Source organism: Pseudomonas sp. V88_4 (assembly GCF_029967985.1).
Taxonomy (GTDB): domain Bacteria; phylum Pseudomonadota; class Gammaproteobacteria; order Pseudomonadales; family Pseudomonadaceae; genus Aquipseudomonas; species Aquipseudomonas glycinae.
Window position 1 is genome coordinate 1 of record NZ_JASCAF010000039.1, and the last position, 56,453, is coordinate 56,453.

At 61.4% G+C, this 56,453-nt stretch carries 41 protein-coding genes and 1 pseudogene; 16 read left to right on the forward strand and 26 right to left on the reverse strand.

The annotated features are described in order from the left end of the window. Positions 1–106: 106 nt before the first annotated feature. Positions 107–2,254: a methyl-accepting chemotaxis protein gene (locus QLG12_RS14895; RefSeq protein WP_197870017.1), complete on the reverse strand. Its 2,148-nt coding sequence runs from the start codon at positions 2,252–2,254 to the stop codon at positions 107–109. Positions 2,255–2,568: 314 nt separating this feature from the next. Between QLG12_RS14895 and QLG12_RS14900 the strand changes: the two genes are divergently transcribed. Both QLG12_RS14900 and QLG12_RS14905 read left to right on the forward strand, forming a co-directional pair. After that, positions 2,569–3,885: a Na+/H+ antiporter NhaC family protein gene (locus tag QLG12_RS14900; RefSeq protein WP_064380903.1), complete on the forward strand. Its 1,317-nt coding sequence runs from the start codon at positions 2,569–2,571 to the stop codon at positions 3,883–3,885. 90 nt (positions 3,886–3,975) lie between these two features. Next, the gene (locus QLG12_RS14905) at positions 3,976–5,658 is read left to right on the forward strand and encodes a methyl-accepting chemotaxis protein (RefSeq protein WP_197870018.1); all 1,683 of its coding nucleotides are present in this window, start codon (positions 3,976–3,978) and stop codon (positions 5,656–5,658) included. Between the two features lie 138 nt (positions 5,659–5,796). On the opposite strand, the gene QLG12_RS14910 is transcribed toward QLG12_RS14905, so the two are convergent. Next, positions 5,797–6,732 (reverse strand): LysR family transcriptional regulator, encoded by a 936-nt coding sequence (locus QLG12_RS14910; RefSeq protein ID WP_197870019.1) that lies wholly within the window; start codon positions 6,730–6,732, stop codon positions 5,797–5,799. A gap of 111 nt (positions 6,733–6,843) precedes the next feature. Here QLG12_RS14910 and QLG12_RS14915 point away from each other — a divergent pair, with 111 nt between their 5' ends. Beyond that, positions 6,844–7,332 (forward strand): DMT family transporter, encoded by a 489-nt coding sequence (locus tag QLG12_RS14915; RefSeq protein WP_115078582.1) that lies wholly within the window; start codon positions 6,844–6,846, stop codon positions 7,330–7,332. A gap of 4 nt (positions 7,333–7,336) precedes the next feature. Beyond that, on the forward strand, positions 7,337–7,792 hold the full coding sequence (locus tag QLG12_RS14920) for a DMT family transporter (protein WP_282474812.1): 456 nt from the start codon (positions 7,337–7,339) through the stop codon (positions 7,790–7,792). An 88-nt stretch (positions 7,793–7,880) separates the two neighbouring features. Here QLG12_RS14920 and QLG12_RS14925 read toward each other — a convergent pair whose 3' ends face one another. Continuing rightward, positions 7,881–9,752 (reverse strand): glycosyltransferase, encoded by a 1,872-nt coding sequence (locus QLG12_RS14925; RefSeq protein ID WP_282474798.1) that lies wholly within the window; start codon positions 9,750–9,752, stop codon positions 7,881–7,883. Positions 9,753–9,977: 225 nt separating this feature from the next. Here QLG12_RS14925 and QLG12_RS14930 point away from each other — a divergent pair, with 225 nt between their 5' ends. Beyond that, positions 9,978–10,136, forward strand: coding sequence for a metallothionein (locus QLG12_RS14930; protein ID WP_282474799.1), 159 nt, complete (start codon positions 9,978–9,980; stop codon positions 10,134–10,136). A 24-nt stretch (positions 10,137–10,160) separates the two neighbouring features. Here the strand turns inward: QLG12_RS14930 and QLG12_RS14935 are convergent, their stop codons facing one another. Together QLG12_RS14935 and QLG12_RS14940 are read right to left on the reverse strand one after the other, a co-directional pair. Continuing rightward, positions 10,161–10,433 carry a hypothetical protein gene (locus QLG12_RS14935; RefSeq protein ID WP_282474800.1) on the reverse strand — a complete coding sequence of 91 codons (273 nt, stop codon included), beginning with the start codon at positions 10,431–10,433 and terminating at the stop codon, positions 10,161–10,163. Between the two features lie 37 nt (positions 10,434–10,470). Next, positions 10,471–10,698, reverse strand: a complete 228-nt coding sequence (locus QLG12_RS14940) for a DUF6555 family protein (RefSeq protein ID WP_011335095.1) — start codon at positions 10,696–10,698, stop codon at positions 10,471–10,473. A gap of 137 nt (positions 10,699–10,835) precedes the next feature. Between QLG12_RS14940 and QLG12_RS14945 the strand changes: the two genes are divergently transcribed. The 3 genes from QLG12_RS14945 (at position 10,836) to QLG12_RS14955 (ending at position 12,875) form a co-directional block, all read left to right on the forward strand. Further along, entirely contained in the window at positions 10,836–11,624 is a 789-nt protein-coding gene (locus QLG12_RS14945) for a helix-turn-helix transcriptional regulator (protein WP_282474801.1), read from the forward strand. 89 nt (positions 11,625–11,713) lie between these two features. After that, positions 11,714–11,887 carry a DUF1427 family protein gene (locus tag QLG12_RS14950; protein ID WP_197870022.1) on the forward strand — a complete coding sequence of 58 codons (174 nt, stop codon included), beginning with the start codon at positions 11,714–11,716 and terminating at the stop codon, positions 11,885–11,887. Positions 11,888–11,918: 31 nt separating this feature from the next. Beyond that, the gene (locus QLG12_RS14955) at positions 11,919–12,875 is read left to right on the forward strand and encodes a zinc-binding alcohol dehydrogenase family protein (protein WP_197870023.1); all 957 of its coding nucleotides are present in this window, start codon (positions 11,919–11,921) and stop codon (positions 12,873–12,875) included. Between the two features lie 69 nt (positions 12,876–12,944). Here QLG12_RS14955 and QLG12_RS14960 read toward each other — a convergent pair whose 3' ends face one another. Continuing rightward, positions 12,945–13,904 (reverse strand): nucleoside-specific channel-forming protein Tsx, encoded by a 960-nt coding sequence (locus QLG12_RS14960; protein WP_236195369.1) that lies wholly within the window; start codon positions 13,902–13,904, stop codon positions 12,945–12,947. A gap of 408 nt (positions 13,905–14,312) precedes the next feature. On the opposite strand from QLG12_RS14960, the gene QLG12_RS14965 reads away from it, so the two are divergent. Then, positions 14,313–24,833 (forward strand): autotransporter-associated beta strand repeat-containing protein, encoded by a 10,521-nt coding sequence (locus tag QLG12_RS14965; RefSeq protein ID WP_282474802.1) that lies wholly within the window; start codon positions 14,313–14,315, stop codon positions 24,831–24,833. An 85-nt stretch (positions 24,834–24,918) separates the two neighbouring features. Here the strand turns inward: QLG12_RS14965 and QLG12_RS14970 are convergent, their stop codons facing one another. The 3 genes from QLG12_RS14970 to QLG12_RS14980 form a co-directional block, all read right to left on the reverse strand. Continuing rightward, positions 24,919–26,157, reverse strand: coding sequence for a hypothetical protein (locus tag QLG12_RS14970; protein WP_236195371.1), 1,239 nt, complete (start codon positions 26,155–26,157; stop codon positions 24,919–24,921). Between the two features lie 123 nt (positions 26,158–26,280). After that, the gene (locus QLG12_RS14975; protein WP_282474803.1) at positions 26,281–27,936 is read right to left on the reverse strand and encodes a hypothetical protein; all 1,656 of its coding nucleotides are present in this window, start codon (positions 27,934–27,936) and stop codon (positions 26,281–26,283) included. A 13-nt stretch (positions 27,937–27,949) separates the two neighbouring features. Continuing rightward, complete coding sequence (locus QLG12_RS14980; RefSeq protein ID WP_197870028.1) at positions 27,950–28,927, reverse strand: hypothetical protein; 978 nt, start codon at positions 28,925–28,927, stop codon at positions 27,950–27,952. 152 nt (positions 28,928–29,079) lie between these two features. On the opposite strand from QLG12_RS14980, the gene selD reads away from it, so the two are divergent. Beyond that, positions 29,080–30,114 carry a selenide, water dikinase SelD gene (selD, locus tag QLG12_RS14985; RefSeq protein WP_011335088.1) on the forward strand — a complete coding sequence of 345 codons (1,035 nt, stop codon included), beginning with the start codon at positions 29,080–29,082 and terminating at the stop codon, positions 30,112–30,114. Next, positions 30,114–31,217: a tRNA 2-selenouridine(34) synthase MnmH gene (gene mnmH / locus QLG12_RS14990; protein ID WP_282474804.1), complete on the forward strand. Its 1,104-nt coding sequence runs from the start codon at positions 30,114–30,116 to the stop codon at positions 31,215–31,217. Before selD ends, mnmH begins: the two co-directional genes overlap by 1 nt. A 27-nt stretch (positions 31,218–31,244) precedes the next feature. On the opposite strand, the gene QLG12_RS14995 is transcribed toward mnmH, so the two are convergent. Next, complete coding sequence (locus tag QLG12_RS14995) at positions 31,245–31,919, reverse strand: histidine phosphatase family protein (protein ID WP_085745881.1); 675 nt, start codon at positions 31,917–31,919, stop codon at positions 31,245–31,247. Positions 31,920–32,215: 296 nt separating this feature from the next. Between QLG12_RS14995 and QLG12_RS15000 the strand changes: the two genes are divergently transcribed. After that, a complete protein-coding gene (locus tag QLG12_RS15000; protein WP_282474805.1) occupies positions 32,216–32,914 on the forward strand; it encodes a glutathione binding-like protein in 699 nt (232 codons plus the stop codon). A 253-nt stretch (positions 32,915–33,167) separates the two neighbouring features. After that, positions 33,168–34,142, forward strand: a complete 975-nt coding sequence (hemB, locus tag QLG12_RS15005; protein WP_007958982.1) for a porphobilinogen synthase — start codon at positions 33,168–33,170, stop codon at positions 34,140–34,142. 4 nt (positions 34,143–34,146) lie between these two features. On the opposite strand, the gene QLG12_RS15010 is transcribed toward hemB, so the two are convergent. Continuing rightward, positions 34,147–35,682 carry an FAD-dependent oxidoreductase gene (locus tag QLG12_RS15010; RefSeq protein WP_282474806.1) on the reverse strand — a complete coding sequence of 512 codons (1,536 nt, stop codon included), beginning with the start codon at positions 35,680–35,682 and terminating at the stop codon, positions 34,147–34,149. A 194-nt stretch (positions 35,683–35,876) separates the two neighbouring features. Here QLG12_RS15010 and QLG12_RS15015 point away from each other — a divergent pair, with 194 nt between their 5' ends. Then, the gene (locus tag QLG12_RS15015; RefSeq protein WP_197870032.1) at positions 35,877–36,965 is read left to right on the forward strand and encodes a DUF1615 domain-containing protein; all 1,089 of its coding nucleotides are present in this window, start codon (positions 35,877–35,879) and stop codon (positions 36,963–36,965) included. 81 nt (positions 36,966–37,046) lie between these two features. Here the strand turns inward: QLG12_RS15015 and QLG12_RS15020 are convergent. The 12 genes and pseudogenes from QLG12_RS15020 to QLG12_RS15075 form a co-directional block, all read right to left on the reverse strand. Further along, a pseudogene (locus QLG12_RS15020) lies at positions 37,047–37,328 on the reverse strand (phage infection protein); the annotation flags it as partial. A gap of 109 nt (positions 37,329–37,437) precedes the next feature. Next, on the reverse strand, positions 37,438–38,133 hold the full coding sequence (locus tag QLG12_RS15025; protein WP_282474807.1) for an anti-sigma factor: 696 nt from the start codon (positions 38,131–38,133) through the stop codon (positions 37,438–37,440). Further along, positions 38,130–38,663: a sigma-70 family RNA polymerase sigma factor gene (locus QLG12_RS15030; RefSeq protein ID WP_197870043.1), complete on the reverse strand. Its 534-nt coding sequence runs from the start codon at positions 38,661–38,663 to the stop codon at positions 38,130–38,132. The genes QLG12_RS15025 and QLG12_RS15030 overlap by 4 nt, the downstream gene beginning before the upstream one ends. Positions 38,664–38,705: 42 nt before the next feature. Further along, positions 38,706–39,227: a DUF3455 domain-containing protein gene (locus QLG12_RS15035; RefSeq protein ID WP_236195380.1), complete on the reverse strand. Its 522-nt coding sequence runs from the start codon at positions 39,225–39,227 to the stop codon at positions 38,706–38,708. 167 nt (positions 39,228–39,394) lie between these two features. Next, complete coding sequence (locus tag QLG12_RS15040; RefSeq protein ID WP_197870034.1) at positions 39,395–41,008, reverse strand: ABC transporter ATP-binding protein; 1,614 nt, start codon at positions 41,006–41,008, stop codon at positions 39,395–39,397. Positions 41,009–41,022: 14 nt separating this feature from the next. Next, a complete protein-coding gene (locus QLG12_RS15045) occupies positions 41,023–42,045 on the reverse strand; it encodes an ABC transporter permease (protein WP_074689103.1) in 1,023 nt (340 codons plus the stop codon). Then, on the reverse strand, positions 42,045–43,109 hold the full coding sequence (yejB, locus tag QLG12_RS15050; RefSeq protein ID WP_011335075.1) for a microcin C ABC transporter permease YejB: 1,065 nt from the start codon (positions 43,107–43,109) through the stop codon (positions 42,045–42,047). The genes QLG12_RS15045 and yejB overlap by 1 nt, the downstream gene beginning before the upstream one ends. Before the next feature lies 1 nt (position 43,110). Beyond that, positions 43,111–44,982, reverse strand: coding sequence for an extracellular solute-binding protein (locus QLG12_RS15055; protein WP_282474808.1), 1,872 nt, complete (start codon positions 44,980–44,982; stop codon positions 43,111–43,113). An 88-nt stretch (positions 44,983–45,070) separates the two neighbouring features. Beyond that, complete coding sequence (locus tag QLG12_RS15060; protein WP_282474809.1) at positions 45,071–47,776, reverse strand: TonB-dependent receptor; 2,706 nt, start codon at positions 47,774–47,776, stop codon at positions 45,071–45,073. A 207-nt stretch (positions 47,777–47,983) separates the two neighbouring features. Beyond that, positions 47,984–48,385 (reverse strand): biopolymer transporter ExbD, encoded by a 402-nt coding sequence (locus tag QLG12_RS15065; protein WP_007959059.1) that lies wholly within the window; start codon positions 48,383–48,385, stop codon positions 47,984–47,986. After that, on the reverse strand, positions 48,385–49,089 hold the full coding sequence (locus QLG12_RS15070) for a MotA/TolQ/ExbB proton channel family protein (protein WP_197870039.1): 705 nt from the start codon (positions 49,087–49,089) through the stop codon (positions 48,385–48,387). Before QLG12_RS15070 ends, QLG12_RS15065 begins: the two co-directional genes overlap by 1 nt. 49 nt (positions 49,090–49,138) lie before the next feature. Next, complete coding sequence (locus QLG12_RS15075; protein WP_085686619.1) at positions 49,139–49,957, reverse strand: TonB family protein; 819 nt, start codon at positions 49,955–49,957, stop codon at positions 49,139–49,141. Positions 49,958–51,024: 1,067 nt separating this feature from the next. On the opposite strand from QLG12_RS15075, the gene QLG12_RS15080 reads away from it, so the two are divergent. After that, entirely contained in the window at positions 51,025–51,648 is a 624-nt protein-coding gene (locus QLG12_RS15080) for a glutathione S-transferase N-terminal domain-containing protein (protein ID WP_282474810.1), read from the forward strand. Here the strand turns inward: QLG12_RS15080 and QLG12_RS15085 are convergent, their stop codons facing one another. After that, the gene (locus QLG12_RS15085; protein WP_064380861.1) at positions 51,649–52,089 is read right to left on the reverse strand and encodes a CBS domain-containing protein; all 441 of its coding nucleotides are present in this window, start codon (positions 52,087–52,089) and stop codon (positions 51,649–51,651) included. A gap of 189 nt (positions 52,090–52,278) precedes the next feature. On the opposite strand from QLG12_RS15085, the gene QLG12_RS15090 reads away from it, so the two are divergent. After that, positions 52,279–54,639 (forward strand): DNA polymerase II, encoded by a 2,361-nt coding sequence (locus QLG12_RS15090; protein WP_282474811.1) that lies wholly within the window; start codon positions 52,279–52,281, stop codon positions 54,637–54,639. Here QLG12_RS15090 and QLG12_RS15095 read toward each other — a convergent pair. Together QLG12_RS15095 and QLG12_RS15100 are read right to left on the reverse strand one after the other, a co-directional pair. Continuing rightward, the gene (locus QLG12_RS15095; protein WP_197870041.1) at positions 54,604–55,074 is read right to left on the reverse strand and encodes a DUF1810 domain-containing protein; all 471 of its coding nucleotides are present in this window, start codon (positions 55,072–55,074) and stop codon (positions 54,604–54,606) included. The genes QLG12_RS15090 and QLG12_RS15095 overlap by 36 nt on opposite strands. A gap of 29 nt (positions 55,075–55,103) precedes the next feature. Further along, a complete protein-coding gene (locus QLG12_RS15100; RefSeq protein WP_197870042.1) occupies positions 55,104–55,925 on the reverse strand; it encodes an aldo/keto reductase in 822 nt (273 codons plus the stop codon). Between the last annotated feature and the right edge of the window lie 528 nt (positions 55,926–56,453).

A 56,453-nucleotide genomic window follows, 5' to 3' on the forward strand; every position in this document is an offset into this window, starting at 1 on the left:
AAAGGTGTAAACGATGTCTCCGGTCTAATGTGTAAAGGATGTACCGGTCTCTACACGGGCGGCGTTCCGATGAGGGGGTAAGCTCTTGATCTTCAGCAATCCCGAGTCAGACCCGAAACTGATCCATCAAACTCTGCTGCTGATTTGCCAGGCTATTGAGCGACTGACTCACCCGCGCCGATTCATTCGCCTGCCCCGACAGCGACTCCGTTACATCACGAATCGTCGCCACGTTGTTGTTGATCTCTTCGGCCACAGCGCTTTGCTCTTCGGCGGCGCTGGCGATCTGCAGGTTCATGTCGCTGATCACCGTCACTGCATCGCCGATCTGGCGCAGCGCGGTTACGGCCTGACCGACCTGTTCGACGCTGCCCTGGGCCTGGCGATGGCTGTTGCCCATCGAACCGACCACGTCCTGGGTGCCGTTCTGCAATTGCTCGATCACCTGGCGGGTTTCCTCCACCGACTCTTGTGTGCGGCGGGCGAGGTTGCGCACTTCGTCGGCCACCACCGCAAAGCCACGTCCGGCCTCACCGGCACGAGCCGCTTCAATGGCGGCGTTGAGGGCCAGCAGGTTGGTCTGCTCGGCGATGGCGCGGATGGTTTCCAGCACGGTGCCGATCTTCTCGCTGTTGGCGGCCAGGCCTTCGACCTGGATCATCGCTGCGCTCATGTCGGCGGCGAGGGTGTCGATGCTGGCGGTGGTGCGGTCGATCACGGTCAGGCCCTGACGGGTGGCGCGGTCGGCATCCTTGGCCGCTTCGGCGGCTTGGGCGGCGCTGCGGGCCACGTCCTGGGCGGTGGCGCTCATTTCGTGGGACGCGGTGGCGACCTGATCGACCTGACGGTATTGCTGCTCCATGCCGGCGCTGGTCTGGGTGGCGATCGCGGAAGACTGATCGGCAGTGTTGCGCGCATCCTGCACCGAGCGTTTCACCTCGGCGATGATCGGTTGCAGCTTGTCGAGAAAGCGGTTGAACCAGCCGGCCAACTGGCCAAGCTCGTCCTTCTTGTCATAGGCCAGACGCCGGGTCAGGTCGCCTTCGCCGCTGGCGATGTCTTCCAGCATGTGGGCCACGCCGAGGATCGGTTTGGTCACGCTGCGGGCCATCAGCCACACCAGCAACAGGCCGATCAGCGCCGCGAGTACGCCCAGGCTCAGTTCGATCAGGGTGCCCGACGTGTTGCTGGCATCCAGTTGTTGCTTGAGCGCTTCGGCGCGCTCCACCAGGACTTTCTCCGGCACATCAAGCAGCACGCCCCACGACGGGCCGCCGGGAATTGGCTGGAACGGCGACAGCACTTTCAGTTGCGCGTTGCTGTGCAGGCTGCTGACGGCGTTGCTCGATGCGAGCAGACGCAGCAATTCGGCGCCGCTGGTGGTGTCCACGGCATCCAGGCGCTGGCTGAGTTTATTGGCGTCCGGGCTGTAACCGGCGAGCAGGCCGGCGGGGCTGATGATGCTCACAGCGGTCTGGCCGTCGTAGAGCTTTTTGCTGGCGTTCTGGCTGATCGCTTGCAGGCTGTTGAGGTTGATGTCCACCGACAGCGAGGCGATGACTTTGCCGTTGACCATCAATGGGAACACGATGCTGGTCATCAGCACCTTTTGCCCGTCGATCACATAGAAGTAGGGTTCGATCACGCAGGGCTTGAGCGTGGTGCGCGGGCAGGTAAACCAGGCGTTGGCAGCCTGGCCGCTGGGGCCGGTGCTGGTGTCGGTCATGTCGCTTTCCGGCAGCGCCATCGAGGTCACCTTGCCCGGGGTCGGCTGCGACCAGTACAGGGCGAAGCGGCCCTTGTCGTTGCTGCCTAACTCAGCTTGTCCGGCAAACAGCTCGTCCTTGCCGTCCAGCGCGTTGGCTTCGAACACCAGCGACAGACCGAGCAGATCCGGGTTGGCCTGCAAGGCTGATTTCACCTGACGGGTCATGTCCTCGCGCAGGTCGAAGGCATCGAGGAAGCGCTTCTCGGCCTGCTCACGCAGGAACAGCACCTGACGCGAGAAACCGTGGCCATATTGATAGGCGTCCATGAACTGCTGGCGAATGCCGGCGGCCTGGACTTCACCCTGGGATTCGATGCGAGCCTGGGCCGATTCGGTGAGCATTTCCATGCTCGAAGCTTTCACCAGTTCAGAACTGTGCTCCATGCGATACAGCGAAAGACCCACCAACAGGGTCACGATACCGGCCAGGCAGAGCCCGGCGAGCAGGGTGATTTTCCATTGGATGGAAAGTTGTCTGAGTGACATGGAAACGTCCTTATTCGATAAATATCTGAGACTTTGCACTGTAACGGCCGCGTTTCGGCTTTCTTTATGGCGTCAATGCAATAGGGCGAATTGACGCATGTTGTGGCGGATATGCCCTGTTCAGCGGATTGATCATGGAAAGTTACACAGTGTTGCGACCCGTCGCTTTGACACTGCGCCCGCGCTGCGGCACAGTGCGCGCCCTTCTAATAAGACCCTCTATGCAAATCCGCTGGCGACCTTCGTGGCTTGTCGGCCGGACTCATTCTGTCTGGCGGTGAATGGCTTTACCGTCGTGTTTTCGAGGTAGTGAAATGAATGCAGTGATTGCTGCGGTCGGCGTCATGCTGATCCTCAGCCTGTCCCGGGTGCATGTGGTGATCGCGTTGATCGTCGGTGCGCTGGTCGGTGGCCTGACCGGTGGTCTGGGCATCGACGCCACGCTCAAGGCCTTCAACAGTGGCCTGGGAGGCGGGGCGACGGTGGCGTTGTCCTACGCGTTGCTCGGCGCTTTCGCCGTGGCGATTGCCAAGTCCGGCCTGGCCCACGCGCTGGCCGACAAGGCCCTGGCGATGGTCGATCGTCAGCATGCGACCGGTGGTGGCAGCGTCAAATGGCTGCTGATCGGTCTGCTGTGGGTGGTGGCGATCGCTTCGCAGAACATCCTGCCGATTCACATCGCGTTCATTCCGCTGCTGGTGCCGCCGCTTCTCTATGTACTGACCAAGCTGCAACTGGACCGACGCCTGATCGCCTGCGTCATGACCTTCGGCCTGATCACGCCGTACATGTTCCTGCCGGTGGGTTTCGGCAATATCTTCCTCAACGAGATCCTGCTGGCCAACGTTGCTCGCAGTGGCGTCGACATCAGCGGGATCAACGTCACCCATGCCATGGGGATTCCGGCGCTGGGCATGCTGGTGGGGCTGGGCATCGCTTTTATCAGCTATCGCAAGAAGCGCGTCTACGACCTGGGGAAAATCGAGCAGGTCGAGCAGGTGGCGGTGCAGTACAACCCGCGAAGCCTGTTGATCGCCGGTGTCGCCATTGCCGCAGCCTTCATTATTCAGTTGCTGCTGGATTCGATGATTATCGGGGCGCTGGCCGGTTTCCTGATCTTCTCGGCGTCGGGCATCGTCAAATGGCGCGAGACGGATGACCTGTTTACCGAAGGCATGAAGATGATGGCGATGATCGGCTTCATCATGATCGCCGCCTCCGGATTCGCTGAAGTGATGAAGGCCACTGGCGAAGTGCAGACCCTGGTCGAATCGTCGGCATCGTGGATCAACCACAGCAAGGGCATCGGTGCCTTGCTGATGCTGCTGGTCGGGCTGCTGGTGACCATGGGCATCGGCTCGTCGTTTTCCACGGTGCCGATTCTGGCGGCGATTTTCGTGCCGCTGTGCGTGCAACTGGGCTTCAGCCCGATTGCCATTGTCTGCATCGTCGGCACGGCCGGTGCCTTGGGCGATGCCGGTTCGCCCGCATCGGACTCGACCCTCGGCCCGACCTCCGGCCTGAACATCGACGGCCAGCACCATCACATCTGGGACACCGTGGTTCCGACCTTCCTGCACTACAACCTGCCGCTGCTGGCGTTTGGCTGGGTGGCCGCGATGGTCCTGTAGCACCGCCCCTGCGGGGACTCACTCAACTTTTGTTCCGGCGTGCCGTTAAAGCCTTTATCCACGCCAATAAAACCAAAAGAGTGAGCCCCCATGCGCCTGAGTCTCAAGGCTAAAGTCCTGTCCCTTGCCGTCCTTCCGGTCTTGCTCTTTGCGCTGGTGATCAGCCTGACCACGCTGTTCATCCTTCAGGAACAGGCGCGCAAGGAAGTCGAACAGACCCGCGAGCGCCTGCTCGGCGACGCCAAGGCCACCCTGGCCAGCTACGTCGCCGTGGCCATGACCACCATCAAACCGCTGTACGACGCCGCCGCCCCCGGTGACGCCGACGCGCGGGCGCAGGTGATCAAGCTGCTGTCGAGCATCAAGTACGGCAAGGATGGCTACTTCTTCGGCTACGACTCCGAGACCGTGCGCCTGTTCAAGTCCACCGATCCCGACGGTGTGGGCAAAAGCTTCAAGGACAACCGCGACCCGAACGGCGTCTACGTCAACCGCGACCTGGTGAAAGTGGCGAAGGACGGCACTCACTACCTGCAATACAGCTCGCCGTTGCCCGGTAACGCGCAGGTGCTGGTGCCGAAACTCGGTTACACCGAATACCTGGCGAAGTGGGACATGGCGGTCGGTACGTCGGTCAACCTTGATGGCATCGAAGCACAAGTGGCGGTGGTCGAGGCCAAGGTGCAGGAACGCATGCAGGGCGTGGTGCTGAGCATCGTCGGCGTGGCGGTGGTGGTGCTGCTGGTGATCGCGGCGGCGGGGATGCTGCTGGCCAACACCATCCTGCGACCGCTGACCCTGATGAAAGCCAACCTCGATGACATCGCGGCGGGCGAGGGCGACCTGACCCGGCGTCTGACCATCACCAGCCAGGACGAACTCGGCGAACTGGCCGGCTCGTTCAACCGTTTCGTCGACAAGATCCACGGCCTGGTGCGGCAGATCACCGAAATGACCTCGCAACTGACCGGTCTGGTGACGCAGGTGTCGGATCAGGCCCAGCGCTCCGATCAGGCCATGGAACGTCAGCGCCACGAAACCGATCAGGTCGCCACGGCGATCAACGAAATGTCCGCCGCTGCGCAGGAAGTCGCCAAGAGCGCGCAGAACGCCGCCGTCGCCGCGCAGCAGACCGACGAAGAAGGCCAGACCGCCAAGCGTGTGGTGGCCGGCAGCATCAAGCAGATTCATGCACTGGTGGACGACATCCGCAGCAGCGGCGTGTCCCTCGACAGCCTGCAGCAGGACGTGTCGTCGATTGTCGGCGTGCTCGGGGTCATCCGCTCGATCGCCGAACAGACCAACCTGCTAGCGCTCAACGCCGCGATCGAAGCGGCTCGGGCCGGCGAGGCCGGGCGCGGGTTTGCGGTGGTGGCGGACGAGGTGCGGGCGCTGGCTTCGCGCACGCAGATCAGCACTCAGGAAATTCAGGGGATGATCGATCGCTTGCAGGCGGGGACGCAGTCGGCGGTTGAAGCGATGCGCCGTTCCAGCGAGGCGGGTGACGGCACGTCGGCCCAGGCCAATCAGGCTGGGGCGTCGCTGGATGCGATGGCGGATCTGATTGCGACCATCAACTCGATGAACGCGCAGATTGCCAGTGCCGCTGAAGAGCAGACGGCGGTGGCGGAAGAGATCAACCGCAGCGTGCACCAGATTGCGGTGGCGGTGGATAACGTGGCGGACGAGACCCAGTTGGGGGCGCAGACATCGCGCAGTCTCGCGGAGTTGGGGCAGCGGTTGGGCAAACTGGTCGGCCAGTTCCGTATCTGAAGCTACCTTGGTCCAGACACAAAACCCTGTGGGAGCTGGCTTGCCAGCGATGGCGGCAAGTCAGTCAATATCAATGCCGGATTTGCCGGCCTCATCGCTGGCAAGCCAGCTCCCACAGGGGGTGTGGTGCTTGAGTATTTAGGGGTTGTCCCAATACGGCACCTCCCCAAAACACTCAACAAAGAAATCAATCACCGTGCGCACCTTCACCGACAACCGCCGGCTCCCCGGCCATAGCACCGCAATCTGCTGCGGCTCCACACTGTTCGACACCTGATACTCCCCCAGCACTGGCACCAGCGTGCCCTCACGCACCGCTTCGCCGATCAGCCATGACGGAAACATCACCAGCCCCAGTCCTTGCACAGCGGCCTGAGTCAACGTGTCCGCGTGGTTGCCAGTAATCGGACCCTTCACTGCATACGGCGTCCACTCGCCCTGATCCTGACGGAAGAACCAGCGCTGCAAGCCGGCCGCGCCCTTGTAGGCCAGGCACTGGTGGCGGGCGAGGTCTTCGGGATGCCGGGGCGCGCCGAAACGCTTGAGATACGCCGGGCTGGCCGCGACCTGAAAGCGGTGCGGCGCGAGGATCCGCGCCTGCATGCTCGAGTCGTGCAGCGGGCCGATGCGAAACAGCAGATCGGCACCTTCCTGCAGCGGATCGATGTAGTGGTCAGTCTGCTGGATATCCAGTTGCAGCTTCGGATAACGCTCGCACAAACGGCCCAGCCATGGCGTCAGGTGGCGCTGGCCGAATACCACCGGGGCGTTGATCCGCACCAGGCCGGTCGGTTCGCTTTGCTGTTCCTGCAACGCTTGTTCGGCCTCTTCCAACTGCACCAGCACCAGCCGCGCGTGGTGGCCGAGCATGCGCCCGGCTTCGGTCGGCGTCACCGCGCGGGTGTGGCGGTAGAGCAATTGCTGGTTCAGCGCCTGTTCCATCAGCTGGATCTGCCGGGAAATCGAGGAGGGCGCCACGCCCTCGCGGCGGGCAACCTCTGAAAAACTGCCGTGGTCGAGCACCGCCACAAACAGCCTTAGCGCCTTGAATCCCAGTTCGTTGAGCCCGTGCATCGTCTTTCCTGCTGTGCGATTTGCGCAAAAGTGTTGTCAGGATGCTCCCATTTATCGCACAGCTGCGCCAGCCGATAATCCGCGCCATCGTTTCCTTCAGAGGTTTTTTGGATGCAGTCGTTTGATGAAGTGAGTGCCGCGCCGGCCCCGGTCGCCCGGCCGGGTTTGCGTTTGTTGCTGTTGCCGCTGGTGATTCTGGCCGGCATGGGTTTGTCGGTGGAGGCCGGGTTGCTCGGGCCGTTGGGTGAGCAGGTCGGGCACTTGTGGGCGACCTTGAGCATCTTCGGGGTAGGTTCGGCGATTCTGTTTTTGCTGTTGCTGTTTGCGGGGCCGCAGAAGGGGCCGGCGCTGACGGATCTGCCGCGCTGGCAGTTGATCGGCGGGTTTCTGGGGCCGATGTATGTGGTGGTGTTGACGCTCGCCACACCGCATATCGGGATTGCCATGACGATGATTGCGATTTTGTCGGGGCAGGTTGGCAAAAGTGTGTTGATCGACCATTTCGGCTGGTTTGGGGCCACGCGCAAGAAGGTCAATGCTGAGCGGTGGCTGGCGTTGGGGTTGATTGTGGCGGCACTGATTTTGATTGCGCGGGGTTGATGCGATGAGTTTGGTTATTTTGTTGGCGGTGGTGGTGTTGGCCGGTGCGGTGTTGAGTGTGCAGGCGGCGATCAATGGGCGTCTTGGGGAAACCGTTGGGGTGTTGCGCAGCAGTTTGTTGACGTTTGTCGTCGGCGCTGTGAGCACGGGGCTGCTGATTCTGTTTTTCGAACCGGCCCATGCGGTCAGCCTGCTGGATGTGCCTAAGTGGCAGTTGAGTGGGGCGCTGTTTGGAGTGGTTTATATGATGGTCATGGTTGGCGCAGTGCCGCGCGTTGGTGCGGCCGTGGCGACGGTGGCGGTGATTGTCGGGCAGTTGGGGATGGGGATGTTGATTGATAATTTTGGGTGGCTGGGCAACCCCGCAATCGAATTGTCCGGGGCGCGGATTCTGGCGATGGTTTGTCTGGGGCTGGCGCTGGTGTTTATGTATCGCAGCAGCGTGCGTCAAACTAGGTGAATTTGCCGGCTTTCGGGCCGGCTTTGCTCTTGGGACTTTCGATGGATCAGCGAGTTCGGTTTCGCGATACTGGCACTAATTACGCTGATCAAATTTCACTGTGAATTATCGTTTTGGGTTCATCAAGGCTGGATAGTTGTTGGGCTTCTTGCGTTTCATTCATCAAGCCATTCTCACTAATAATTGCCATTGTTAATGCGCAGGAAAATCCAAATGCTTGCGCAAACATCCAGATGGACAACAATGCAACGGCGTCAATCGAGCTGAAGTCTGCGTAGACAAAAAGAATGGCTGAACCAAGAAAGTGAATGGCCGCTAAAGTCGTTTCTATCAGTGTTGAAAGCAGCGCTCGCGTGAAATTATGCTTACACTTGAATTTGTTTGTTCTGATCCAAGGCAGATCCAATTTGAAAAGCGGAACAATAAAGGCGGTCGCGGCATTCCATTTTAATGCGTTACCTAGCATGAAGGTCATGCAATGATTCCGCAGGCTGTTCCCTCCGAGGCGCTTTATGGTGATCCATATTTTGATGTGATTCATCAATATGCCACAGAGTAGAAATAGCAGAAGGCTTTTGGGGATGGAGATGATTATGTTGTTTTTAATTAAATATATGCCGAGCACAAAGGCTGCGAAATTTTGCAGCGGCAGCAGGCCGGAAGTTGCATGTCCAAGGACGCGTTTGATTCTGATAATTCTTTGGGCACGACTGAATTGGCAGTTTTTTTCCAGCCCTAGGTGAAGGTGCCAGTTTTTCCGGAATTCTTGAATTGGGCCTGCCAGCCAACGAAATAACTGTTTTTTTACACCCTCAAAAGTACTGGGTATTAAACCGCGGCCCCAAGTATCAGCGAAAACATGGCCAATATATCCTCGTGCCTGTAGCCGAACTGATAGCTCGTCATCTTCAGTCAAACTCCATTCAGCCCAGCCGCCCAACTCCTCTAGCATACTTTTGCGGATCAGGCACATTGTTCCAACAAGGTTCGCCGCATTGAATTCGTTCGTCGTTGGATGCACTATCTTTTGTATGGGTAGATAGTAGTAGTAAACACTTGAGAGAAATGGGTTTTGCTCCCATTCCCGATAGTCGTGGCTCGATTGCACAAATGCTACTTTTGCATCATTGAATATTGGGCAGAGAGAGGCTAAAAACTCCTCTTCCGCGATATAGTCCGCATCTACGGCAGCAATGAGCTCCGCTGCAGGATTCGTATGCCTCAAGGCGAAGTTCATTGCACCGGCCTTAGCTCCAAGAAGCGGATCTACGTGGTAGAACCGAAATCGGTCGCCCAGCGCTTGACAGTGAGATTGTACGGGTCTCCAAAGTCGAGAATCTTTAGTGTTGTTGTCAACTACAATAACTTCATAGTTTTCGTAATTTAATTTTTCAAGTGCGTCGAGAGTGGCCGTTACCAGTTCTGGCGGCTCTTGGTGGCATGGTACGTGGATTGAAACAAATGGACATTTATCATTTTGTTGTAGTAATGCTGTCTTTAGCGTGGAATCTCGCTTTGAATACTTTATCGAGAATTCAGGTAGAACTATAATTCCACCCCATAGAGTATCGAATATTGATAGCAGTACTAAGGCTGTCAGGGCTATGAGAGTCGCGATCCGTGCAGTGCTGGTGTTGGCAAGATCGAGTGTGAGCGTGAGTATCAAGATCATCACGCATGATGAAAGGCAGAACGAAAACGCAAGATTCAATATTCCAAATAAGGTGTACTTTTGCATAGTGAGTGACGTCAGTATGCCAAACAAGATTGCGGCAACGGAGGGTAAGATAATGACTGCAATATTTTTGGTAATAAGCCATGTGCAGTATGCCGAAAAAAGTGCGCTTGTCACATACGCACTTACCCAAAGTATGCGAGAAGGATTGGTGGAAGAGTACCTGGCGAGGAGGGTCAGTCCGCTTGAGATGTAGATGAATGATCCAAAATATAAATAGTCCATGCGCTAGTTACTCTTGGATGGGGTGGTAGTTAAAGCTATGTTTTTCCTCGTATGAATGTCGACTGTAATAAGTGACAGGTTTTTATTTTTAATTGCGATTGGGGGTATAGCGTTTGGTTTGGAGTGCTTGGTGGATATGAAATTCAGACATTTCGAATGCTTCTACACTGAGTTTGTAGAGTACCTATCTTGTTCCCGATCACCATTGGCCAAGGAGTCTGTTCCATGCCTGATAAAACCTGTGACTGTCCCAAGTGCAACTGCAAACTTGGTGAGCACCCCATCGTGCGGCACGGCAAACATTTCTGTTGCGAGGCCTGTGCGCATCATCATGAGGGCGGTAAAGAGTGTTCGACGAAGACCTGTAAGTGCGCTCATTTCTGACTGATACCGACAAAAAAGTGGAGCCTAGTCAGGCTCCACTTCCAGTTTCAGGCTGTCGTCGTCCAGGCGTTCGGTGCGGCGGACGTTGCCATGCAGGCGGCGGCCTCCGACGTTGACGACGATGGTCTTGGCCTGTTCAAGGTCTTCCGGCAAGGGGGCCGGGACGCGCAGGGCGAAGCGGTAGGGGTCGTTTTCGACCGGTTCCAGGCCAACCGGGCAGTCGACGCTTTTGGTGATGCGGCCGAACAGGGTGTCCAGGCCGTAGTCCAGGTGCGCCGGACTGTTGATGGTTGTCATGTGTAATCCCCCGAAAGTGTCCCCACTGCGCGCAAGCTTAGCTTGCCGGTCGCCATGTGACGTTTTCCACGCCGAATTTTTCTGCCATCGGTTTGCTGGTCTTTTGCACTTTCTCCCGGCCAAAACGCGGGATGCGGCCGACCCCTGCGTCGCAGCTTGCCCAGTGCCACGCCTCGGTGTTGTCCATTTTGTCCGAGCGGATAATGAACGACTTAGGCGCGCCGTGAAGGGTGTAATCGATGACGTACAGTTTTGCGTTGTTCATAAAGCCCATCTTCCTCCCTGTGGTAATAGAAGGATCGCTGGGCTGCGGGAAAATTCACTCGGATTGTCCGACGGTATCTATCAATGGCAAGGGACGAGGCGCACTGGGTACCATGGCGCTCTCACCAACCCCGATGAATGTTTGCCATGGCCCTCGCTGCGCCCCCTGATCTGAGTGATACCGATGTGCCGGTGCAGCCGCTGGCGCGCACCTATCCGCGTGGGTTGTTTATCGAGCCGCACGAGCATGTGTGGGGGCAGTTGCTGTATGCGATGAGCGGGGTGATGTGGGTCGAGACCCCGCACGAGGCGCTGGTGGTGCCGCCGCAGCGGGCGGTGTGGTTGCCGCCGGGGGTGCCGCACGGGATTCGCGTGGTGTCGGATTTGCAGATGCGCAATATCTACCTGCGCCCGGCGCTGGCGGCGACGCTGGATGAGACGGTGCAGGTGATCGAGGTCGGCGGGCTGCTGCGCGAGTTGATTGTCGGTCTGGTGGCGCAGGGCGACAGCGGTGATGCCGAGTATTACGAGGCATTGGTCGGGCTGGCGCTGCTGGAGCTGAAACGCGCAAGGCGTTCGCAGCTGAAGATCCCATTGCCGGACGATGCCGACCGGCGGTTGATGAGTCTGTGTCAGGCGGTGATGGCCGCGCCTTCGCTGGACGTTCCCTTTGAGCAGCACGCCGAAAACGCCGGGGCCAGCGTGCGCACCCTGGCGCGGTTGTTCAAGGAAGGGCTGGGCATGGGCTTCGCCGAGTGGCGGCGTCAGGTGCAGTTGGCGACGGCGGTGGCGGAGTTGATCCAGGGTGTGCCGGTCAGCGCGATTGCCCGCGAGCTGGGTTATTCGCCGAGCAGTTTCAGCGACATGTTCCGCCGGGAACTGGGTGTCGCCCCTTCGCAATTCGATGGCAGGCCGCTCGCCGAGTGATTTGGCAGAAATTCAGAAGTCCTTGGCCGATGCCGGTCGCCGCCTTTCCCTAGACTTTGCCCATTCCCTTTGTGTGGCGGAGTGATCCCATGAATTACCTGATTTCACTGAGCGTCGGTCTGGGTGTCGGCCTGCTGTATGGCGCACTGGATGTCCGTTCTCCGGCGCCGCCGGCCATCGCGCTGGTGGGCCTGCTGGGCATGCTCGCGGGCGAGCAGTTGTGGCCGATGGGCCGGCAACTGGTCAGTGGCTGGCTGTCCTGAATCCTGTCTTTTTCCTTCGGTAGAGATTTCCATGAAAGCACTGCAATTCGATAAAACCGGCGACTTGTCGTCCCTGCGCTTCGTCGAGGTGCCGACGCCGGTGCCGGGCGCTGACGAGGTGCTGGTGCAGATCAAGGCCGCAGGCCTCAATCCCAGCGATGTGAAGAATGTGCTCGGGCGTTTTCCGTACACCACGCTGCCGCGTATTCCCGGTCGGGACTTTGCCGGTGTGGTCGTCGAAGGGCCGCAGGCGTTGATCGGTCAGGAAGTCTGGGGCACCGGGCGTGAGCTGGGTTTTTTCGCCGATGGCTCCCACGCGCAGTTCGTCAAACTGCCGGCCAAGGGCGTGGCGCATAAACCTTCGCATTTGAGTTTCACTCAGGCCGCCAGCCTCGGGGTGCCTTACACCACGGCGTGGGATGCACTGGAGCGCAGCCTGGTGAGTGCCGAAACCCGTCTGCTGGTGATCGGCGGCGGGGCGGTGGCGACGGCGGCGCTGGCGCTGGCCAAAGTGCGCGGCGCGCAGTTGCTGGCGGCGGCGCGGCGGCCGGAGCAGGTCAAGGATCTGCAGGCGCAGGGTTATCAGACGATTCAGCTGGATAAACCCGAGGATCTGGGTGCGCAGGTCGATGCGGTGTATCGCGGCGGCGCCGACGTGATCTTCGACACCACCGGGTTCTGGCTGCCAGCGTCGGTGCCGGCGCTGGCACCGTTCGGGCGGATTGCGATCATCGCTGCGCCGGTGGACGGGCATGTGCAACTGCCCGCACTGGCGCTCTATCGCAAGGGCGGTTCGGTGGTCGGCATCAACTCGTTGCTGTATGGCGTTGAAGCCTGCGCAGCGATGCTGGATCAGTTTGGCCGGTTCTTCGACGAAGACCTGCTGCCACTGCCGCAAGGGCTGGTGGAAGCGCCGCTGGCCGAGGGGCTGGCGCGGTATGCCGATGTGAATCAGGGCAGTGGCGACAAGGTCATCCTCATCCCGTGATGCGCTACAACCCTGTGGGAGCCGGAGCAAGCCCGCTCCCACAGGCACCATGGTGATTTCAGATCCTGCCTAGAACTGATAACCGACCCCCGCGTAATACCCCCAGCCATTGGAACGTGCACGGAAGTTGCCGTCGCCGAAGTTCAGCTCGCTGCCATCCTCCCAGTTGCCGCCGTTGTGGAAATAACGGCCGACCAGGGTGAAACGCAGGTGCGTGAACGAGTACAGCAACACGTTGGTCGCCACCGTGGCATTGGCGGTGCGTGCCGGGTTGTCCTTGTGCAGGTCCGAGCCGAAATCGAAGTTGGTGAAGCCGATGTAGGTCAGCGAAGCGCCGTTGCTGAATTTGTCGATCGGCACGATGTACTTGAGCTGCGCGCGGTAGCCGTCCCACGAATACTCGTTGCTGGCCCCGTAGTTTTCCCACTGGTAGCGCCCGTACAGGTTGGCCGACAGATTGACCCGCGAATGGGTGTCGATATCGGTGCCGAAACCGCTGTACAGCGTGTTGGCGCGGTTCTCTTTGCGGCTGCCGTGGTCGTAGATCCAGTCGAACGCCACGTACCATTCCTTGAACGGTCCGATGGCCAGGCTGCGCCCGGCGAGGTAGTCGATGGAGATACGCGGCTCGTGCTCCATGAACACCGGCGAGCCATGGTCCCACACGCCTTTGTCGTGGCTGTTGCCGATGTTGAAGATCTTCGGAATGTCGATGTAGCCATACAGCTCGAACGGCCCCTTGCGCCCGAAGTACTCGTATTCCAGGTAAATGTCGTCGGCCGGTTGCGGGCCGAAGCTGATGTCCTTGCTGCCGATCAGCGTCAGGTCCTGGTTGTACCAGTCCGACAGGTACGCGCCTTTTTGCGGCGGGCTGGCTTCAGGGCTGAGGGCTTCTCCCTGGGCGGATTCCTCGGGCAGGGCGGGTTGCGCCAGTGCGGTGTGACTGAGAACTCCGGTAACGCCGGCCAGTAGCAGGGAAACAGCAAAGGTGCGTGCACCGCGACGGCGGTGGCAGTAAGAAACGTACATTCAAAGTCCTTTTTGCAGATCAAGGCCCGAAATGATTGGGCCTGTACGGTTTTGTAACGAAAACGCGGTCATTAGCGACTCGCAAACGTTTGCACAAGCCGTACCAGTTTTCCAAACCACTGAAAAATCGATTGATTCACGGGTTTACCTGACGACTCGATCAAATCCCCGCAAAAGCGCCTTAAATCGTCCTCAAGCCCTTGCTCAGAACGGCCGGAAGTATCGGCGCAGGGGCTTATCGCACAAAAGTATTAACACTATTTAACCGGTGCCCCATCGCAGGGCATCAACTAGCGTGTGTCTGGAATGGAACGGTTATCTGATGACCGTCATGCGCTTGATAGGCGTGCTGAATCTTGCCGCAGTTGCACGCTTCAAGGACGAAATCGACCACGAAAGGAGTAACCCGTGGAAGCAAGGTTTGGTGTCGCCCTGGTTTCGCGTTTTTCCCCACTGTCCCTTGCTGTGCATCTGAGTGTCGCCGGGCTGCTGTTCGGTGGTATCAGCGAGCAGGCGTTCGCCACTTGCTCGGCGGCAGGTTCCACGATCACCTGTTCGGGTGTTCCAACCCTGCCGCTGTTTCTCAATGACTACAGCAGTGCCACCAGCGGTCTGACGGTCAACGTCAACTCGGGCGCGCAGATGAATGCGACGCTGGGCGGCAAGGTCATCAACCTGACCGGGGCCAATATCAACCTGAACAACTCCGGCACCGTCGACCCGGCCTTGCTGGGCCTGGTGTCGATTCTCAGTGGCGGTGCATTCATCGGCACCGGGGCCACCAGCACGGTCAGCGTGGTCAACAACGCCAGCGGAATCATGCGCGGCACCGGGATGTTGCTCGGCCTCAACCTGACCAGCATTGACGGGCTGGCTATCGGTGTGAACAACGCGGCGGCGGGTACCACGACCATCACCAACAACGGCACGATTACCTCCACCGGGCTGTCGGTCGGCGGGATCACCCTGGCCGACACCCCGGTGGTCGGGGTGTATGGTGGTTCGCAAGTCAACATGACCAACAGTGCCAGCGGCACGATCAACGGCCGGATTGCGTTCGAGACGTCGGCAGCAGGCAACACCTTCACCAACGCCGGTAACATCACCGGCGGTGTGTCGATGGGCGCGGGCAGCACCAACACCTTCTACGCGATCACCGGTTCCAGCGTTAACGTCGGTGACGGCGTGCAAGTGTCCGCCGGCCTCGGTGGCCTGGTCGGCATCAACCTGACCTTCGCCCCGACCGGCACCATCGATGGCGGCGCGGGGGGCACCAACACGCTGATCCTGCAAAACCCGATCGGCGTCGGTGGTGGCGTCACCGGGACCGGCACCGCGTCCAGCGCGACCTACGTCAACTTCAACAACCTGACCCTCAACAGCGGCACCTGGACCTTGCAGGGGCCGTTGGTCAGCGGGGCGACTACCCTCAATGGCGGTGTCGCGCAGTTCAACGACAACGCGGCGTTCGGCAGCGGTGTGCTGACGTCCAACGGCGGGATTCTCCAGGCCAGCAACGCCGGTTTGTCGCTGGCAAACCAGATCAATCTGGGCGCAGGAGGCCTGACCCTGCAGGGCATCAACGGCACGACCCTCAACGGCGTGATTTCCGGCACTGGCGGCCTGACCAAGATCGGCAGCGGCCAGCTCAACCTCAATGGCATCAACACTTACACCGGCAACACCGTGCTCAACGGCGGCACAGTGCTTGTGGGTAACAACTCGGCATTCAGCACTGGCGGCATTACCGTCGGCGGCGCTTCGAGCATCTCGGCAACGACGCCGATTTCGCTGGCCAACGCGATCACCCTCAACAGCACCCTGACCGCAACCGGCACCGGTGCGCTGACCCTGGGCGGGGTGATCAGCGGCGCCAGCAATCTGACCAAAACCGGCAGCGGCAGCCTGACCCTCAATGGCATCAACACCTACACCGGGACCACCAGCCTCAACGCCGGCACCTTGCGTGTCGGCAACAACAACGCCCTGGGCACCGGGGTGCTCAACACCAGCAACGGCACCAGCCTCGACAGCACCGGCAACGTGACCCTGGCCAATAACGTCGGTATCACCGGTACGTTGAACGTGCTCGGCAGCAATGCCCTGACCCTGGCCGGCGTCGTGTCCGGCACCGGGGCGATCACCAAGAGCGGCAGCGCCAGCCTGACCCTGACCGGCAACAACACAAACAGCGGCACCACCGCGCTCAATGGCGGCAGCTTGCTCGTCGGCAGCAACACCGCCCTCGGTACGGGCGCGTTGAACGCGGCGGCCGGCACTACGCTGGATGCGACCACCGCCGTGACCCTGGCCAACGCGGTGGCGCTGGCGGCGGATCTGACCATCGGCGGTACTCAGGCGCTGGGCTTGAGCGGGGTCATCAGCGGCGCCGGCAACCTGATCAAGAACGGCACCGCGAACCTGACCCTCAGCGGCAACAACACCTTTTCCGGCGGCACGGCACTGAATGCCGGGACACTGATCGTCGGCTCCAACACCGCGTTGGGCACAGGCGCACTGACCACGGCGGCGGGCACCAGCCTCGATGCCAGCACCACTGTGGCACTGAGCAACGCCGTCGCCCTCGGCGGTAACCTGAACATTGGTGGCAGCGCCAACCTGACACTCGGGGGTGTCGTCAGCGGTAGCGGCGGGCTGACCAAGAATGGCGCGGCGAACCTCATTCTCAACGGCACCAATACGTTCCTCGGTGCTGTTGCGTTGAACGCGGGCACCATCACGGCGGGCGCCAATGCTGCGCTCGGCAGCGGCAATATCACCGTCGGCGGCGCGGCGACCCTCGACAGCAATACCGCGGTGACGCTGAACAACAACGTCATTCTCAACAACAATCTGGGGATCGGCGGCAGCAGTGCACTGACCCTCGGCGGGGTGATCAGCGGCGCCAGTCAATTGATCAAGAACGGCACGGCCAACCTGACCCTCAACGGCGCCAACACCTACACCGGTGGCACCGCGCTCAATGCCGGCAGCCTGACCGTCGGCAACGGCGCGGCACTCGGTACCGGCACGCTGACCGTGGGCGGGGCGGGCGCAACACTCAACAGCAGCGCCAACTTGACGCTGAACAACGCCATCGCGCTGAACGCCAACCTCACCACCGGTGGCGCTAACCCGCTGACCCTCGGCGGTGTGATCAGCGGCGCCAGCAACCTGATCAAGACCGGTGCTTCGACCCTGACCCTGACCGGCAACAATACCTACACCGGCGCTACGTCGCTGAACGCCGGGACGTTGGTGGTTGGTTCCAACACCGCCCTTGGCACTGGCGTACTCAACGCCGCCAACGGCACCACACTGGATGCCAGCACAGCGGCGAGCCTGGCCAACAACGTCAACCTCGGCGGCAACGTGACCATTGGCGGCAGCAACGCGCTGACCCTCGCGGGCGTGGTCTCCGGGGTCGGTGGCCTGACCAAGAGCGGCCCGGCCGACCTGATCCTCAACGGCGCCAACACCTACTTCGGCAACACCGCGCTGAACGTCGGCAAGCTGATTGTCGGCAGCAACACCGCGCTGGGCAGCGGTGCACTGAACGCAGCGGCCGGCACCACGCTGGATACCAATACCGCCGTCACTCTGGGCAATCAGGTCAACCTCGCAGGCGCGCTCAATGTCGGCGGCAGTGCGGATCTGACCCTCACCGGCACCGTCGCCGGTGCCGGCAGCCTGGTGAAAGACGGTGCGGCCAATCTGAACCTCAATGGCACCAACACCTACGTCGGCGGCACCACCCTGAACGCCGGTACCCTGACCGTCGGCAACAGCTCGGCGCTCGGCACCGGCGCCTTGACCGTCGGCGGTGCGGCAACAATCGACAGCAGTTCGCCGCTGGTCAGCCTGGCCAACGCGGTCGTGCTGAATGCGGCGCTGAGCGTCGGCGGTTCGCAGAACCTGACCCTCGGCGGCGTGCTCAGCGGCACCGGCCAACTGGTCAAGAACGGCAGCGCCAACCTGACCGTCAACGGCACCAACACCTTCAGCGGCGGCACCACCCTGAACGCCGGCACCCTGACCCTCGGCGCGCCCGGCGCATTGGGCAGCGGCACCCTCACAGTCGGTGGCGCCGCGACACTGGACAACAGCAGCGCCTTCACCCTCGGCAACAACATCACCCTCGATGCCGGGCTGACCCTGGCCGGCAACAACGGCCTGACCCTCAGCGGCGTGATCGACGGCGTCGGCAGCCTGACCAAGACCGGCCTGGACGACCTGACCCTCAGCGGCAACAACACCTTCACCGGTGCGCTGAACATTGCCGCCGGCAGCGTCACCACCGTGAGCAGCGGGGCGCTGGGCAACACCTCCGGCGCCAACGTCAGCGCCGGCGCCAGCCTCAATCTGGGCAGCAACGCCAGCCTCAACGGCCTGAGCGGCAGCGGCAGCGTGCAGGTCGGCGGCGGCAACACATTGACCGTGGGCGGAGTCAGCAGCACCAGCACCTTCGACGGCGACCTGAGCGGCAACGGCGGCCTGACCAAGGTCGGCACCGGCACCCTGAACCTGACCGGGATCAACGGCATCGTCGGCAACACCGCCGTCAACGGCGGTACCCTGAATCTCAGCGGTTCGCTGGCCAGTGCCCAGGTCAACGTCAATACCGGCGCGAGCGTGACCGGCAGCGGTTCGATTCTCGGCACCCTTAACATCAACAACGGCGGCCACCTGGCATTGTCCTCGGGCACCACCCTGTCTGCCGCGTCACTGGTCCTGGCCGCCAACAGCAATATCGATGCGAACCTCGCCACGCCATCGACCTCATCGCTGATGAACATCGGCGGCAACCTGACCCTCGACGGTAACCTCAACGTCACCGATGCGGGCGGTTTCGGCGTCGGTGTCTATCGCTTGTTCAACTACATCGGCGCGCTGACCGACAATGGCCTGACGGTGGCCGGTGTGCCGGTGGGTTACGGCCTCGGCGACATCCTCGTACAGACCCTTGCCAATCAGATCAATCTGGTCGTGTCGGCGCCGAATACCAACCTGCGCTTCTGGGACGGCAGCCAGACGATCCCCAACGGCACAGTGGATGGGGGCAGCGGCACCTGGAGTGCCGGGGGTACCAACTGGACTAATTCCAACGGCACGTTGAACCAGACCTGGGCCGGCGACTTCGCGGTGTTCCAAGGCACGGCCGGCACGGTGTCGGTCAACGGCACGCAACTGTTCACTGGCATGCAGTTCCTCACCGATGGCTACAACGTGGTCAACGGTACGTCGGGGCTGTTGACCGCCGTCAACGGCAGCGGTGGCACCACGGCAATGCGCGTTGATCCGGGCGTGACCGCCACGGTCGGGGTGAACATCGACGGCAGCGGCATCCTCAACAAACTCGACGCGGGCACTCTGGTACTCAACGGTGCCAACAGCTACACCGGCGGCACGCAACTCGATGGCGGCAAAATCGTGGTCGGCAGCAACACCGCGCTGGGCAGCGGTGCGTTGATCGCCAATGCCGGCACGCAACTGGACAGCAACACCGCCGTGACTCTGACCAACGCGGCCACGCTCAACGGTAACCTCACGATCGTTGGCAGCAACGCGCTGGCCCTTAACGGCGTGATCAACGGCACCGGCGGGCTGCTCAAGAACGGCTCGGCCAACCTGACCCTCGGCGGCAACAACGCCTTCCTCGGCCCGGTGGCACTGAACGCGGGCGGTCTGATTCTGGCGTCGAACAGCGCGCTGGGCTCGGCCACCCTGAACGCGGCGAACGGCACTACCCTGGATGCCAGCGGCGCCTTCACGGCAGGCAACGCGATCAACCTGGCGGGCAACCTCGCCATCGTCGGCAGCAACGATCTGACACTCAGCGGTGCGATCAACGGCGCCGGCAGCCTGACCAAGAACGGCGCGGCCAACCTGATCCTGAGCGGGGCCAACAACTTCCTCGGTGGCATCACCCTCAACGCCGGCACCCTGACCGCTGGCAGCAACGGCGCCCTCGGGCTGAGCAACCTGACCGTCGCCGGCGCTTCGGCGCTGGACAGCAACACCTCGGTGTCGCTGGGCAACAACGTGGTGCTCAACGCCAATCTGACCAGCACCGGCAACAGCGACGTAGCGCTGAGCGGCGTGGTCAGCGGCACCGGCGGTCTGATCAAGAACGGCGCCTCCAACCTGACCCTCAACGGCATCAACACCTACAGTGGCGGCACCACGCTGAACGCCGGCACCGTGACCCTCGGCACCTCGGCAGGCCTGGGTTCCGGCGCAGTGACCGTGGCGGGCGCGTCGACCCTCGACACCACGGCGCCACTGGTGCTGGCCAACAACGTCAACGTCAATGCCAACCTGAGCGTGGCCGGTAACAATAACCTGACCCTCGGTGGCGTGATTGCCGGGGCCGGCACCCTGACCAAGAACGGTCTGGCCGACCTGACGCTGTCCGGCAACAACACCTTCAGCGGCACTTTCGATGTGCAGTCCGGCAGCCTGACCACGCTGGGCAACTCGGCACTGGGCACCAACGCCGGAGTCAATCTCGGCGCTGCGGCGACCCTCAACCTTGGCGGTTCCGGCAGCCTCGCCAGCCTGACCGGCAGCGGCACTGCACTGATCGGCGGCGGCAATACGCTGAGCATCGGCGGCAACAACGCCAGCAGTATTTTCGGCGGCGTGCTCACCGGCACCGGCGAATTGAGCAAACTCGGTACCGGTACGCTGACCCTGACCGGCCTCAACAGCCTGACCGGCAACACCACGGTCAACGCCGGTACCTTGAACGTCAGCGGCTCGCTGGACAGCGCCAGTGTGCTGGTCAACAGCGGCGCCACCCTGAGCGGTGGCGGTTCGCTCGGCGGGGCGGTGACCGTGGCGGATGGCGGTCATCTGGCCGGCGCCACCGGCAGCACCTTGTCGGTGAATTCGCTGGTGTTCAACGCCAACTCCAACTTCGATGTCGGCCTCGGCACACCGGTGTCCGGTGGCGGCAACGCACTGGTCAACGTCGGCGGCAACCTGACCCTCGACGGCACCCTCAACGTCAGCGACATCGGCGGTTTCGGCAGCGGCGTGTACCGGTTGATCAACTACACCGGTGGCCTGACCGACAACGGCATGCTGATCGGCACCGTGCCGGGAAGCGTCACGCCAGGCGACCTGACCCTGCAAACCGCGCTGGCCAACCAGATCAACCTGCTGGTCACCGCGCCGGGCGTCACCGTGCAGTTCTGGGACGGCAACCAGCTTGTCGCCAACGGTTCGGTGGATGGCGGCAGCGGCACCTGGGGCACCGGCACCACCAACTGGACCGACGTCAACGGCACCACCAATCAGGCCTGGACCAACAGCTTCGCTGTGTTCCAGGGCACGGCCGGTACCGTGACCGTCAACGGCGCGCAAACCATCACCGGCATGCAGTTCGTCACCGATGGCTACAGCCTGCAGAACGGCACGGCCGGTTCGCTGAATCTGGTCAACGGTTCGCTGGGCAATGCCACCGTTCGGGTCGATCCGAACGTCACCGCCACCGTGGGCGTGGCGCTCAACGGCGCCGGCACACTGGGCAAATACGACACCGGCACCCTGGTGCTCAACGCCGCCAACGGCTACACCGGCGGCACTGCGCTCAACGGCGGCAAGATCGTGGTCGGCAACAACGCCGCCCTTGGCACCGGCGTGTTGACCGCCGCCAACGGCACGGCGCTGGACAGCAACAGCGCGGTCAGCCTGGCCAACGCCGTGGTGCTCAACGGTGGACTCACCGTCGCCGGCTCCAACGCCTTGACCCTCGACGGTGTGGTCAGCGGCAGCGGCAGTCTGATCAAGACCGGCGCTTCGAGCCTGACCCTCAACGGCAGCAACACCTACAGCGGCGGCACTCAACTGTCCGGCGGTTCGCTGATCCTCGGCAACAACAGCGCGATCAGCAGCGGCGCTCTCAGCGTGCTGGGCAACGGCACCCTCGACAGCACCAGCGCGCTGCAACTGGCCAACGCCATCAACCTGGGTGCGGAATTGACCCTGGCCGGCAACCAGAACACCACCCTGATCGGTGCAATCACCGGCAGCGGCAGTCTGGTGAAAAACGGCAGTGGCGACCTCGTCCTCAGTGGCGCCAACACCTACAGCGGCGGCACCACGCTGAACGGCGGCAGCACCCGTGGCGACACCAGCAGCCTTCAAGGCGCCATCGTCAACAACGCGACGTTGACCTTCGAGCAGAACAGCGACGGCAGCTACACCGGCAATCTGACCGGCGCCGGCAACCTGAACAAAACCGGCACCGGCGCCTTGCTGCTGACCGGCAACAACACCTTCACCGGCAACACTGCGGTACAGGCCGGTGCGCTGAACGTCAACGGTGTGCTCAACAGTGCCAACGTCAACGTGGCCGGCGGGGCGAAGGTCGGCGGCAGCGGCGTGTTCGCCGGCGCCGTGCAACTGGCCAACGGTGCGACGCTGACCGGTGGCGGCACTGCAACGCCGTTGTCGGTCGGTTCGCTGGCGTTGTCTTCGGGCACCAGCCTGGACTTCACTCTCGGCTCGGCCGCCAGCTCCACAACGGTGGTCAACGTCGCCGGCAACCTGACCCTCGACGGCACGCTGAACATCAGCAACGCCGGCGGCTTCGGCACCGGGGTCTATCAACTGTTCAGCTACGGCGGCAGCCTGACCGACAACGGTCTGGTCTACGGCAGCCTGCCGGTTTCGGCGGCCAACCTGACCCTGCAGACCGCGCTGGCCAATCAGGTCAATCTGCTGGTGCAGAACACTCCGGGTGAAGTGCAGTTCTGGAACGGCGGCACCACCAATCCGGATGGCAGCATCGGTGGCGGCAGCGGCGTGTGGGGCCCGGGCACCAATTGGACCGATCCGAGCGGAACCCAGGCGCTGGCATCAAACGGTCAGTTCGCCGTGTTCGGCGGCCAGAGCGGGACGGTCACCGTGCAAGGCAATCAGAACTTCACCGGGTTGCAGTTCCTCGCCAGCGGTTACAGCCTGGTTCCAGGCGCTGGCGGTACGCTGACCCCGGTCAACGGCTTGGGCGGCAGCCTCGCGCCGGTACGGGTGAATGCCGGTGGCAGCGCCGAAATCTCCGCACCGCTGGTGGGCACTGGCGGTATCGAGAAGCTGGATTCCGGCACTCTGATCCTCAGCGGCGCCAACACTTACAGCGGCGGGACGACGGTCAGCGGCGGTACGCTGATCGGCAATACCACCAGCCTGCAAGGCAACATCCTCAACAACGCCTCGCTGGTGTTCCAGCAGAACACCAACGGCCAGTTCAACGGACGCCTCAGCGGTGTCGGCGCCTTGGCCAAACGCGGTGCCTCGCGCCTGCTGCTGGCCGGGGATCAACCCTTCAGCGGCACCGTGGCAGTCGATCAGGGCGTGCTGCAAGTCGGCAGCCGTGCGGCGCGGGCATCGCTTGCCGGGCAGGTCACCGTGGCCAATGGCGCGGGCCTGAGCGGCAATGGCAGCGTCGGTTCGGTAGTCAACCATGGCGTGGTGGCTTCTGGTGGCGAGGATGGCACCTTGAGTGTCGCCGGCAACCTGAGCAACGCCGCTGACGGTGTGCTGGCCCTGACGGTCAGCTCGCCGACCGCCACACCACTGGCGGTCGGTGGTACCGCCACCCTGGGCGGCGGTCTGCAGGTCAACAGCCTGGCGCCGTTCACCGGCAATACCGTGTACTCGCTGATCACCGCCGGTGGCGGAGTGACCGGCACCTTCAGCGCCGCCGACCTGCCGCAATACGCATTCCTCAATACTGCGCTGGTGTACGACGCTAACGCGGTGAACCTGGTGGTCAGCCGCAACGGCAATTCGTTCGTCGACGTCGCCGCCACCCGCAACCAGCGCAATACCGCTTCGGCGTTGATGCGCAACGGCGCGGCGGGCGCTGCGTTGCAGAACGAAATCATCAACCTCAGCGTCGCCGGGGCCCGTAACGCCTTCGACAGCCTGTCGGGGGAAATCCATGCCAGCACTGCCAGCGCAATCCTTGAGGATTCGCGCTATGTGCGTGACGCAGTCAACGACCGTATGCGCCAGCCTTCGTGCAGCGCACCGGACGATCCACGCCGCGCCCTGGCTCCTAGCGAAAACCAGCTGAGCAGCAATGGTTGTCACGGCGAAATGGTCGGCTGGGCCCGCGCGCTCGGCGCCTGGGGCGAGTCGGACGGCGACAGCAACAGCGCGAAACTGGATCGCAACCTGAGCGGTTTCATGCTCGGCACCGACAAGCAGCTCGACGACCAATGGCGCGTCGGCATGGCCGCCGGCTACACCCGCAGCGATCTGGATGCCCATGATCGTCGCTCGAATGCCACGGTTGAGAGCTACCACCTGGCGGCGTACCTCAACTCGCAATTCGATGCGTTGGCAGTGCGCCTCGGTGCGGCGTACAGCTGGCATGACATCGAGACCAAGCGCGACGTCAGCGTCGGCGCCTACAACGATCGGTTGAAGGCCAATTACGACGCCCGCAGCGCCCAGGTGTTCGGTGAAGTCGGCTATGCCATCGAAGCGGCCGGGATTGCCCTGGAACCGTTCGCCGGTCTGGCCTACGTCAACTACGACAGCGACAAGGCCAAGGAAAAAGGCGGGGTGGGGCGCCTGCGCGCCGAGTCCGATCAGGACATCACCTTCTCGACCCTGGGCGTACGCGCCGGCAAGGTCATCACCCTGGCCAACGGCGGGCAATTCACCCCGCGCGCAGCCCTCGGCTGGCGGCATGCCTTCGGTGACACCAAACCCGACGCCGACCTGACCTTCATCGACGGCGGCGCCTCGTTCAACACCCAGGGCGTACCGATTGCCAAGGACAGCGCAGTGGTCGAAGCGGGCGTGGACTTCCAGATCAGCCCGACCGGCAAACTCGGTATCGGTTACTCGGGGCAGCTGTCGAACGAGAGCAACGACCATGCGATGACCATCAGCTTCAGCCTCGGGTTCTGATTCAGGAGCGAAGCACTTCAGCCGCCCGCAAGGGCGGTTTTTTTTTGGTCGTTGCTTTTCGTTTGCTATCCGTATGAACGAATGCTCATTGTTCTTTTAGTTGTACTTTCAGTTCAATCTCAACGCGGCGGTCTACCGCCAGGCATTCCTTTTGTTCAGGGAGCGGCAGATCTCTGGTGCATGTCGACTTGGGTTCCAGCGAGCCCTGTCCGAGTCGTTTTACTTGTGCCTCAGGCAGGTCGGCAAACAGTTCTTTGATCTCTGCATACACGCTGTCGGCGCGCCGCATGGACAGGGCCGCATTGGAGTCTCCCGGCTTGAGCACGGGGATTCTGTCGGTGTGGCCGATGATGTTGGCGGAAAGTATCTTCAGATGATCGGCAGCCAGTCTGAGTTGGGTTTCCTGAGTAAATTGAGCGAGTTGCTTCTTTCCGTTAGCGCTGATTTTGTCGTCGTAAATATCGAAAAGCGTGTCGGTGTTCACGGTTAAGCAGGTCTTGAAGCTATTTCGCTTGTTTTCTGGAGTCAGGACTTTAACGCCGCTGCGATCCAATTCGATTTTTGCGATTTTTCTGTTCCATTTCTTGCTTTCAGTATCGTAGGCGAGCAGTTGTACGAGACTGCGTTCGCCCAATCCGTGCCAGAGGACATTGAAGTGATGAGCAATATTCGTTTGGTTTCCCTCCTTCGTACAGCCATAAATGGAGAGGTTCAGTTCTTTTGCAGTGTCGCTGATGATTCTTTGATTCTCTTCGCTTAACACCAATGAAACGTCTTTTTGCTGGACTCCAATAAACCCAAAGGTCCCGTCAATGAACTTGCCGAAAACCGGTGGCACCATGGCTGCCGGGATAATGATGGCAATCACCAGCAAAACGATTCGTTGCAGTGTTCGCTTTTGTTTTTCAGCAGTATCGGACAGGTCGGATTTCCAGTGGTTTACGGCAATGTACAAGATGAATCCGCTGGCGATGGGCGCAAAGAAAGCAGCCCAGTCCTGCATGAAGTAAGCCACTAGAGCAAGCGCGCTGAAGAAAAAAATGCTGAATAAAACGGAGAATACTTTGTCGATGATGTTTTTATCTTTGTATGCAGCGAAAGCAAAGTTAAAAGCGATAAAGCTGCTTCCCAACCAGTACGAATACAGAAAACCAAACCCTAGTGCTATGAAAATAAAAACCAGGCTGTCTGCCAGGTTGAGGCCGGTCGGGAAGAAATTGATCAGGAAGGCGCAGTAACCCCAGGTGATGAGAATGCCAAGTCCAATAGTTGATTTGGCTGCAAAGGATGAAATTTTTTGAAGGGTTTCAAGTAATTCAGACACGAGTTTTCCTGAGAAGAGCCTGCACGCGTTGCATGCAGGGTTTGTTTTTCTTGAGTGATCAAGCAAGTCAAACGACGAGCCATGTTTGATGGCCAGTTAAGACTGGCTCGGCAGAGACGGGTGTCAGGTAGCCAGGCTACTTTCCAACTCCAGAAGCAATCTGTCGTTTTCTGCCATCGCCTGCCCCAGGTTTCGATCTGACTGTTCGTTGAGCGCGATCAACTCGCGATCCCGGTTCACCCCCAACAGATCCAGCTTGTCCACCAGATAAACAACAAAGGTGCTGGCCAAGCCTGTCAGTGCACCGACGATTACGGCTGACAAGATCGCACCCAAGGCGCCCAGACCGGGAATCGTGAGCACCTGTTTTTCGATGATTTCTTCCAGTGCGACCCCGGCGATGATCACACCGCCTGCGCAGGTAATCTTGATCGCCTCGTGTGCTGCCTCACGTAATGTGAGCCCCTTGGGGGGCAGCAGCAGCGTTTTGAGTGCCTTGAGCAGTGACATGAATCCTTCACGAAACATGCGCACTGCGCGTTTGCCGGTGGTGACGAAAACGTTGATCAGCGTTGTCACCAGGTTTGCCAGAACGCCGGCCACGAAGCCTCCACCGCCCGCCGCCAAGGCTGCTTGCCATTGATTTGCGACTCGCTTTGCAACTCGCTCCAGGCGTGTCCGCAGCTCAGGCACCAACGACTCGTGAGAACGGCCATTGCGGTAAAGATCCATCAGTTCGTCGAAGGTCGCACTGAAAAACTCGATCAGCATCACGCCAAAGGCTTGCTGGAAGGCCATCTTGCCGCCTTCTTTCAGGCTGGTTTTGGCGAGGTCGGATTTGAATTTTTCGCTCTTGTAATAGGCATCATTGAGCTTCTTTTCGTATGCCTCGCGCGCTGCTTTGTCCTTGGCCAGGAGCAGGTCGGGATTTTGTGCAATGGCCTCTTGTTGCTTGAGTAATCGCAGACGATTTTCGTCTTTGGGTGTCAGCTCCTGTTTGTCGGATAAGCGCTGCATTTCTTCCTGGCGGCTCTGGGTGTTCTTTTGCAGTTCCTCGACGAATTGAGTCGCGCTCTTTTTGCCCTTTGACTGGTTCAGTGCTTTTTTGGTCGGGTTCAGATTTGAATCTGCATTCGCCAGTGTCGGCGCCTCCAGATCGGCCAGTACACGTCCTGCATCGTTATGAATCACATTCGCTGAAATGGTGTGATCAAGATTACGCGGGTCGTGGTTTTTGTTCTGACTGAAGGTTTCGTTGGTGTAGGCGTCCTTGAGTACGCCTGAATTCTGGTCGAGAGTGTCTTTAGCGTTTTTTGCGATGTAAGCCTTGTCACCATGGAACTTGTTCGAGTCGTACTTGGGCAGATCTGCATATTTGTCTGCTGCAGCATCGGTCGCGTACACCTTGTTTCGCGCATTGTTAATGGTATCGACGTTGCCACCTTTTTTGTCGTACACCGCCAACACGCGACCCAGACCGAAAGGCACCGCGATGGCCTGTAAGACTTCGCGTTTGCTGTCTCCGATCAACTGATCGAATCGTTGCTGATTGAAGGCTTGCGAATACCCTTTGAGGATGGCCTCTGCTTCGTCGTCGGTGACGTGCAATTCCACCGAAAAATCGGCACTGATAAAGATGTCTTCCGTCGTGTGGAGCAAGGGTTTTTCAAGCAATTGTCGAGCGATATCGGACTCGGGCAATTCGACAAGTCGTGCGGTGCCAGTCAAGGCCGCTTGCTGACGCTGCCGGGCTTTGAAACGTTCAATTCGATCCGTCATGGTGTTTCTCCTGTCAAGCAGCGGCAGACAACTGTGCCCATCCCGAGCGAAACGCCTTTTGCGGCACGTTCATTTCGCCATTCAGTGTCGTGACGAAATCGATGATCTCTTCGAATAACGGCTGCGCCTCGGGTCCGACTTTTCGTGCGCGAATGAAAGCCTCTTTGAGCGTGGGAGGATTGACGGACAGCAGGTTTATTGCAGTTTGTACCTTGGCTGGCAGGAATCCGCCGCCCATTCCCATCAGGAATTCGTCGATCTGCTGTTTATCTTCCTTGCTGGCCACCCCGGAGCAGGCTGCGCTTGCCTGGGCGACAGCTTGCATGGCGATCAGCATCTTGAAGTAGGCTTCGTGGCTATCGATGCAGGCCTTGGCTTTTGCCAGTGCCTCGGAGAAGCGCTTTTCCCGAACTTCACTCTTGGCTTTCTGGCGCATTTCACCACGAGCCTCCGCGTTTTTTTCCTTACGCTCTTCCAGCTCTTTTTTTGCATTCCAGTAGGTTGCCATTGACGTGCCGAATTCGGCCACATAGTCACGGGAACTGTCGTAGCCGCTGGCTAAGGTTTCACGTGTGAAGTCGTAGGCATCGCCAAGGACATCACCGACCTTGTCTGCCGCGTCCACCACGGACTCAACCGCCGAGGTGTAGGCGTCAACTACAACATCGGCAGCGCTGGAGGCGGTTTCGACAGTGGAGTTGTAGGCATCGGATACAGCATCACCGACCTTTTCAGCCGCTTCAGTCACAACGTCCGCAGCATCGGAAATCGTTTCTACAGTTGCGTCATACAGATCGCCGACTTTATCTCCGACAATGTCCGCGGCTCCTGCCACCGTCTCGCGCGTCGCGTCAAATGCCCGGCCCACAGCGCTGGTGATGGAAGAAAAAATGTCCGTCGCGAGAAAGTTTTCGGCTCGCGGGATGACGGGTTCGCGTACCCAACTGTCGATAAACGATTCTTCCATGGAGCTGAAGGCGCGAAGTTTCATAAGTAATCCCTGACTTTTTAGACGTTTGGGGATTCTCCCTGGTTGAAGAGTGATGTCAATGTGCAATCAGTTATCTTAGGGGGGATTGACACGGCAGCTCCGTTTGGCTCTCTGCTAGTCTTTGCTTCATTCCTTGCCGAGAGACTTCCCTCATGACCGAGCCCATCCGTCTGACCCAATACAGCCACGGCGCCGGCTGTGGCTGCAAGATTTCGCCCAAGGTGCTGGAGGTGATTCTGGCCGGCAGCGGGGCGCAGAATCTTGATCCGAAACTGTGGGTCGGCAACGCGTCGCGCGATGATGCGGCGGTGTATGAAATCGATGCCGAGCGCGGGGTGGTCTCGACCACGGATTTTTTCATGCCGATCGTTGATGACCCGTTCGACTTCGGCCGGATCGCCGCCACCAATGCCATCAGCGATATCTACGCCATGGGCGGCGATCCGTTGATGGCGATTGCGATCCTCGGCTGGCCGGTCAATGTGCTGGCGCCGGAAGTGGCGCGGGACGTGATACGGGGTGGACGAGCGGTGTGCGATGCGGCGGGGATTCCACTGGCCGGCGGGCATTCGATCGATGCGCCGGAGCCGATCTTCGGTCTGGCCGTCACGGGGCTTGTAGAAAAGCGCTTCATGAAACGCAACGACACCGCCACCGCCGGTTGCCTGTTGTACCTGACCAAACCATTGGGCATTGGCATCCTCACCACCGCCGAAAAGAAGGGCAAGCTGCGCCCCGACGACATCGGCGTGGCCCGGGACTGGATGTGTACGCTGAACAAGCCCGGCAGCCGTTTCGGCAAACTGGCCGGGGTCACCGCCATGACCGACGTCACCGGTTTCGGCCTGCTCGGGCATCTGGTGGAAATGGCCGACGGCAGTCATCTGACGGCGCGGGTTTTCTATGATCGGGTGCCGCGTCTTTCGAGCATCGAGTACTACCTCGAACAGGGCTGCGTGCCAGGCGGCACCTTGCGCAATTTCGACAGCTATTCGAGCCGCGTCGGGCGGGTCCAGGAATTGCACAAGCGAGTGCTGTGCGACCCGCAGACCAGTGGCGGTCTGCTGGTGGCCGTGACCCCGGAAGGCAATGCCGAATTTCTCGCCGTCGCTGCCGAACTCGGCCTCGCGCTTGAGCCGATCGGTGAGTTGATCGGGCGACAGAGCCACGCGGTCGAGGTGAATTGATGTCCATCGACGTCACCGACTACCGCGACATCTTCCTCAACGACCGGCCGCTGATGGACGCTCGTGCGCCGGTCGAATTTCATAAGGGCGCGTTTCCCGGGGCGGTCAATCTGCCGCTGATGAATGACATCGAGCGCCAGCGGGTCGGCACTTGCTACAAGCATCACGGTCAGCAGGCAGCCATTGAGCTGGGCCATCAACTGGTGTCCGGCCCGGTGAAGGAAGAGCGTATCCAGGCCTGGGCGGAGTTTGCCCGGACGCATCCCGAGGGTTATCTGTATTGCTTTCGTGGCGGCCTGCGTTCGCAGATTGTCCAACAGTGGCTCAGGACCGAAGCCGGCATCGACTACCCGCGTATCGGCGGTGGCTACAAGGCACTGCGGGGTTTTCTGATCGACACTCTTGAATCAGCCTTGGCCGACTGTGATTTCGTGCTGCTGGGTGGCATGACCGGCACCGGCAAGACCGAAGTGCTGGTGCAACTGCGCAACAGCGTGGATCTGGAAGGGCATGCCAATCACCGAGGCTCGAGTTTTGGCAAGCGCGCCACCGGTCAGCCGTCGAACATCGATTTCGAGAACCGGCTGGCCATCGACTTGCTGAAAAAACGCGCCGCCGGCATCGAACAGTTTGTGCTGGAGGACGAAAGCCGGGTGGTCGGCAGCTGCGCGTTGCCCTTGCCGTTGTATCAGGGCATGCAGCAGTACCCGATGGTCTGGCTGGAAGATCGTTTCGAGCAGCGCGTCGAGCGGATCCTGCGCGATTACGTGGTGGATTTGTCTGCCGAGTTTCAGGCTGTGCATGGCGACGAGGGTTTCGCGAGGTTTTGCGAGCGCTTGCTGGAAAGCCTCGACAACGTGCACAAACGCCTGGGCGGCGAGCGGCATCGACGGATCCGGGTGTTGATGGAAGAGGCGCTGGCGGAGCAGGGCCGAAGTGGGGCTGTGGATTTGCACCGCGCGTGGATCGAGGGTTTGCTGCGCGAGTATTACGACCCCATGTATGTGTTTCAGCGCGAGAAGAAGGGCGGGCGGATCGAGTTTGCGGGGGAGCGGCAGGCCGTTATCGAGTACCTGCGTCAACGGGTCAAACCCCCGGTCTGAAGGGGCCCGAGCAGGCCCCGGGCAAACTCAGGTCGGACAGCTTTCCTGGCCGTTATCCAGCCCCTGTTTGTAGCTGTGGCTCTGCAGGCTGGCCTTGCCGTTGTGCCAGGTCAGGGTCAGCACATACAGCGAGTCGTAATCGCTGGATTCCCAATCCTCGGTGATTTTCTGCTTCTCGCCGACGGCCTTGCCCGCGACCTTGTTGATCAGTTCCGGCAGATAGCCGTGGGACCACGCGGTGTAGATGGTCGAGTTGTGGTACTTGTCGTCGGTCAGTTCCCGGGCCAGGTCGCTGGTGTCGTTGGCCGAGAACTCGATGTTCACCGGCAGGCCGAGTTTGATCGCGGCGGGGCTGATGGTCATCAGCGGGCGGATGTAGCTGTAGGAGTTGTCCAGTTCGCCTTCCTCGACATTGCGCGTTGGGTTGGCGGCGAACACGTAGTCGGCCTTGCCGAATTTTTCCGGCAGCAGGGTCGACAGGTCGATGGCCCGGTTCAGGCCCTGGCAGTTGAGCTGGCCGAGACCACCGGCGGGTTTCTCGGCATGGCGCAGGAACACCAGGGTCTGGGTGCCGTCCACCGGTTGCGCACGGCTTTCGCTGGATTCCAGCGACAGGAACAGCGCGCTGACTGCCAGCAGGGTGGGCAGGGCCACATACGCGCGATGTTTGAAGCGGTTGGCGACTTTCATCAAGTTCGTCATGGGATAAGGCGTCTTCAGTCTGTTCGGTTAAGGCTGACAAACCTCTGCACCGGTGCATGCGCGCCGGCTGTTTTCCCTGTCATCACTGGCTTGCTTGGAGCCCCCTGAGGCCCGTTTGGTTCGATCCGCTTGAGTGCGCCGCACTTTACCGTTGAGGCTGCGCGGTTGGAGGGAAGGTTAACCACAGGATGTTGCGGATTTAAGTAAGCCTGCGGGGCAGGTGTGTAAAGAACCCGAGCCAGAGCGCTGATCGTGGATTATGCTCAGGCCTTTCATTTTGTGACTGGATGCTACACATGACTGATCTGTCCGCGTTCCCGATCACCCAGAAATGGCCGGCGCAGTACCCTGACTGGATTCAGCTTTATTCCCTGCCGACCCCCAACGGCGTCAAGGTATCGATCATGCTCGAAGAGATCGGCCTGCCGTACGAGCCGCATCGCGTGGGCTTCGACACCAACGACCAGATGTCTGCGGAATTTCTGTCGCTGAACCCCAACAACAAGATTCCGGCGATCATCGACCCCCACGGCCCCGAGGACAAACCGCTGCCGTTGTTCGAGTCCGGCGCGATCCTGATCTACCTCGCCGACAAGAGCGGCCAGTTGCTGGCCCAGGAAGGCGCGCTGCGCTACGAAACCATTCAGTGGTTGATGTTCCAGATGGGCGGCATCGGCCCGATGTTCGGCCAGCTCGGTTTCTTCAACAAATTCGCCGGCAAGGATTACGAAGACAAGCGTCCCCGTGACCGCTACGTCGAGGAAAGCCGCCGCCTGCTCAACGTCCTGAACACCCGTCTGGAAGGGCGCGACTGGATCATGGGCGAGCGCTACACCATCGCCGACATCGCAACGTTTCCGTGGGTGCGCAACCTGATCGGGTTCTACGAGGCAGGCGATCTGGTCGGCATCAACAACTTCCCGAACATCACCCGGGTGCTGGAGCGCTTCCTGGCGCGCCCGGCCGTTGTGCGCGGCCTGACCATTCCTTCCTGATTTCAGGGTTAAACACCCGACCCTGTGGGAGCTGGCTTGCCAGCGATGAGGCTGTCACAGTCAACATCGATGTTGATTGACCCATTGCTATCGCTGGCAAGCCAGCTCCCACAGGTCATCGGGTGGTTCTGATGATTATTGCGTCTTGGGTAATGCACTGTTGATTGATCCAGGTTTGTACCCCGTCCCCCGCAAGGCATAAGCTTCGCCCCCTACGACTTTCGTCTCATCCGCTGTTTTCAGGAAAGGCCCCATGTCCAGTCAGTTCCCCGAAGCACGTCCACGCCGTCTGCGCCGCAATGCGAGCCTGCGCAGCCTGTTCCAGGAAACCGAGTTTTCCCTCAACGATCTGGTGCTGCCGATCTTCGTCGAAGAAGAGATCGACGATTTTGTGCCGATCAAGAGCATGCCCGGCGTGATGCGCATTCCCGAGCGCAAACTGGCCGGCGAAATCGAGCGTTACGCCCGGGCCGGAATCAAGTCGGTGATGACCTTCGGCGTGTCCCATCATCTGGATGCCAACGGCAGCGACACTTGGCGCGAAAACGGCCTGGTGTCGCGCATGTCGCGGATCGCCAAGGACGCCGTGCCGGAAATGATCGTGATGTCCGACACCTGCTTCTGCGAGTACACCGACCATGGCCATTGCGGCGTGATGCACAACCATGAAGTCGACAACGACCAGACCCTGATCAACCTCGGCAAACAAGCGGTGGCCGCAGCCCGTGCCGGCGCCGACGTGATCGCGCCGTCGGCAGCGATGGACGGCCAGGTGCGGGCGATTCGCCGGGCACTGGACGACGCCGGCTTCACGCAGATTCCGATCATGGCCTACTCGACCAAATTCGCCTCGGCGCTCTACGGCCCGTTCCGCGAGGCCGGTGGCAGCGCGTTGAAAGGCGATCGCAAAAGCTATCAGATGAACCCGATGAACCGCCGCGAAGCCCTGCGCGAATCGTTGCTCGACGAGCAGGAAGGCGCCGACGCGCTGATGGTCAAACCGGCGGGCGCGTACCTGGACATCATCCGCGACATCCGCGAAGCCTCGACCCTGCCGCTGGCGGCGTATCAGGTCAGCGGCGAGTACGCGATGATCAAGTTCGGCGCCCAGGCCGGGGCCATCGACGAAGATCGCGTGGTGCGCGAAAGCCTCGGTGCGATCAAGCGCGCGGGTGCGGATCTGATCTTCACCTACTTCGCGATGGACCTGGCCCTGGCCGGGATCTGATCCGTCAGGGGCAATTGAAAAACGGCCGGATCCCGTGATCACGAAAGTACCGCTCGATCACCTTCGGATCCGCGCTGTTGTCGGCAATCGCCACGTAAGTATCGGGGCGCAGCAGGTAAAAGCCGTTGCGCCCCAGGCCCGCCGTTTCAAACGCCGGGCGCCAGTCGAACACGTGCAGCGGCAAGTGATGTTCATTGCACCAGGCGATCATCTCGTCGCTGGTGTCGCCGTACACATGCACCTGCCAGCACGGCTGGCGCAACGGCTCGTAATTATCCCCCTCGCCATCATGGGCCCACGGCAAGCGGTCGCCGCCGTGGACGTGCCCGGCCACGCCTTCGCTCAATGCCATGCCCCGATAGTTGACGGTGATTTGCGACACCGTGCGAAACAGGAATTCGCGGCTGGTCTCGAATGAGGCCATTTTCGGAATCAGGAACGGTGCCAGCCGCGTGCGCAACAGGTCGGCCATGCGGCCTTCGGCAGTCACAAAACTGAAGACTTTGTCGGTGGTCGACACCAGTCGCCGGGCGAAGGCGATGCGTTCGGTTTCGTAGCTGTCGAGCAGCCCGGGCGTGGCCGCGCCGCCGAGCACTGCCGCAAGTTTCCACGCCAGGTTGATCGCATCGCCGATGCCGGTGTTCATGCCCTGACCGCCGGCCGGGCTGTGCACGTGCGCCGCATCGCCGAGCAGAAACGCCCGGCCCTGGCGAAAGTGATCCGCCACCCGATGATGCACGCGGTAGGTGGAGAACCAGTTGACGTCCTCGATGTGCACGTTCAGGTGTTCGATGGCGCGATTGCTGACATCCGAGAATTCCAGGGTTTCGGCGCGATCCGCACGTTCGTCGCGCACGGTGCCGATCAACCGCGCACGGCCTTCGCCGGCCAGCGGGAACACCGCGAGAAAATCCGCTTCATCCAGATCCAGATGCAACTCGCCATTGAGCGCCGGACCGCTGGCCCGCACATCGGCGACGTAGAAAATCTGCTGATAAGTGCCACCGGGAAAACCGGTGTCGAGGGTTTTGCGCACAACCGAACGGGCGCCGTCACACCCGGCCAGATAGCACGCCTGGCAAATCTCTTGCTCGCCATCCGGCAGGCGCAAATGCGCGGTGAGGCCATCGCCGTTTTCCGTAAAACTCTCCAGCGTGGTGTTGCGTTCGACGGTCACGTCGTAGTCTTCGAGGCGGTCGATCAACAGGCGCTCGTGTTCGTCCTGCGGGTACATTTCCAGAAAGGCATAGGGCGTCAGGCCTTCGCCGATCCGGTTCAGCGGCAGCTGCGCCACGGGTTTGCCCTTGACCCAGAAATTCGCCGCGGCCACCCGGTGACCGTTGCGCACCACCGCGTCGGTCAGATCCAGTTGCCGGTACAGCTCAAGGGTGCGCGCCTGCACCGCCAGCGCCCGCGAAGTGCTGCCGGGGGCGGAGGCCTTGTCGATGATACGCACGCGTACGCCCAGTTTGCTCAGCCACAGGGCCAGCACCAGTCCGGTGGGGCCTGCGCCGATGATCAGAACATCACTTCGGTTCATGGTCTGTCCTCCTCGCGTGTCCTGATCCGAGACTTGCCACTGAGTGTGCAGCAGCAAGTATGGATCAGACGGCGAGGGCGGCCACTCGGCCTGCCAAACGGGACGATGGAACAGCGCCGCCGGCCCGCAGTCCTATCCTGCACCCTGCGATTGAGCGTAGGGTTAACCCGGCTCAACGGACTGGATGAAGCGTTATGCACACCCCTCGATTATTCGTCAGCCTCGCCGCGTTGCTGGTACTGGCCGGTTGCGCCGGTCAACGCAGCGAAGAACCGGCGCCGCGCCCGCCCGCCGAGGTCAAGGCGCAGATCGTGCGCCTGCTGCCGGCAAAAACCGTCGACCGCCAGGGCTGGGCCACTGACATCTACGCCGCGTTCGCCGCCCAGGGCATCAGCCCGACTACGCAGAATCTGTGTTCGGTGCTGGCCGTCACCGAGCAGGAATCCACTTTCCAGGTCGATCCGCCGGTGCCCGGCCTGGGCAAGATCGCCCGTGACGAAATCGACCGCCGCGCCGCCAAAGTGCATATCCCGAGCCTGCTGGTCAGCGGCGCCTTGCAGTTGCGCTCGCCTAACGGCAAGAGCTACAGCGAACGCCTGAGCGCCGCCCGCAGCGAAAAGGAATTGAGCGCGATTTTCGATGACTTCATCGGCTCGGTGCCGATGGGTCGCACGCTGTTCAGCGGTTTCAACCCGGTGCACACCGGCGGGCCGATGCAGGTCAGCATCGAATTCGCCGAGAAGCACGCCAAGGACTATCCGTACCCGATGGACGGGACGATTCGCCGCGAGGTGTTCAGCCGTCGCGGCGGGATGTATTTCGGCATCGCCCATCTGCTGGGTTATCCGGTGAATTACCGCGAGCCTTTGTACCGCTTCGCCGATTTCAACGCCGGCTGGTACGCCAGTCGCAATGCGGCGTTTCAGAACGCGGTCAGCCGCGCGTCGGGCATTCCGCTGGCGCTGGATGGCGACCTGATCCGCCCGGGCGCGATCATGCCGGGCAGCACTGAACTGGCGGTGCGCGCGCTCGGCAAATCGCTGGGCATGCGCAATCCGGTGATCCGCGATCAGCTGGAGAAGGGCGATAGCCTGGCCTTCGAGGAGACCAAACTGTATCAACGGGTTTTCGAGCTGGCGGAGCGTGCGGAAGGCAAGTCACTGCCCCGTGCGGTGTTGCCGGGGATCGTGCTGCAGAGCCCGAAGATCACCCGCAAACTGACCACGGCGTGGTTTGCCAAACGGGTCGACGAGCGTTATCGGCGCTGCATGGCCAAGGGCTGAGGACGATCAAAAAGGTATAAAAAAACCCGGCTGACGGGAGCCGGGTTTTTTCTGGGTTGTTGCGGTCAAGCCATTCATTCAAGCAACGCGACGTTCGATCAGACGATCCGAACCACCTTCGGCAACGCGGCGTTCGATCAGACGATCCGAACCACCTTCAGCAACGCGGCGTTCGATCAGACGATCCGAACCACCTTCTGCAACGCGACGTTCGATCAGACGATCCGAACCACCTTCGGCAACACGACGTTCAATCAGACGATCCGAACCGCCTTCGGCGATCATGGTGTGAGCCGGTTTGGCGGCAAATGCGTTGAAGGCCAGAACCGAGAGGGCAATGCTGAGGATGACTTGGCGTTTCATGATTTTTGCTCCGGGGGTGTTTGTTTGGTATGGAGCGGATGTTACGCCCGGGATTTTTTTAGAGAACTTCATTGACGTGATGGTGAACATCGACGCCGATGATGGTTAGTCACAGCACCTTCACTGCGCGGCCAATTGCCTGGATCGGCCCGGTGGGTTTGCCGATCGGCGAGCCGGTGGCGCCTTCCAGCGTCAGCTCGAACAATTGGTTAGGTTGCAGCGGCGGCAGTTTGTCCAGCGGGATCGACAGCGCTTGCCCTGGCTTGACCAGCCCCAGCGACACCGGACCCTGCCAGCCGTCGGCCTTGGTCCAGAATTCCAGCGCCTTGTCCGTCGGCACCTCGACCACGCCCAGCGGAATCAACTGAATCTCCCGTGGGTTGCTGGCCTGGATCACCCAGCCCGGCGCCTTGTCCTGCGGGGCGACCAGCACCACCAGAAAGCTCGGTTTCGGGGTGGTTTGAGTTAGCAGGATCGAACCCAGCAACAAGGTCGCGGCCAGCCCGGCAGCGCTCAAGCCGCGCCACAGCGACAGGCGGTTCCACCAGGAAATCTCGGGCGCCACCTTATGGGTGAGTTGCCCGACACTGCGTTCGATGCGTTGCCACAACTGCGACGAGGGCTGATGCGCCGGCGCGAGGTCGGTCAGTTCCAGCAGACGCCGCTCCCAGGCATCCACGGCCGCTTGCAGCTCGGGCTCGTTGGGCAAGCGTCGTTGCACTTCGGCGCGGGCTTCGGCCGAGAGGGTGCCGAGCACGTATTCGCTGGCCAGTTCATCGCGTTCCTGCGCCGATTCGGTGGTCATCCCATGCACTCCCGCAACGCATTGAGGCTGCGCTTGATCCAGGCTTTGACGGTGCCCAGCGGCGTGTCGAGGCGTAGGGCGATCTGTGCGTGGCTGTAACCGTCGACGTAGGCGTGAAGGATGCAGCGGCGGCGTTGCGGTTCCAGTTGATGCAGGCAGCGATGGATGCGGGTCGATTGCGCCAGCGCATCGAAGTCGTCATCAATCGCCGGAGATTCGTTGCTGTCGTTCAACGGCGCTTCCCGGTCGTGATTGCGCAGCACATTCAGCGCCAGATGCCGGGTCACGCTGAACATCCAGCCCCGGGCCGAACCGCGCGCCGGATCGAAACCCGCCGCGCCGGCCCAGATCTTGATGAATGCGTCGTGAACGATGTCTTCGGCCAGCGCCGTGTCGCGCACCAGACGTCGGGCCACACCGAGCAGCCGCGGGCTTTCCTGCACATACAATTCGCGCAGGGCCCCGCGCTCGCCGCGGGCACAGGCGGCGAGGCGAGCTTCGTAATCGAACGCGGTTTCGGGTAATGGCATGTCCTGCAATCTAGCAAGCATCGAGCAAACGTCCAGTCAGGCTCAGTTCGCGGCCCAGAAAATGTAGTCGGCCTGGTACTTCACCACTTCCTGTTTGCCCTTGTTCGCCGCCGTGCATTCGCTGCCCGGCGCCACGCCACCCTTGAGCGCGACGCGCTGGATATAGCTCACGCCGCTCATGGCGCCTTTGCCTTCGGCGGGGTTGGCCTTGACCAGCTGATAGGGCAGGTTGCCCGGGCTCGATGGCGCTACGGCCAGTTGCGTGCCGGTGACTTTCGAACCGTCCTTTGCCTGCCAGGTGGCGGGCGGGCCGAAGTAGGTACCGACCTGTTTGCCGCTGCGATCATTGAGCACCGCTTTGGGGCCGACGAACACCCACTCGGTCTGGCCGGCGACATTGGCCTTGTCCCGGCATTCGTAGGTGATCTCGCCGACCCCGGTGGTTTCCATCGCGATCTTGTGGCCGTCCGGCACCTTGATCGCGTCGGGATAACTGCTTTGGGCAAAGCTTGTCGAGGCGACGGCGAGCAAACCGGTGAGGCCAATCAGTTGAGTGATGTTCATCAGTGTTTCTCCGAAAAAGGGTAAACCGCTGACAGCCGAAAGAGGGCTGTTACAGGGACTACCCTTGACGGAGGCGTTTGGATGCAGGGCCCGACAAATAATTTTGAAAACACTGCAACCCCTGTGGGAGCGGGCAAGCCCGCTCCCACAGGGATCTTCAGCAATGGTCAGATTGCTGTAACCCGCTCACCGCCGGTGTTTGCCAATGCCAGGCCGGAGGCTTTCAGGAGTTCCTGGGTATAGGCATGCTGCGGCGCCGCAAAAATCTCCCGGGACGATCCCTGTTCCACCACTTTGCCGTCCTTGATCACCATCAAGTCGTGCGCCAGTGCATGCACCACCGCCAGGTCATGGCTGATGAACAGGTACGTCAAGCCATGGCGAATCTGCAATTGCCGCAACAACTCCACCACCTGTTTCTGCACTGTGCGATCCAGCGCTGAGGTCGGTTCGTCGAGCAGAATCAGCGCCGGTTCCAGCACCAGCGCCCGGGCGATGGAAATGCGCTGGCGCTGGCCGCCGGAGAACTCATGGGGATAGCGATGGCGGCTCTGCGGGTCGAGGCCGACTTCCTTCAAGACGCGGATCACCGCAGCCTCACGTTCTTCGGGCGTGCCGATGCCGTGGGTCAGCAGGCCTTCGGCGATGATCTGCTGCACCGACATCCGTGGGCTGAGGCTGCCGAACGGGTCCTGGAACACCACCTGGATCTGTCGGCGCAACGGGCGCATCAAACGCTGATTGAGCAGGCTCAAATGCTTGTTGCCGAAGCGAATATCACCCTCGGATTCCACCAGTCGCAGAATCGCCTGGCCCAGTGTCGATTTGCCCGAGCCGGACTCGCCGACAATCCCCAGGGTCTTGCCCCGTTGCAGCCGGAAACTCACGCCGTCCACGGCCTTGATGTATTCCTGGGTGCGGCTGAACAACGCCTTGGGCAGCGGGAACCAGACTTTCAGATCATCCACCTCCAGCAGGTTGTGATCGTAGCGACTCTGCACCGGCGCGCCGGACGGTTCCGCCTCGATCAGCAAGCGGCTGTAAGGATGCTGCGGGGCGCGGAACAGCGTTTCGCAATCGGCCTGTTCGACGATTTCCCCATGACGCATCACGCACACCCGTTGGGCGATACGCCGCACCAGATTGAGGTCGTGAGTGATCAGCAGCAGCGACATGCCGAGGCGTTGCTGCAACTCGATCAGCAGCTCCAGAATCTTCTGCTGTACGGTCACGTCCAGCGCCGTGGTCGGTTCGTCGGCGATCAGCAATTGCGGCTCGTTGGCCAACGCCATGGCGATCATCACCCGTTGCCGCTGGCCGCCGGAGAGCTGGTGCGGATAGGCCTTCAGACGCTGCAACGGCTGGCGAATGCCGACCAGTTCCAGCAGTTCCAGCGTGCGTTGGCGCGCGGCGCGGCCCTTTAGTCCCTTGTGGATTTCCAGCACTTCGCTGATCTGTTTTTCCACCGTGTGCAACGGGTTCAGCGAGGTCATCGGCTCCTGGAAAATCATCGCGATGCGGTTGCCGCGCAAGCCGCGCAGTTGTTGTTCGCTGGCGTGGAGCAAGTCCACGCCGTTGTAATGGATGCTGCCCGTGCTGCTGACGGTTTTGCCTGGCAGCAAACGCAGGATCGAGTGCGCCGTCACCGACTTGCCCGAGCCGGATTCACCGACCAGTGCCAGGCACTCGCCACGGCGGATGTCGAGGTTCACGCCGTGCACCACTTCGTGCCCGGCGAAGGCGACGCGCAGGTCGCGGATTTCTATCAGGTTGTCGGTCATTTCAGCTCCGGGGATCAGGATCGCGGATCGAACGCGTCACGGCAGGCTTCGCCGATGAACACCAGCAGGGACAGAATCAGCGCCAGGGCAAAAAACGCCGTCAGCCCCAGCCACGGCGCCTGCAGATTGCGCTTGGCCTGGCCGATCAGTTCACCCAGCGACGCGGTGCCGGCCGGCATGCCGAAACCGAGAAAATCCAGCGCGGTGAGGGTGGCGATGGCGCCGGTCAGAATGAACGGCAGGTAGGTGAGGGTGGAGGTCATGGCGTTGGGCAGAATGTGCCGGCGCATCAGCTCGCTGTCCGTCAGGCCCAAGGCTCGCGCGGCCTTGACGTATTCCAGGCTGCGCCCGCGCAGGAACTCGGCACGCACTACATCCACCAGTGCCAGCCAGGAAAACAGCGCCATGATTCCCAGCAGCCACCAGAAACTCGGCGAGACGAACCCCGACAAAATGATCAGCAGGTACAGCACCGGCAACCCCGACCAGATCTCCAGCACCCGTTGCCCGAGCAAGTCGACCCAGCCGCCGTAATACCCCTGCAACGCCCCGGCGACGATGCCGACCAGCGCACTGACGGCGGTGAGGATCAGCGCAAACAGAATCGAAATCCGCGTGCCGAAAATCACCCGCGCCAGCACGTCCCGCGCCTGGTCGTCGGTGCCCAGCCAGTTGCTCGAGGACGGCGGGCTCGGCGCCGGTTCCGTGAGGTCGTAATTGACCGTGTCGTAGCTGAACGGAATCGGCGGGAACAGCATCCAGCCGCCCTGATCCTCGATCAGTTTGTGCACGTAATTGCTGGCGTAATCCGGCTGGAACGGCAGTTCGCCGCCGAAATCGGTTTCCAGGTAGTCGCTGAGGATCGGAAAGTAGAAGGCGTGGTGATAGCGGATCACCAACGGTTTGTCGTTGGCGATCAGTTCGCCGCCGAGGCAGATCAGACACAGCCCGATGAACAGCCACAGCGACCAGCGCCCGCGACGGTTGGCCTTGAATTGGGCGATGCGCCGCCGGCCCAGAGGGGAAAGTGTGAACATCAGGCAGTCCTCGCCGAGAAGTCGATGCGCGGGTCGAGCAGGGTGTAGCAGAGGTCGCCGATCAGCTTGATAAGCAGGCCGAACAGGGTGAACAGAAACAGCGTGCCGAACACCACCGGATAGTCCCGCGACACCGCCGCTTCGTAGCTCATGCGTCCGAGGCCGTCGAGGTTGAAGATGGTTTCGATCAGCAGCGAGCCGGCGAAAAACACCTCGATCAACGCCGACGGCACACCGGCGACCACCAGCAGCATCGCGTTGCGAAACACATGGCCGTAGAGCACGCGCCTTTCGGTCAGGCCCTTCGCGCGCGCGGTGATCACGTACTGGCGGCTGATCTCGTTGAGGAAGCTGTTTTTGGTGAGGATCGTCAGCGTCGCAAAACCGCCGATCACCAGCGCCGTCACCGGCAACACCAGGTGCCAGAGGTAGTCGCCGACCTTGCCCCACAGGCTCAGGCTGTCGAAGTTGTCCGAGACCAGCCCCTGTACCGGAAACCAGTTGACGTAGCTGCCCCCGGCGAACACCACGATCAACAGGATCGCGAACAGAAACGCCGGCATCGCGTAACCGACGATGATCGCCGTGCTGCTCCAGACATCGAACGCGCTGCCGTTTTTGATTGCCTTGCGAATGCCCAGCGGGATCGAAATCAGGTAGGTGATCAAGGTCGCCCACAGGCCAAGGGACAGCGACACCGGCAGTTTTTGCACGATCAGGTCGGTGACTTTGGCACCGCGAAAGAAGCTGCTGCCCAGGTCCAGCTGCGCGTAGTTCTTGAGCATCAGCCACAGGCGTTCGTGCATCGGCTTGTCGAAGCCGTAGTGATGCTTGATCTCCTCGATCAGCGCCGGATCCAGGCCTCGGCTGCTGCGCCCGGCACCGCCAATCGCGGTGACCTCGCTGGCGCCGCCCATGCTGTGTCCACCGAAGCCTTGCAGGCGGGCGATGGCCTGTTCCACCGGGCCGCCCGGCGCGGCCTGCACGATGACGAAGTTGACCACCAGAATGCACAGCAGCGTCGGGATGATCAGCAACAGACGCCGACTCAGATAACGCCACATGTCACTGGCCCCCCGCGAGCTGGTGCTGGGCACTCATTTGTTGATTGGTCAGCGGCTTGGCCGAGACCTCCCACCAGGTGTCGAGGCCTTCGCTGTAAATCGGCTGCACCGACGGCATGCCGAAGCGGTTCTGATACACCGTCGGCGTGCCTTTGGAGTAGTAGTTGGGAATCATGTATTCACCCCATTGCAGCACCCGGTCGAGGGCGCGGGCGTAACGCACCATGGCGTCGCGGGTATTGGCCTGGACCAGGCCGTCGATCAGCCGGTCCACCGCAGGGTCGGCCAGCACCATCGAATTGGAGCTGCCGACCTGAGTGGCGCTCTGCGAGGCATACAGGCTGTACAGCTCGCGGCCCGGCGAGACGATCGGATCGCCGCTGCGCGGGAAACTGGTAACGATCATGTCGTAGTCCCGGGCGTTGAGCCGGTTGATGTATTGCGCCGAATCGATACGCCGCAGATTCAGGGTGATGCCGATCTGCGCCAGGGTGCGTTTGTACGGCAGCAGCATGCGGTCGAAGCCGCCCTGGCCGTCGAGGAAGGTGAATTCGAAGGGCTCGCCGGCGGCGTTCACCAGCCGGTTGTTTTTCGGCGTCCATCCGGCTTCGGCCAACAACTTCAGGGCCTGCAACTGCTTGTCGCGGATGTAGCCGCTGCCATCGGTTTTCGGCGCCTGATAGACCCGGCTGAAAACCTCGTCCGGAATCTGTCCGCGCAGCGGTTCGAGGATCGCCAGTTCGCCGGCATCGGGCAGGGCGGTGGCGGCCATTTCACTCTTCGGCCAGTAGCTGTTCTGGCGCACGTAGAAGCCGCGCATCATCTGCTTGTTGGTCCACTCGAAATCCCACAGCAGGCTCAGCGCCTGACGCACGCGACGATCCTTGAACAGCGGGTTCTGCAGGTTGAACACAAAACCCTGGGCGCTGGTCGGTTTGTCCGGAGCGAGAATCGCCTGTTGCAGGCGACCGTCACGCAGGGCCGGGCTGTCGTAGCCGACCACATAGCCGGAGGAGGAAAATTCGCGGTTGTAGTCGAACGCCCCGGCCTGCAGCAGTTGCCGGGCGACGTCGGTGTCGCCGTAGAAATTCACGGTCAGGCTGTCGAAGTTGTACAGCCCGCGACTGACCGGCAAGTCTTTGCCCCACCAGTCCGGATCTCTCTGAAAACTGATGCTGCGTCCCGCATCGACCTTGCTCACCCGGTACGGGCCGCTGCCCAATGGTGGTTCGAAACCGCCGCCGTTGGCGAAGTCACGGGTTTTCCACCAGTGCTCGGGCACCGGTCGCAGCGACGCCAGATCCAGCGCCAGGGTGCGGTTGAGGTTGTTCTTGAAAGTGAAGCGAATCTGCCGCGGGCCTTCGATCAGCACGTCCTGCACGTCGGCGTATTGCTGGCGATAACTCAGGCTGCCCTTGGTCATCAACAGTTCGAAGGTGTAGCGCACGTCCTCGGCGGTGATCGGCGTGCCGTCGGCGAAACGCGCCTCGGGATTCAAGTTGAAACGCACCCACAGACCGCCGTGATCGCGCTCCATGGTTTGCGCCACCAGACCGTAGACGGTGTAGGGCTCGTCCAGCGAGCGGAACGCCAGCGGCGAATACACCCAGTCGTTGACCTGCACCACGGAAATGCCCTGATCGGCATACGGGGTGATGTAGTTGTACTGACCGATCTCCATCGAAGCGCGGCTGAGCGAGCCGCCCTTGGGGGCGTCGGGATTGACGAAATCGAAGTGCTGGAAACCGGCGGGGTATTTCGGCGCTTCGCCGTACACCGTCATCGCGTAGCTGCCGCCGGCCAGCGCAGATGCCGCGTTGCACAGCAGCGCGCTGCCGAGCAGCAGGCCGGCCATGTTGCGCAGAAAACTCATGAGATCACTCCTCAAACTTCTGAATGAACAAGGACCCCCTGTGGGAGCTGGCAAGCCAGCTCCCACAGGGTTATGCGGTGCTCGTTCCTTAGAAGTGGTACGTCATGCGCGCAAACAGCGTGCGGCCCAGCGGGTCGGTGTAGCGCGGGTCATAACCGCTCTGGAAGTTGTAGGCCTGGTTGGAGAACGGCGGATCGCGGTCGAACAGGTTCTTCACCCCGGCATCGACGTCCAGCACCTTGTCGAAGGTGTAGCCGGCCGACAGGTCCCACACCGAATACGATGCGACCCGCGCGTTGGTCTCGCGGTCGTAGTCGTTGTAGCCGGTGGTGAAGCGGTTGGTCAGCGCCGCGCGGGCCGCACCGAAGGTCCAGGAACCGGTCAGGTTGTGTTTCCAGCGGGCAATCACACCGTCGCCCTTGAAGTCGCCGACCTTGTCGGTGAACGGGCCCTTGATGGTGCTCTGGAAGTCGTACTCGTCGACATAGGTGCCTTGCAGACCCAGGCCGAACTGACCGTACGGCGTGTTCGGGAAGCGGTAGTCCAGCGACACATCGACGCCGTTGGTTTCGACGATGCCGAGGTTGGCGTTGCCGGTGACGATGTAGTTGAGCGTGCCATCGGCGTTACGCACGAAGCGGTCAGGGTAGCTGCCGGCCTGATCGAACACGGTGGATTCCGGGAACGGCTGGATCTGGTTGGAGATGTGAATCCACCAGAAATCCATGCCCACGGAAAGATTGCTGACCGGCTGATAGACGAAGCCCAGCGTTACGTTGCGCGCCTTCTCCGGGGCCAGGTCTTCGTTGCCGCCGATCTGGTTGAGGAACTGCTGACCGCAATCGCGCCCGCCGTTGCCGCCCGGTTGCACCACGCCGCCGGTGCACAGCACCGGGTCGTTGTAGTAGCCCTGGGTGTAGGTGATGCTGCGCGGCGAATACAGCTCATACAGCGACGGCGCGCGGAAGCCTTCGCTGTAGGCGCCGCGCACCACCAGCTCCTTGAGCGGCTGATAACGGAACGAGTATTTCGGGTTGGTAGTGCTGCCGAAGTCGCTGTATTTGTCGTGACGCACGGCGGCGGACAGTTCCAGGCTGTCGAGCACCGGCACGTTGATTTCCGCGTAGGCGGCTTTCACGCTGCGGTCGCCTTCGACGCTGCCGGCCGGGTCGATGCCCAGGCTCTGGATGTCGCCGGCAAAAGCTTCGAAGTCCTGGTGGAATTTCTCTTTGCGGTACTCGCCGCCCAACGCCAGCCCGGACGGGCCGGCACCGAACCAGTCACCGATCTCGCGGCTGATCCGCCCGTCGAAACCGGCGACCCGACCGACCGCCGTGGAATAGGCACCGTGGTACATCGCCTGATCGATGTACTGCTGGCCGGCGCTGGTCTGTGGGCCGAACGGGTTGAGCAGGCCGCTGGCCAGACCGTCGATCATCGCCTGATCGCTGACGTAGCCGCTGGTGACGCTGGAGACGATCTTGTTCTGGTTGTACGAGGCGCCGACGTTGTAGTCCCAGCCGCCGACCAGACCGTCGAAGCTCAGCAAAAAGCGCTGGCTGGTGTTCTGGTCTTTCGATTCGCGCGGGCCGGCGGCGGTTTCGCGCCAGTTCACGTCCACCGGTTGCGTCGGGTCGAGGGCGAAACCGGTGGGCGCCGGGGTGATGCCGTTGCCGGGGTAGTAGGGCGAGGACGAGTCCAGGCTCAGGCCGGTCAATGGCGCCGGGCCGACTGCGGTGGCGTTGTTGTTGCGCGACCAGAAGTATTCGAGGTTGACGTTATGGTCGTCGGCCAGTTTGCCGGTGGTCTTGCCGAAGAACGACGTCTTCTCGGTCTGCGGCACCAGGTCGATGAATTCCCGGGTGCTGAAGCGGCAGAGGCCATCGCGGGCCACCAGGTTGGGGCCGTTGCAATTGCTGTTGGCCAGCGGGTTGGTGGCATTGCCGTTCTGGCTGTAGTTGCCGGGGAACGCGGTGCCGGAGGTCTGGTCCAGGCCACGGCCGGGGACGTAGTCGCGGGCGAAGGAGCGGTCGTTGGCGTCGAGGTTCTGCTGTTTGTTGTAGTTGAACACGCCGAGCACGTTGAAGCGGTCCTGCTCCAGGTCGCCGTAGCCCCAACTGGCGCTCATGTCCTTGGTCGCACCGCCGCCGCTGTGGGTCGGGGTTTCGCCGCCGAGGGTGAGCTGGCCGTCGGTCATGGATTTCTTGGTGATGAAGTTGATCACGCCGCCGATGGCGTCGGTGCCGTACAGGGCCGAGGCGCCGTCGCGCAGCACTTCCACGCGCTCGATCGCGGCAAACGGGATCATGTTCAGATCCACCGCGCCGCCGGCCGAGTTGGTGCCCGACAGGGCGTTGTTGGCCAGTCGGCGCCCGTTGAGCAGCACCAGCGTCTTGTTCGCGCCGATGCCGCGCATGTCGGCAAACGATGCGCCGCCGGTGGCTGCGCCGACCGAGCCTGCGCTGTTGTTGATCGACTGGCTGCCGGTGATGCGCTGCACCAGTTCGGCGGTGGTGGTCACGCCCTGTTTGCGCAGTTCATCGGCCTTGAGCACGGTGATCGGCACCGCCGTTTCCGCATCGACCCGGCGAATCGCCGAACCGGTCACTTCGACCCGTTGCAGTTGCGTGGTCGGCGCAACCACCGCAGCGGAGGCCGGGACGCCGTTGTCGTCCTCGGCAGCCTGAACCCCGGCGCCCATCCCCATGGCCACCAGGTACAACGGAACGAAACGGTGGCGGGAAATCGTTGCCACCAAGGGTTTGAGCGTGAAGCGTGGAGTGTTCATCAGCATGGTTGTTTCCGACTTTGTTAGACGTTTATCGAAATGGCCTTGTGAGCCCTCTTTGCACGGAGCACGGGGGTGCCGCGCCGCGAAAACCACTTTCTTCAAGCAAGCCGATCCCCTCCGAAGACGCGCTGCGTTTTTCGGTCGGCCGATTGCGACGGGATTCAACGAACGGTGCCGGGCGCGTCCCTCACTGCGCGCCCGGCACCGCCGTCAGCGGGTGGTCATCACCGATATCTTGGTGATGCCCGAGCGCTCGATGGACGCCATGGCCTTGGCGACCTGGCCGTAATTCACGGCGGAGTCGGCCTGCAGCTGCACGCGTACTTCGGCATCTTTGGCCTTGACCTCCTTGAGGCTGGCCTCCAGTGATTCCGGCGCCAGCTCGGTCTTGGCGAGGAAGAACTTGCCGTCCTGATCGACGCTGACCACCACCGGATCCTTCTTTTCGGCGGGGGCGACGGCGTCGGTTTTTGGCAGGTTGACCTTGATCGCGTTGGTCATCAGCGGCGCGGTGACGATGAACACCACCAGCAGCACGAGCATCACGTCCACCAGCGGCGTGACGTTCATTTCGCTGAGCACTTCATCGCTGTCTTGAGTGGAAAAGGACATCAGCTGGCCTCCCGCACGGCAGCCGTGGATTTGGCGATGGCCTGGCGGCTGATGGAAAACGCGCTGCGCGAGGCGAGGGCGTCGAAGTCGTGGGCGAAGTCATCCATGTCCGCCGAGGCCAGCTTCAGGCGCCGCAGGAAGAAGTTGTAAATCAGCACCGCCGGTACCGCGACGGCAATCCCTACGCCGGTGGCGATCAGCGCGTGGCCGATCGGCCCGGCCACGGTTTCCAGGCTGGCCGAACCGCTGGCGCCGATGCTTTGCAGGGCTTCCATGATTCCCCAAACGGTGCCGAACAGACCAATGAACGGCGCGGTGCTGCCGATACTGGCGAGGATCGCCTGGCCGTTTTCCAGTGAGCGGCGTTCCTTCTGGATCTGCTGGCGCAGGTTGCGTTCCAGTCGGTCGGCACGGTTGATGGTGTGCGCCAGTTGCTGGGTGGTGCGCGGAGATTCCTCCACCAGCAGGGCTTCGAAACCGCTGCTGGCGATCCGCGCCAGTGAGCCCGGATACTGGCTGGCGTGTTCGGCGGCGGTGAGCAGATCCGGCGCGCCCCAGAAGGCTTTGCTGAACTGCCGGTTCTGGGTTTTCTGGCGCAGGTATTGCGCCGACTTGACCAGCAGAATCGCCCAGCTGACCACGGAAAACAGCACCAGCCCCCAGAGCACGCCGGGGACAATCATCGAAGACAGAGAATCGTTCATGGCTACACCTCGCTTGCGTTAATCGGTTGTGAGTTCGGTTGTCGCGCCGTCATTGCGGCAATTTGAAATCGATGGTCTGGGTGGCGAAGCCGTCGATCGGTGTGTCGCCGCGCTTGGCCGGGATGAACTTCCAGGCCTTCACCGCCGCAACCGCCGCGTCATCCAGTTGCGGCTTGCCGCTGGATTTGGTCACCGTCACCGAGCCGGCGCGACCGTTGGCCAGCACCTGAATCCGTAGCACCACGCTGCCTTCCCAGTTGCGCCGCAGGGCCAGCGACGGGTATTCCGGCGGCGGGTTGCCGAGGCTGGCGAGACCGGAAATCGCCGCCGACTCTTTCACCGGGCCCGGTGCCGCCGCAGGTGCCGGCGGCGCGCTCGGGGTGGCCGGAGCGGCAGGCGCGGCCGGTTGCGCAGGGGCGGGCGGCGCTTTCGGCGGCTCGGCCTTTTTCACCGGTTTGGGTTTCTCGACCGGTTTCGGTTTTTCGATCGGCTTGGGTTTCTCCACCGGTTTGGGCGGCGGCTTGACCGCGTCTTCGTCTTCCACCGGTTGTTCCGGTTCGGGCGGTGGCGGTGGTGGGGGCGGCGGCTCCGGTGTCGGCGGGGCCGGCGGTGTCGGGCTGGTCAGCTCGACGGTCATTTCCGGAATTTCCGGTGGCGTGGGCAGCGGTTCGGCCCGCGCCTGCTGGAAAAACCACCAGGCGCCGCCGTGTATCAGCGCCGACACCGCCACCAGCAACAGCATCTGCTGTTTGTTCAGGCCGCCGGGCTGCGACGTGTTGGCCTTGTAGACGGGCCGACCCGCCACCGACGCAAGCGCTGCGTTCGGTACTGGCCCCGGCGGCGTTCTGTGCTTTACCGCATCGTTCATTAAAGCTCCCTCGGGTGGATGAAGGGCAATAAGGTGCCGTTCGAACAACACAGCGTTGTTCGAGTGAGTGGTCGCAACTTTCATACGGGTGTGCAGAAGCCGATAGTTGAACTATCTATTGAACAGGGCTTGTGCAGCGTGTTGTTTCAGTAATGCCGACTTCGATGGTTCATTGATCCGGTCCGTGGCTGTTCTTTTGTAAGTGAGTGGCGAACATCGTTCTTGCCCTCATGGTTGATGCAATAGCAACCGCTGTGCCAAACAGTAAACAAATGTGTAGCGGTTATTTCACGGATGATACGTATGTCGCATTTATATAAGTTTCATCGGGCACGTCGGTTTTTATGGGCGCATAACCGCCCGACGGCCCTGTTTTCAGGGCTTTTTTCAGGGCGAGACAGGCTTGGCGCGGTATCGCGCTGTTCAGCGAGATAGAGCGGCTGTTCTCGTGTCGGCCAGGACGTGTGATGGTGCGTGGCGGACTGATTTGGTGCGGGTCAGTGTTTTAGCGGGTCACAGGCGACGTTCCTTGTTTTTGTCTAAATAAAATCGGGCTCTGGGTAATGATTGATAGTGCAGTTTTGGTGCGCTTCGGACATTAACGCCGAACAGCCAAAGTTGTATCGGTGTGCTGTCTGAAAGTTATTGTCGAACAATGTGTTCTTGCATTCATTAATGCAGCGCGCACGCAATGACTTCTTGCGTGCTATTTAAAAAATAAATAGTGCAGGGGTTCAGGTAATAAAAGGAATGCACGGACTGTTCACAGGACGAACACGGTGCAGGTACAGAGGCACAGAAAGAAGAGTGTGGCGCAGCAGATCAAGATTCACGCGGTGAACTCCTTGTTGCCAGCTCGGATACGCGAACTTTTGGTTCGGTATCGCACCTTACAAGAACGCGGATAGCGTTCGCTGATTGCTCTTGGTGCGGGATGGGCACCGCCAGCGCTGTTTTGCGAGATCGGGGATTCGCAAGCTGTCGATGAATGCGCAATCCGTGCCAAATTCGATACAACAGCTATAAATAGGGCCAGGCAGGATGCCTTTCGCAGTGGAGGAGGGGATATGTATCAGCTCTACGGACATCGCAATTCAGGGGCCGCGGCCATCGAGGCAGCGCTCGAGCTGTGCCAGGTGGCTTACCGCTTCATCGATATCGAAGCCAGTGCGGAAGCGGCCCAGGAGCTGGCGCGGCTCAATCCGCTCAAACAGATCCCGACCCTGCAACTGCCGGACGGCAGTGTCATCACCGAAAGTGCGGCGATTCTGATTCATCTGGGGCAAAGCTTTGCGCAATCCGGCCTGCTGCCGGCCAACGGCGCTGACCGCGATCAGGCGATTCGGGGCCTGGTGTACATCGTCAGCAATTGTTATGCGGCCATCGGGATCATTGATTACCCGGAACGCTGGCTGGTGATGCCGGACGAGGCCTCGCGGCAGAATCTGATGGCGGGGGCGCGGGAACGACTGCACTGGAGCTGGGAGATGTTTGCCGATCAGTTCTCGGCCGAGCTGTACCTGGACAATGAAACACCGGGCGCACTGGATGTGCTGGCGGCGGTGGTCACGCGCTGGGCCGGTGCCCGCGAACACCTGCGCCAGGCCCGACCCGGTTTCCATGCGTGGCTGCAACGCATCGACCGACACCCGGTGCTGGCGCCGGTCTTTGCGCGGCATTGGCCCGGCTGATCACTCCCCGCGAATATACTGCTCCAGCTGTTTGATCAGCTCGGCCTGTTCGGCAATCGCTTCCTTGACCAGGTCGCCGATCGACAGCAGGCCGATCAGTTTGCCGTTCTCCACCACCGGCAAGTGGCGCAGGCGTTTGTCGGACATGATGCCAAGGCAGGTGTCGACGGTCTGGTGGGTGTCCACCGTGATCACGTTCGCCACCATGATGTCGCGCACCGGGGTGCCCACCGAGGAGCGCCCGTGCAACACCAGTTTGCGCGCGTAATCACGCTCGCTGATGATGCCCACCACTTTGTCGTCTTCCACCACGAGCAAGGCGCCGACGTTTTTCTCGGCCATTTTCATCAGCGCTTCGAGCACCATGTGATCGGGTTTGATCTGGTGCACTTCCTGATTTTTCGGATCTTTGAGCTTGAGCAGCTGGGCGACGGTTTTCATGGCGGTTACTCAGGTGTTGTCGTTGTTCTCCAAGCATCGTAGACGCAGGCGCGCAGGGCAAGGCCGCAAAACGGCAGATAACACGCAAAAAACGTCATTTGACCGGGTTTTTCATGGTGAGGCCTTTGTCACGGGGTACGGCAATGCCGCGTAGAATGCCCGTCTGAATCAATTCCTGAGGTTGCAGTGGTGGATTTACAGCAGGGCTTCGTCCTGACCCGGCATTGGCGCGACACCCCGGCCGGCACCGAAGTCGAGTTCTGGCTGGCGACCGACGCCGGGCCGCGCCGTGTGCGCCTGCCGCATCAGCCGTCGGTGGCGTTCATCCCGGCGGCGCAGCGCGAGCAGGCCGAGCGGGTGCTAGCGGACGAAAAGAACGTCGAGCTGCGCCCTTTGGCCCTGCAGGATTTCGAGCATCGCCCGGTGCTCGGGCTGTATTGCCAGCAGCATGGTCAGTTGATGCGCCTCGAAACCGCGCTCAACCGCCACAGTGTCGATGTCTTCGAAGCCGATGTGCGACCACCCGAGCGCTACCTGATGGAGCGTTTTATCACCGCGCCCGTCTGGTTCAGCGGCACGCCCGACGCCGAAGGTGTGTTGCTCGACGCCCACCTCAAGCCTGCGCCCGACTATCGTCCGCAACTGCGGCTGGTCTCGCTGGACATCGAAACCACCGAGCAGGGCGAGTTGTACTCCATCGCGCTGGAAGGCTGTGGCGAACGTCAGGTGTACATGCTCGGCGCATCGAACGGCGACGACAGCATCGTCGACTTCGACCTCGAGTACTGCGAATCGCGCACATTGATCCTGAAGAAGCTCAACGAGTGGTTCGCCCGCCACGACCCCGACGCGATTATCGGCTGGAACCTCGTGCAGTTCGATCTGCGCATCCTCCACGAACATGCCCGGCGCCTCGGCGTGCCACTCAAGCTCGGGCGCGGCGGCGAGGAAATGCAGTGGCGCGAACACGGCAGCCGCACTCATTACTTCGCGGCGGCGGCAGGAAGGCTGATCATCGACGGCATCGAATCCCTGCGTTCGGCGACCTGGAGCTTCCCCTCGTTCAGCCTGGAAAACGTCGCCCAGACCCTGCTCGGCGAGGGCAAGTCGATCGACAACCCGTACCAGCGCATGGACGAGATCAACCGCATGTTCGCCGAGGACAAACCGGCGCTGGCCAAGTACAACCTCAAGGACTGCGAACTGGTCACGCGGATCTTCGCCAGGACCGAGCTGCTGAAGTTTTTGCTGGAGCGCGCCAGCGTCACCGGTCTGCCGGCGGATCGCAGCGGCGGTTCGGTGGCGGCGTTCACTCATTTGTACATGCCGTTGATGCACCGTCAGGGGTTTGTGGCGCCGAACCTCGGCACCAATCCGCCGCAGGCCAGCCCCGGCGGGTTTGTCATGGACTCGCAACCGGGGCTTTACGAATCGGTGCTGGTGCTCGACTACAAGAGCCTTTATCCGTCGATCATCCGCACCTTTCTGATCGATCCGGTGGGGCTGATCGAAGGCTTGCAGCATCCCGACGATAGCGACTCGGTGCCGGGTTTTCGCGGCGCTCGTTTCTCTCGCACCCGGCATTGCCTGCCGTCCATCGTCGCCCGGGTCGCCGAGGGTCGCGAGACCGCCAAGCGCGAACACAATGCGCCGTTGTCCCAGGCGCTGAAGATCATCATGAACGCCTTCTACGGTGTGCTCGGTTCCAGCGGTTGCCGGTTTTTCGATACGCGGCTGGCGTCATCGATCACCTTGCGCGGCCACGAAATCATGCTGCGCACCCGGCAGCTGATCGAGGCTCAGGGGCATGCGGTGATTTATGGCGATACCGACTCGACGTTCGTCTGGCTGCGTCGCCCCCACGGTCAGGAAGAAGCGGCGCAAATCGGTCGGGCCCTGGTGCAGCACGTCAACGATTGGTGGCGCGAGCATGTGCGTGAGCAATACGGTCTGCAAAGCGCCCTCGAATTGCAGTTCGAAACTCATTACAAGCGCTTTTTGATGCCGACTATTCGCGGCGCCGAGGAGGGCAGCAAAAAGCGCTACGCCGGTCTGGTGACCCGCGCCGACGGCAGCGAAGAAATGGTCTACAAAGGCTTGGAAACCGTGCGCACCGACTGGTCGCTGCTGGCCCGGCAATTCCAGCAGGAGCTGTACGAGCGGATCTTCCAGCGCAAGCCGTATCAGGATTACGTGCGCGAGTATGTGCGCAAGACCCTGGCCGGCGAGTTCGACGAGCGACTGGTCTACCGCAAGCGCCTGCGCCGTACCCTCGACGATTACGAACGCAACGTGCCGCCCCACGTGCGCGCCGCGCGGCTGGCGGACGATTACAACGCGCAGCACGGTCGCCCGCGCCAGTACCAGAACGGCGGCTGGATCAGCTACGTCATCACCTTGGCCGGCCCCGAACCGCTGGAAGTGCGCCGCGCGGCCATCGACTACGACCACTACATCACCCGCCAGCTGCAACCGGTGGCGGATGCGATCCTGCCGTTTGTCGACGACGATTTCTCAACCCTGATCGGGGGGCAGCTGGGCCTGTTTTGAGTCCAGCAGTTGCAAGGTCCATTCGTCCTCAATGCCGTGAAAGAAGCGCTCCAGCGCCTGATGCCAGAGGCTGTCGTCGTCAGCGAACTGGGCGAACAGGGTCATTGATGAATGGAATTTCAGGTCGTCCGGATGGCCGAAAATCTCGGCAATCGAACGTTGCTGCACATTCAGTACAAGTTGCGTGCAGGTCCGCAGGCGGGCGCCGAGCAACGGGTGGGCAAGGTAGGCGCGGGTTTCCGGCGCCGAGCTGATTGCGAAGCGCCGCGACATCTCGCTGCCGCCGAGCCCGGCGAACTGCGGGAACACGAACCACATCCAGTGGCTGCGCTTGCGGCCCTCGCCGAGTTCGCGCTGGACCCGGTCGAACACCGGGTCCTGGGCGAGCACGAAGCGTTGCAGGTTGAATGGATCGTCCTGATCAGTGCTTCTCATAGCGAAGCCCTCTGTCAGTCGGCGGTGGCTCAGACCATGGCCAGCCGCTGCTTGCGTTTGGGCGCCTGAAACACCTGGTCCAGCGCCGCCAGATCCCCGGCCTCGAGTTGCAGTTGCGCCGCCTGTGCATTGAGCTGCACGTGTTCCGGGCGCACGGCCTTGGGAATCGCAATCAGCCCATCCTGACGCAGAATCCACGCCAGCGAAACCTGTGCCGGGGTCACGCCGTGACGAGCGGCAATCTGTTTCAGCACCGGCTCGGCCAGCATCGCGCCGCCCTGGCCGATCGGGCAGTACGCCATAATTGGCATACGCTGGTGTTGGCACCACGGCAGCAGGTCGAATTCGATACCGCGCTCTTCCAGGTTGTACAGCACCTGATTGGTGGCGCAGGCCGAATGCGACAATTCTTCGAGATCGTCGACGTCGAAGTTCGAGACGCCCCAGCGACCGATCTTGCCGTCCTCGCGCAGACGTTCGAAGGCCTCGACGGTTTCTTCCAGCGGATACTGGCCGCGCCAATGCAGCAGATAGAGGTCGATGTAATCGGTGTCGAGCCGGCGCAGGCTGCGCTCGCAGGCCTGGGGAATGCCCTTGCGACTGGCGTTGTGCGGGTAGACCTTGCTCACCAGGAACACTTGATCGCGCAGGCCGGCGATGGCTTCGCCGACCACGCTTTCGGCACCGCCCTCGGCGTACATTTCTGCGGTGTCGATCAGGGTCATGCCCAGTTCGATGCCGCTGCGCAGGGCCGCGACTTCACGCTTGTGCGCCGAGCGGTCTTCGCCCATGCGCCAGGTGCCCTGGCCAATCACCGGCACCTGCACGCCAGCCAGTTCGAGGGTACGCATTCCAACCTCCTATCTGAAAACGGTCGATACCTAGAGTGGGCAGCAGGATAGCCCATGGGTTCCCATTGAGGCGTATCGGTCAGTTGAGGTTTTTATGGCGAGGTACTGTTGTTCCGATGTATTGAACTGGAATTTCGGAAGTGCGCAAGAAGTTGCGCAGTTGTCCGTATCGAGGCCAAGGTAAAACCTCCTGAAAGCCTTGCCAGTCAAGGCCTCCAGTCAAGTGCGCAAGAAGTTGCGCAGTACTGCGCAACTTCTTGCGCACTTTTCGGCGAAATCAGTGGGAATTTTCGCCGTATCTGCGAAGAAAACCTACCAAGCCCCCGGCTTATAAGGGTCTGAAAAAGTTGGCATGCTAATTGATGGCCATTGGCCGCCTCTTGGGTGATATCACCGGTCGAGGCACCTTCACTACTCAAAGAATTTTTGCCGCCAGATCCTTAGCGATCTGGCGCGTATCGCAGCACTGCGTAAGGGACAAGGGAATGTTCTCACCGGCCAATCAGCCCCATTTCAATCTGACCATCG

Coding starts and splice junctions, on each gene's coding strand:
- QLG12_RS14895 (WP_197870017.1), bottom strand. CDS start 2,254: ATGTCACTCAGACAACTTTCCATCCAATGGAAAATCACCCTGCTCGCC.
- QLG12_RS14900 (WP_064380903.1), top strand. CDS start 2,569: ATGAATGCAGTGATTGCTGCGGTCGGCGTCATGCTGATCCTCAGCCTG.
- QLG12_RS14905 (WP_197870018.1), top strand. CDS start 3,976: ATGCGCCTGAGTCTCAAGGCTAAAGTCCTGTCCCTTGCCGTCCTTCCG.
- QLG12_RS14910 (WP_197870019.1), bottom strand. CDS start 6,732: ATGCACGGGCTCAACGAACTGGGATTCAAGGCGCTAAGGCTGTTTGTG.
- QLG12_RS14915 (WP_115078582.1), top strand. CDS start 6,844: ATGCAGTCGTTTGATGAAGTGAGTGCCGCGCCGGCCCCGGTCGCCCGG.
- QLG12_RS14920 (WP_282474812.1), top strand. CDS start 7,337: ATGAGTTTGGTTATTTTGTTGGCGGTGGTGGTGTTGGCCGGTGCGGTG.
- QLG12_RS14925 (WP_282474798.1), bottom strand. CDS start 9,752: ATGGACTATTTATATTTTGGATCATTCATCTACATCTCAAGCGGACTG.
- QLG12_RS14930 (WP_282474799.1), top strand. CDS start 9,978: ATGCCTGATAAAACCTGTGACTGTCCCAAGTGCAACTGCAAACTTGGT.
- QLG12_RS14935 (WP_282474800.1), bottom strand. CDS start 10,433: ATGACAACCATCAACAGTCCGGCGCACCTGGACTACGGCCTGGACACC.
- QLG12_RS14940 (WP_011335095.1), bottom strand. CDS start 10,698: ATGAACAACGCAAAACTGTACGTCATCGATTACACCCTTCACGGCGCG.
- QLG12_RS14945 (WP_282474801.1), top strand. CDS start 10,836: ATGTTTGCCATGGCCCTCGCTGCGCCCCCTGATCTGAGTGATACCGAT.
- QLG12_RS14950 (WP_197870022.1), top strand. CDS start 11,714: ATGAATTACCTGATTTCACTGAGCGTCGGTCTGGGTGTCGGCCTGCTG.
- QLG12_RS14955 (WP_197870023.1), top strand. CDS start 11,919: ATGAAAGCACTGCAATTCGATAAAACCGGCGACTTGTCGTCCCTGCGC.
- QLG12_RS14960 (WP_236195369.1), bottom strand. CDS start 13,904: ATGTACGTTTCTTACTGCCACCGCCGTCGCGGTGCACGCACCTTTGCT.
- QLG12_RS14975 (WP_282474803.1), bottom strand. CDS start 27,936: ATGACGGATCGAATTGAACGTTTCAAAGCCCGGCAGCGTCAGCAAGCG.
- QLG12_RS14980 (WP_197870028.1), bottom strand. CDS start 28,927: ATGAAACTTCGCGCCTTCAGCTCCATGGAAGAATCGTTTATCGACAGT.
- selD (WP_011335088.1), top strand. CDS start 29,080: ATGACCGAGCCCATCCGTCTGACCCAATACAGCCACGGCGCCGGCTGT.
- mnmH (WP_282474804.1), top strand. CDS start 30,114: ATGTCCATCGACGTCACCGACTACCGCGACATCTTCCTCAACGACCGG.
- QLG12_RS14995 (WP_085745881.1), bottom strand. CDS start 31,919: ATGACGAACTTGATGAAAGTCGCCAACCGCTTCAAACATCGCGCGTAT.
- QLG12_RS15000 (WP_282474805.1), top strand. CDS start 32,216: ATGACTGATCTGTCCGCGTTCCCGATCACCCAGAAATGGCCGGCGCAG.
- hemB (WP_007958982.1), top strand. CDS start 33,168: ATGTCCAGTCAGTTCCCCGAAGCACGTCCACGCCGTCTGCGCCGCAAT.
- QLG12_RS15010 (WP_282474806.1), bottom strand. CDS start 35,682: ATGAACCGAAGTGATGTTCTGATCATCGGCGCAGGCCCCACCGGACTG.
- QLG12_RS15015 (WP_197870032.1), top strand. CDS start 35,877: ATGCACACCCCTCGATTATTCGTCAGCCTCGCCGCGTTGCTGGTACTG.
- QLG12_RS15025 (WP_282474807.1), bottom strand. CDS start 38,133: ATGACCACCGAATCGGCGCAGGAACGCGATGAACTGGCCAGCGAATAC.
- QLG12_RS15030 (WP_197870043.1), bottom strand. CDS start 38,663: ATGCCATTACCCGAAACCGCGTTCGATTACGAAGCTCGCCTCGCCGCC.
- QLG12_RS15035 (WP_236195380.1), bottom strand. CDS start 39,227: ATGAACATCACTCAACTGATTGGCCTCACCGGTTTGCTCGCCGTCGCC.
- QLG12_RS15040 (WP_197870034.1), bottom strand. CDS start 41,008: ATGACCGACAACCTGATAGAAATCCGCGACCTGCGCGTCGCCTTCGCC.
- QLG12_RS15045 (WP_074689103.1), bottom strand. CDS start 42,045: ATGTTCACACTTTCCCCTCTGGGCCGGCGGCGCATCGCCCAATTCAAG.
- yejB (WP_011335075.1), bottom strand. CDS start 43,109: ATGTGGCGTTATCTGAGTCGGCGTCTGTTGCTGATCATCCCGACGCTG.
- QLG12_RS15055 (WP_282474808.1), bottom strand. CDS start 44,982: ATGAGTTTTCTGCGCAACATGGCCGGCCTGCTGCTCGGCAGCGCGCTG.
- QLG12_RS15060 (WP_282474809.1), bottom strand. CDS start 47,776: ATGCTGATGAACACTCCACGCTTCACGCTCAAACCCTTGGTGGCAACG.
- QLG12_RS15065 (WP_007959059.1), bottom strand. CDS start 48,385: ATGTCCTTTTCCACTCAAGACAGCGATGAAGTGCTCAGCGAAATGAAC.
- QLG12_RS15070 (WP_197870039.1), bottom strand. CDS start 49,089: ATGAACGATTCTCTGTCTTCGATGATTGTCCCCGGCGTGCTCTGGGGG.
- QLG12_RS15075 (WP_085686619.1), bottom strand. CDS start 49,957: ATGAACGATGCGGTAAAGCACAGAACGCCGCCGGGGCCAGTACCGAAC.
- QLG12_RS15080 (WP_282474810.1), top strand. CDS start 51,025: ATGTATCAGCTCTACGGACATCGCAATTCAGGGGCCGCGGCCATCGAG.
- QLG12_RS15085 (WP_064380861.1), bottom strand. CDS start 52,089: ATGAAAACCGTCGCCCAGCTGCTCAAGCTCAAAGATCCGAAAAATCAG.
- QLG12_RS15095 (WP_197870041.1), bottom strand. CDS start 55,074: ATGAGAAGCACTGATCAGGACGATCCATTCAACCTGCAACGCTTCGTG.
- QLG12_RS15100 (WP_197870042.1), bottom strand. CDS start 55,925: ATGCGTACCCTCGAACTGGCTGGCGTGCAGGTGCCGGTGATTGGCCAG.